This window comes from Paenibacillus tuaregi (genome assembly GCF_900086655.1).
Taxonomy (GTDB): domain Bacteria; phylum Bacillota; class Bacilli; order Paenibacillales; family Paenibacillaceae; genus Fontibacillus; species Fontibacillus tuaregi.
This window is the reverse complement of the sequence record NZ_LT575476.1, coordinates 4,362,605-4,420,275: the sequence shown is the minus strand read 5'-3', so window position 1 is coordinate 4,420,275 and position 57,671 is coordinate 4,362,605. Positions and strand designations below refer to the sequence as shown.

The window sequence follows — 57,671 nt, the reverse complement described above, 5'->3', positions numbered from 1 at the left end:
GAGTGCCCGTTTTTGATGAGAAGAATAACGCACTGATCGCCTATATTGAAGAGAAGCCTGAACAGCCGAAGTCCGAATATTGTGTTACAGGAATCTATATGTATGATGACGAGGTCTTCGACATCATTGGAGGAATAACCCCTTCCAGCCGCGGAGAGCTGGAGATCACGGACGTGAACAATGTATATGCCTCCCAAGGCAGGCTGGAATATAATGTTCTGCAAAAGTGGTGGGGAGATGCCGGGACGTTTGAATCCCTGGAAGAGGCCCATCAGCAGATGAAGGGGGAACTGCCATGATCCGCCTGCTGGTTACGGGAGGGCTCGGGTTTATTGGAAGCCATTTTATTGAGTACATGCTTGAGAGGTACCCCTCTCTTCATATCGTGAATCTCGATGCGGCAACTTATGCCGGTAACCCGGATAACACCCTGTCTTTCCGGGATCACCCTCACTACCGCTGGGTCAGAGGGGACATACGATCGCCCGAAGAAATCCGGAAGGCTTTCGAGGATGAAATTGACGGGGTGGTTCACTTTGCGGCAGAGTCCCATGTGGACCGGAGCATTCAAAGCCCGGGGCTCTTCGCCCAGACCAATGTGCTCGGAACCTTGAACCTGCTGGAGGAATCACGCCGCAGGGGTGTGAAGAAATTCGTGCATGTGTCGACGGACGAGGTATACGGCTCGCTGGGGGAAGAGGGGTATTTCACGGAAGAGACGCCCCTTGCTCCTAACAGCCCCTACGCGGCCAGCAAAGCCGGCTCCGATCTGTTAGTACGTTCCTATTACCATACGTACGGATTCCCGGCTGTGATTACTCGCTGCTCGAACAACTATGGTCCCCGGCAGTTCCCGGAGAAGCTGATTCCCACCATCATCTCGAGGGCGCTTCAGAACCAGCCGATTCCAATATATGGAGATGGAAGCAATGTCCGGGACTGGCTTCATGTGACAGACCACTGCCGGGCGGTGGATTTGGCGCTGCGTCAGGGGCAAGCGGGAGAAGTCTATAATATTGGCGGCCACAATGAGCTGAGCAATCTGAAGCTGGCTGCCCGGATTCTCGACCTGCTTGACAAGCCTCACAGTCTGCTTGAATTCGTCCCGGACCGCCTGGGCCATGACCAGCGGTATGCTATCGATCCGTCCAAGATCGGGGCGGCTCTCGGCTGGAAGCCGGAAATCCATTTAACCGAGGGGCTTGGAAGCACGGTCGCCTGGTATGTTCAGGCGGATGAATGGCTGAGAAGGATTCAGAGCGGAGAGTACAGGAGCTCTTTATAATGTGAAGGAACGTATCCTTCGGGAGCGGAGGTGCTGAATTGAGACGAGGAAGAAGAAGTCTTAAGCGTGCGCGTTCCTTCAAAATTCCGGGAAGGTCCCGTAGGCTGGCTAGGCGTGCATGGGGCCTCCGCAAGGCCCGGAGATGGAGGACACGACTCCGGAAACGGAGGGGCTCCCGTATCCGCAGGGGAGCTTCGCCACCGATGCATAAAGGTCCGGCAGGAACGGGAAGCAGAGGAGGGGCGCCATTGGCCGGTCACACGGCCGAGATGGGAGGCATGCCCCCCATCTCGGCGAGCCCAGGACCCCGGATTCCCTCCTCCGGCAATGCCAATCCGGCTCCTGCCGGAGTATATCCGCTGGCGGGGGAAGCGGAAACGCTAATCCGGCAGGAAGCTTTCACGGAAGGCTATTGGCAGGGGCTGTATGAAGGTGGGGAGGGCCGGGTGAGCAGGCTTATCCCTCCTTATTATGTTCTGCCTGAGCTAACGGCCGACCATTTAATCGAGGCGGGCTTCCGGCAGCATGTCTTGAGCCTGATGCCGCTGCTGTCCCCGTCAGCGGTTAGCGGGCTGCTTATGGATGCCCTAAGCCTGGGGCGTCCATTCTCTCTGGTCCGGCTTGGAGACGGCGAGCTGCTTACACTCGCCCATGATACCGTCCTGACGGTAGAGGAGGCACGGGCCAGAGGCCCATTCCTCACTTATGCGGGCGTTCAGCTGCCTGATCACCCGGTGAGGGATCGTATTGCCGCATCCCTTCTGGCGGCAGACCTGATCGGGATTCCGGAATCCCGTCATCCTAATTACCAGGGCCTGCTGTTTCCAGTGCTGCGCCATTATGGGATTGACTACCGTTCGCTCAGGCTCACCTCCTCAACCATCAACTACGCCCTGAACGAGCAGGGATATCTGATGAGAGTTCTTCAAGGCCGCCGCGTGCTTATTGTCGGAAACAAGGCTGCCGGGCTGGCTCAGGTTCTTGCGATAAACGGGGTTCAGGTGAGCGGCTGTGTGGGCGAGGTGAATGGGGCTGCGGACACCGACAGCGTTATGAACCGAATCCGGGAGCTGCGGGGTTCATTTGATATCGCTCTGGTAGCCGCTGGAATTGCCGCGGTGATCCTCTGCCCGATCATCGCTCAAGAGCTCGGTGTGGCAGCTGTGGACTTCGGGCATTTGGCCAATAAGCTTGAGAACGGGGAGGTCCAGCTGGGCCTGCCGTAAGGAGGTGGCAATCATGCCGGTTGTCAGGAAGAAGGCCCGGTTTAAAACGGGCCGTAGAAGAAGAGCAGACACAAGGCTGCCGGGCCCTGCCTCAGGCCGGCACGGACGCGAAAGGTACAGCCAGGGGTATAAGGCGGGGTATACACAGGGAGTGCAGGCTGGGATTGAGGATTTCGGCAAGGCTTTTGAAGGAACCAGTATCATCATCCCCACATATAACGGCAGGGAACTGCTGATGAAATGTATTGACAGCATCGAGGCTCATACAACACATCCCTTTGAGATCATTGTTGTGGACAATGGCTCAACGGATGGGACGGTGAAGGCGCTGCGCAGCCGCGCGGGGAGCATCCGGATTGGACTTCACGAGTCCAATTTAGGCTTCGCCAGGGCGGTTAATACCGGGCTAATGATGTCCAAGGGCCGGACGATTGTTCTGCTTAACAATGATACCCTGGTAACCGAGCGGTGGCTGAGCAATTTGCTGCTCTGTCTGGAGAGCAGTCCGGAGGTTGGTGCGGTTGGCCCGGTTACGAATTATATCAGCGGAGAGCAGCAGATTGAAGTGCCTTATCGGGAGGTTTCCGAGATGTGGCCGTTCGCTGCGGCGTATAACCAAAGTAATCCCGGCCGCTGGCAGACCACAGAACGGCTTGCGGGCTTTTGCCTGTTAATGAAGAGGGAAGTCTGGGAGAGATCAGGGTATTTTGATGAAGGCTACCGGGTTGGAAACTTTGAAGATGATGACCTTATGGTTAGGCTCAGGTATCTGGGGAGGTCGCTTCTGATTGCCGGAGATACTTTTATCCATCATACAGGAAGTATGACGATGAGAACGCTTGGCGCTGAAGGATACCGGGAAGTGAACGAAGGCAACAGGCAGTTTTTTGCGGAAAAGTGGGGGAATTCGTTCGAACGGCTCCAACTGCTTAAGGCTGAGGGACGGCTTAATTTCACATTAAAAACTGCTGATTATTTCCCGGCCCATATCCGGGTACGCGATTCGGGAGGACGCTGCTGGTGGCTGGAACAAGGCAGGAAGCACTTGATTCTGGACGATGATGCTCAGCTTGGATTGCTGCCGCTCCCGGAGCCGGTTCTCTTGTCCATGGTTGACCTTCGTCTTCTTGGAACGGCAGAGCCGCTTGCCGGAGCGGAGGTCCGCCGTAGAATGGAAGAGATCAGCACACGTTCAAGTTCGGGAGAGGAAGCCGTGGAAGGGGCGGTGTACCGCCTTGCGGACGGGCGGTGGATGCAGGTTCAGCAGGGCAGCCGCAGGGAATTCGTCACTGCGTATGCTGCCCAGAGCTGGGGAGTTGAGGCCAGCACTCCGCACCCTGTACCGGAGCATGTGCTTGCACTGCCGGAAGGGCTTCCTATCCTGCCCCGGGTCAGCCTGATTGCCGGACATTTGTAAATGAACTGGCGGGGGCCGGAGGAACCGTCCTTTTCGCTCCCGCATATGCTGGAATAAGAAAAGGACGCCGGGCGGCTTCGGCTGCAGCCGGACAGGGAGGAAGCAGAGTGGAGCAGAAAATCACGGAACTCATCCTTCATATGTCTCACTCCCATCAACAGATGGCACGGGTTATAGATGCTGAGAGGCAGGTGGCTGTCCGGATGGCTCAAATCATCCATGATCTGCCGGATACCGAGCCGTCTTTTGACGGAATAGATGGACTGATGGAGAATGCGGGGCGGGTAAACAAGAACGTGGTGTCTTATTTAAATGCGATAGCTGATCTTCAGGAGGCTATGGCAGAGAGCCTTGGCATACTGATGAAAGAGATGAATGGCCAGGATGAGGAATAGGATGACTGAAGCGGGGTTGAGAAGATGAGTAGAAATCAGGCCTATTTGAATATGCTTGATGCATCGTCCAAAATACAGTGGAACGTCGCTATGATGCTGGAGGCCAAAGCGGTGGAAGCGGAGAAGATCCGCAATTGGACGCTGAACCACTTGCATGGCCACAGCTTTGACGAGCATGAGAAGCAGGTATCTGATCCGCTTTCGGTACATGAGCAGATCGTTGAGGTGCTTGAGGGGCTGACCAAGCTGCAGACTGGACTCAGCAGCAATCTAAAAGCTGTTCTTACCACAGATGAAGGGGACTCGGGCGGTTCGACTGACATGGGGAGCATGTTCGGGGGTGGAGGTTTTGATCTCGGAGAGATGGGCAAATGATGATTGGTGCCGCATCCGAGCATGAAATCAAGCTCCAGCTTGTTCAATCTCTGGCCAAGAGCCAGGCAGCCATTGCCCGGATTCTGGACAGCATCGCGGATGTCACCGAACAATCCGAGACTGCATCCAAACAGCTGTGTGAGAATATAAGAGTGCTTACGAATTATCAAAGTGCGATGGCCGGGATGCTGACCGGTATCAGGCTGAATCGCCAATATTATGGAACTCCTACAACGCCATGGATTAACCCTAGTTTAGACCTTCCAGCATTTGCAGCCCGGGGAGAACAGGAGGAGAATTAATGGCAATCAAAATTAGACGGCCTGCAGCCCGCCGCAGGAGAAGGCTGCTTGTCTCCAGGAAGATCAGGGTTCGTACACGAAAGCTGGGCAGACGGAGGGCCCTAGCCCGTCCGGCGAGATCTGCCGGGAGGAGAACCGGCCGCGGACCGCTTCGGCGTAAATCCCTTGGACGCCGGCTCTCTTCGCGCAAGAAGCAGCTCGGGCGCAAGCTTGCCGCGCTTCCTCAGGTCGAGCCGGTTCAGGAAGCGGTCCCCGCAAATCCTGCGGCGGAATACCAGCAGGGGTACAGCGAGACTTATCAGGAGGGATTTAATGCGGGCTTTGCCCAAGGATTCGAAGACGGGCATAAGCTGGCCTACAGCGATCCCCGCCGGTAAGGCGTGGTAACAGGCTGGTTGGTTATTAAAGGTGTGAAATAAGGACTGAACTTGAGCCTCGGGCTCTGGTTCGGTCTTTTTTTTATTTCTATATAAAAGGAACTTTAGAATTAACCTCTCTCAGCGGAGAGGCCGAGTGATTCTGAAGAAGCGGAGCGCCCGCCTTTGTCTCCGAAATGCACCACTGGATATAAATTTCAAGGATTTCGGAGACAACAGCGGTCGTAAGAACACTCGGCATCGCAGCACCTCAAAAGGTTAAGCTTCATAAGTTCATTTTATATAGTTTTTTGGTCATTCGCCAAATTTTCGCTTGTACGGATAACCGTCCATGATGCACGTACCCCCGGTGCATATATGTATAGGGATCATTAAACCAAGACAGATAGGATGAATGCCGTGAGTACTCTGTTGCAAGCGGAGCAGCGTGACGGCTATCTCCCGGGTTACTGGGAAGGTTACCGCTTTGGGGGGTGCCAGGCTGTACTTGGACGTATTCCGGTTCAGCCACCAGACCTATTCAACCTTCGGGTACTGTACGTGCCCCAAGGATTCGATGCGATTGATCAGAGCATTATTGCCGCACTCAAAGAGTCCGCAGCGGAGCTTGAGGTGTCCCTTCCCGGCGGGATGCTGGAGAAAGCCGTGTCTATGCAGCCGGACCTGGTATTGGTCATGAACGGGCTGCATGTCTTTCCGCCGGAGCATACGCAGCATGTGGACCAGATCCGGGCCAGGGGCATCAAGGTGGCGGTATGGTTTGTGGATGATCCGTATTTCTCCGATGATACCGCCCTCCTGGCTCCCCATTATGATGAGGTATTTACACATGAGCTGACCGGGGTTCAACTGTACAGGGAGCTTGGATGCACGCGGGTTCACTATCTTCCGCTTGCCGCCGGGCCGGAACTGTACCTTCCTCAACAGGTAGGAGAGCAGTATCAGTATGATATTTGCTTTATCGGCAACGCCTTTTGGAACCGCGCAGCTCTGTTTGATGAGATGGCTTCCTTCTTACAGGGCAAAAAGGTGTTTATTGCGGGTGGCTTCTGGGAGCGGCTTCACGAAGGCCAGAAGCTCTCGTCTTTTATCCGCAGCGGGTGGATAGCTCCTGAGGAGACGGCGCGCTATTACAACGGCGCCAAAATTGTAATCAATCTTCACAGGCCCACCGAGCCGGGACAGGACAACCGCAACAGCAGGGGGCTGGCCGGCAGCTCCATCAACCCCCGAACCTATGAGATCAGTGCCTGCGGCACCTTGCAGATTACGGATGTCCGGGAGGATCTTACAGACTATTACCGGCCTGGCTACGATATTGAAACGTTCTCGAGTACAGCGGAGCTTCAAGAGAAGATTGCCTACTATCTGGGGAATGAACAAGAGCGGGCGGCCGTGGCCTGGCGTTCTCTCTTAACCACCCGCAAATACCACACCTACAGAGACCGGATCAGCAGGCTGCTTGCCGCGGTTTCAAAGGCCTAAAGGCAATGTAACCGAGGCTGACCGCCGTACATTAATAGCTTAGGAGTGAAGACATGTTGAGAAAACGGGTAAAAACCGCAGCTTTCCGTGTGCCGCCCGATCTTGGCGCGGACGCAAGAAACCGTGGAAGAGCGGCCGGACTGCAGGACGGGTACGATGAAGGTTATCTGCGCGGCCGGGCGGATGTCATCGTCAACCGGCACCGTGCCTCTTTTCCTTTAAGAAACATCCGGGTGCTGTATGTGGCCTCTGGCAAGGGGTATCCCTATTCCCCCATTGATGAAGCGGTCATCACAACTCTCCGTACTTTAACCGCCGAGGTGATTCTGACAGATCCGCATCAGCCGGTTGCCACCCTGGCGGACCAGCACCGTCCCGATCTGGTGCTTGCCCTGGACGGAATGGAGCTCAGAGCAGAGGAAGTGGCTGCAGTGCGGGCCATGGGAATCAGAACGGCGGTATGGCTGACGGATGACCCTTATTACACGGATATTACCGTTCATCTGGCACCCCATTATGATTATGTATTCACCTTAGAGCTGAATTGTATCTCGTTCTATCAGCAAATTGGCTGCGCGAACGTACATTATCTTCCTTTCGGCGCATTTACCGAGCATTACAAGCCGGTAAGAACCATGTCTGCGATCCGCCGTGAAATCAGTTTTATCGGGTCGGCATACTGGAACCGGGTCAATTTCTTGAGTCCGATCATCGGAAGTCTGATGGAGCGTGGACTTGGAATTAACGGAATCTGGTGGGACCGTCTTCCTGAATATGCGCAGTATGCGGACCGTATAGAGCTGGGCAAATGGATGGGGCCGCGTGAAACAGCCGAGGTGTACAGCGGTTCTAAGATTGTGATCAACCTTCACCGCTCCCATGAAGACGATACGGTGAATAACAATGCGATCCGTCTTCATGCGGATTCACCGAATCCCCGGACATTCGAAATTGCGGCCAGCGGTACTCTTCAGTTAATTGACCAGCGTGCTGATCTGGCCCGGTTCTATACACCGGGAGTTGAGATTGAGACGTATGAGTCTCCTCAGGAATTGCTTGAGAAGGTGGATTTTTATTTAACTCATGAGAAGGAACGGCGGGACATTGCACTCCGGGCGCTGGAGAGAACTTATTCGGAGCACACGTATGCCCACCGGATTAATGAAATGTTCACCGTAATCTTCGGATAAACAATCCGGACTACGGAGGTGAAATGTTCTCTTCGTTAACTTGGGAGGAGGACCTAGAGATGGGGAGTAAAGCAAAGCTGCTGCTGTTCTCTCATGTCAGCAATACACGGAGTATTACCGGAGCTGAGAAGCTGCTCCTGTTCCTGTGCCGCAAGCTGTCAGTGCACTTCAATTGTACTCTGGTCGCTCCGCAGGAGGGCCAATTGACCAGGCAGGCAAGGAGCCAGGGGCTGGCGGTGATTGTACGGTCATATCCGCTTTTGTATGAAATGTACACGCCAGCAGCCAATCTTCACAAGGAGGCAGACCGGCTGCGCAGCAGTCTGGCCTGCCAGACTCTAGCCGAGATGATCCGGACCGAGTCGCCGGATTACGTTCTTACGAACACCTGCGTCAATATCCTGCCCGCCTTAGCGGCCTCGACGCTGGGAATCCCGGTGATATGGAGCATTACGGAAGCGATGGTGGTTAACGAGTTCACACCGCTGTCGGTCGAATTGATCAGCAGATACAGCCAATGGATTATCGGGATTTCGGAGGCTTCCATCTCTGTATTCCGTGGCACCGGGGCTGAGGAGAGGATCAGCCTGTTGTTCCCCTCCTGGAATCCGGAATCCGTCCATCAAGATAGCTGGCCTCAGATCCGGGAGGAGAAGCGCATGGAATTGGGGCTTCACCCGGATGACCGGCTAGTGGGATACATCTCTTCATTTTTAACTCAAGAAAAAGGGCTTGACCATTTTATTGATATGGCACTCATGATCTGCTCCACTCACCGCAACGCAAGATTTCTGGTGATCGGCAGAATCATCAACAAAGATTACTACGCACTCTGTCTTTCCAAGGTAAATGCTTCCGAGTACCGTACCCGGTTCACCTTTGTCGCATTTGAGGAATCTGTGGAGGCTGCTTATTGTGCCATGGATATTGTGGTAGTACCTAGTCTTGTTCCTGAGGGCTTCGGCCTGACGGCCCTTGAGGCTATGGTGTACGGCAAGCCGGTGGCGGCTTACGCTTCGGGCGGACTCCGCGAAATTCTGGAGATGGCAGGCTCCGGACATTATCTGGCGGAATGTGGGGACTCCGCGGACTTGGCGGCCAAGGTTGGCATGCTCCTGGATGCCCCCGGCGAGCTTGCTCAGACAGCTGCGCTTAATCTTCAGCGGGTCCATGAGGTGTTTGGCTCTGCAGCCTATGAGGAGAGGATTAGACAGTGGCTGATCCGCTGGTCAAATGTGCAGCCGGAGCGGGTCCACCTTCAGGAAGGGGCAGAGGGCTTGATCTGCTTGCCTGTTGCATCACTTTCCCAAGCCCCGCTAGCTCATCCCCAGTCCGCGGATGCCCAGCCCCTAAAGAAAAGTGTGGCTAGGAGCAAAAGACGAAAAGGCCGGCGCCGCAAATTTGGGCGCCACCTTAGACGCGCCAGCAAAGGCGGGGGAGTCGGGGCCGGGCGGAGAAGCGGAAAGCGCCGCCGGACGGCTGGTGTTCGGCGTGCCCGCCGGGCCAATCTGCGTCGGCACCGGGCTAAGGCACGCTAAGGCTCCAGCAGGGAGGCTTAGGAGGGCGGTGTAAATTCGCCCTCAGCCGAGGGAGGATCGGAAGACAATGGGCCTGGCTGAATAAGCCAGGCCCGAAAGAATACACAAAGAAGGAGTTGAGCACATGAGGATCATGACGATTTTGGGAACACGTCCTGAAATCATAAGGCTGAGTCTGATTATTCCGCTGCTCGACCGGTATGCGGATAAGCATGTACTGGTCCATACGGGTCAGAACTTCACTTACGGTCTAAGCGATATCTTCTTCACCCAGCTCGGTCTGCGTCCTCCTGATTATGTGCTGCAGGAACGGCAGGCTTCCCTTGGAGGCCAGCTCTCCGCCATGTTTCTTCAGGCGGAGGCGATCCTGGAGAAGGAGAAGCCCGATAAGGTGCTGCTGCTTGGAGACACCAACAGTGCGCTCTGCGCTATCCTGGCGGAACGCATGGGTATTCCGGTCGTGCATATGGAGGCGGGCAACCGGTGTTTTGATCTGGATGTTCCCGAGGAGAAGAACCGTAAGGTGATTGATGCGATCTCCTCTATCAACATGCCATATACTGAGCAGAGCAAGCGGCACCTTGTTCAGGAGGGTGTACCCAGCAACCGGATTGTGCTGACCGGAAATCCGATTTACGAAGTCATGAAGCATTACGAGGAGCAGATCCTCTCCAGCGATATATTGAAGAAACTGGATCTGGAGCCGGAGAGCTACTTCCTGGTGACGACACACCGGGCTGAAAATGTGGACCGGCCGGAGCATCTGCTGGAAATTATGAAGGGACTTAACCGGGTGGCCGAAGCTTACGGCCGGCGGCTGATCTGCAGCCTGCATCCCCGCACGAAATCCCGTATTGCCCAAGATTTCCCGCTGCAGATGAACCCGCTTGTAGAATTCCATGAGCCGTTCGGCTTCTTCGACTTTGTTCATCTGGAGCGCCATACGCTATGCGCATTGACGGACAGCGGGACCGTACAGGAGGAATGCTGCATCATGCATGTTCCGACGGTCACGCTGCGGAAGACAACTGAACGGCCGGAGACGGTGGACTGCGGAAGCAATATTATCTCGGGATTGGACGCGGAGCGTATTGAGGCATCTGTCCGGCTGATGACCGAGATGGACCGCAGTTGGGAATGCCCGGATGGCTACCTGGCGGATCATGTTTCGGAGAAGGTAGTTAAATTCTTGCTTGGAGGGAAACGCAATGTTCAATAATCAAGTGATATTGGTAACCGGGGGTACCGGATCCTGGGGGTATGAGCTGATCAGACAGCTGCTCCCGCAGCAGCCCAAAGAGATCATCATTTACTCCCGCAGCGAGTCCACCCAGGTTGCTATGAGCCGCGCATTCGAAGACGACCGCCTGACGTTCCGGATCGGAGATATTAGAGACAAGGAAGCGCTGACGGCCGCCTGCAAAAATGTGGATTACGTATTTCATTTGGCTGCGCTGAAGCATGTTCCAGTATGTGAGGATCAGCCTTATGAAGCACTCAAGACAAATGTAATCGGAACACAGAATGTGATTGACGCGGCGATTGATAACGAGGTCAAGAAAGTCATCTATATTTCCACAGATAAGGCGGCGAACCCGTCCAACTTCTACGGGATGACAAAGGCGATCGGGGAGAAGCTCATTGTATATGCGAACCTTCTTCCAACACGCACGAAGTTCGTCTGCGTCCGGGGCGGCAACGTTCTGGGGACGAACGGAAGTGTTGTTCATCTATTCATGAACCAGATTGAACAGAAAGGGCAGGTACGGATTACAGATTTTAACATGACCCGCTTCTTCCTCACTCTGCCGGATGCGATTAAGCTCCTCTTCAAAGCTTCGGTTGAGAGCATTGGCGGGGAGATCTTTGTCATGACGATGCCAACATGCCGGATTGTGGATCTCGCCGAGGTGCTGATTGAGGCTTCAGGCAGGGAGGATGTTGAAATTATAGAGACCGGAACCCGTCCTGGTGAGAAGATTCATGAAATTTTAATGAGTGATTTCGAAAGCAAGACTACGGTTGTCTATGATGAAGAATACCTGGTCATTCTGCCTACGCTGAATATCCCGAATCTCAAGGAATTCTATCAGCACGCCCCGCTTGTCTCCTTCTCCAGCTTCAGCTCCGAGAAGAATCTGATGACCAAAGAGGAGATTAAAGATATCCTCATTCGGGGAGGCTTCCTGTCATGAAACTGCTCATATTTGGCGGAAACGGGATGGCCGGCCACCTGCTGGTCCGCTACTTCAAAGAGCAGGGCGTTCATCAGGTATTCCATACAACCCGGGATCCACGCAACCCGGAGAGTCTGGTTGTTGATGTAAATGACCCTGCCACCCTCGAGAAGGCAGTGGAAATTGTGCATCCCGATGTCATAATTAATGCAGTGGGTGTGCTAAACCAGTCAGCAGAAGAGGATAAAATCGGGGCTTATCATGTTAACGGCTTTCTGCCGCACAGACTTCGCCGCGCTGCGGATGGCATAGGTGCCAGACTGATCCATATCAGCACGGATTGCGTGTTCCTTGGCACCCGGGGAAGATACCGGGAGGAGGATGTGCCCGATGGAACCTCCATGTATGCGATCACCAAGGCGCTCGGCGAGATCCGTGAGGCCGGTCACCTGACGATCCGGACTTCCATTATCGGGCCCGAAATCCGCTCCGGCGGGATTGGCCTTCTGGAGTGGTTTCTCAGCCAGGAAGGAGAGGTATCGGGTTATGAGCGTGTCTTCTGGAATGGGGTCACTACCCTGGAACTGGCCAAGGTGATTGACCAATCCTTAGATTCAGAGCTTTCCGGTCTTATCCATCTCGCCCATCCGGATATCGTCAGCAAATATGAACTGCTTCAGATGTTCAAGATGGCCTGGGGCAAATCGGACGTGACGGTTGTCCCTTATGATGAGCCGGTGCTTGACCGTACACTGGTATCCACACGCCCTGACGTTAAATTTAAGCTGCCCGCTTATCCGGTCATGCTGCGGGAGCTAGCAGAATGGATGAAACATTATGAGTCCAAATAGTGTGTTAATTACGGGCGCGGCCGGGTTCACCGGCCGTCATGCCTGCCGGTATTTTGCAGACCGGGGATACCGGGTCATTGCGGTGTCGCGGGGGCCTCAGACGGGGCAGGAGCCCGGAGTGGAATATGCCACCTGTGATCTGACCGACAAAGGTCAGATTCGCACCCTGATCGAACGGACTGTGCCGAAATATGTGCTTCATCTGGCTGGTAAGAATTCCGTGCCGGAGTCATGGGCCCAGCCGCTGTTGTACATGGAGAGCAACATTATAGGCACCATTTATCTTCTGGAGGCACTCCGCGAATTTGCCCATGGCAGCCGTGTGCTTGTCGCCAGCTCCCGGCTTAAGTTTGAGCTGCACGGTGAATTGATGCCAACACATCCCTATGCCCTGAGCAAGTCTGTGCAGGAGATAGCCTCTTTGGCATGGGGGAAGCTGTTTGGGCAGGACGTGCTTGCTGCTGAGCCGGGCAACTTGATTGGTCCCGGCCCGTCAACAGGTATATGTGCGCTGCTAGCCAGATATATTGCCCGGGGGGAGAGAGGGGAGAGTCAGGAGGTTTTCCGCTTATCCTCAGCCGAAGAGCAGAGAGATTTCCTGGATGTCCGTGACGCGGTTGCCGCATATGAACTGCTGCTTCTGAAAGGCAGGACGGGGAGCGTGACCCCCGTATGTTCCGGAGTGGAACGCAGGTTAGGGGATGTAGCCAAGGGTCTGATGGCTTTGACCCAGGGGGATATTCAGCTTGAGGTTGGAGATGCTCCGGCAAATGGGGGCGGCAGGGTTATTCAGCCTGAACACCTCCGTCAGCTGGGTTGGCAGCCGGCTTATACCTGGGAGCAGTCGCTTGCAGATATACTTGAATATTTTCGGGCAGAGAGGGGCTAAGCCGGTCATGAATCCTAAAGTAACGATTATCATCCCTTTCTATAACTGCCCTTATATTGCACAGGCCATTAAGAGTGCCGTTCAGCAAACCTATGACAACACCGAAATTATCGTAGTGGATGACGGATCGACGAAATATGCCAGTTTGATTAAGCCTTATGAAAAGAAGGTGTATTATCTCGGTAAGGCGAATGGCGGGACAGCGACAGCGCTAAATCACGGCATCCGGCATGCTTCAGGGGAGTATGTGGCCTGGCTCAGCTCTGACGATTTGTTTTACAAGAATAAAGTGAAGCATCAAGTTCAGTTCATGCAGCAGATTGGGGCTCCGATCTCCTATACGAATTTTAACTATATTAACAAAAGCGGCGTGGTGACTAGGCATGCGGCGGGTGGAGACCCTCTGAGCCCGGCTGCCTTGTGCCGCAGCTTTCTGGACAGCAACCCCGTTAACGGATGCACAGTTATGATCCGCCGGGATGTATTCGACCAGCTGGGGCTGTTCGATGAGGGCCTGCCGTATACCCATGATTACGAGTACTGGATGAGGGCGGTATTAAGGGGATACACCCTTTCTTATCTGAATGAGAACCTGACTGCCTACAGATGGCACTCGGCAATGGGTACGGTCCGGCACAGCTCTGTGATCGCAGGTGAGATAGAGGCCGTTCGGTCGCGTTATTCGGAACCGCTCAGAAACCTGGCCGCCCATATGCCTGCTTAGCCTTCAGGGATTCACCATTCCTTAGAGACGAACAAGGCGGGAGGGGAATGATTATGTATGAAGAGACTGAAGAACCGAGTTTTATACCCGCTCTCCGGGAACGGCTGAAGTTTGCCGACAGCGTACTGGATATCGGCTGTGGTATCGGGGTCCTGTGGGAGCAGTACGACAGCAAGATTATTATAGGTATGGATGTGCACCGCCCGTATTTGGAGCACCTCGTGCATCTTCCGAGACGGGCCATCCCCATCCATGCCGATGCCAGACGTGCCAGGGAGCTGTTTATCCCGCGCTCGCTTTCTGCTGTAACGCTGATTGACTCTCTGGAGCATTTCACTAAGGAGGAAGGGCTTCAGCTGCTCAATGACGCGGAGACGATCGCGAGAGATCAGGTTATCGTGTTCACGCCGCGGGGGTTCTTCCCCCAGCAGGGTGTGGATAATTACGGACTTAGCGGGGAGCAATATCAGACCCATTACAGCGGATGGGAGAGCGAGGAATTTCTGGAGCTTGGTTATAACGTTAAGGTGTTCAAAAACTTTCACCATGCAGAGAATCCTTCATTTGTCGAGGCCTTTGGCTCTGATCATCCGCCCGTAGATGCAATCTTCGCCTGGAAGCTTATTCACAGTGCCGGGTGAGCTGCAAATCAATGCCGGAAAGAAGTGGTGCATGACATGACTGATAAGCCTAAAGTGTCGATCGTCATCCCGTTTTACAACTGTGAGTATATAGATCAGGCCATTGCCAGCGCACTAGCCCAAACTTATGACAATATAGAGATTATCGTTGTGGATGATGGATCAACCGAGTACCAGCATCTGCTTGAGCCTTATAAAGATGCCATTCGTTATTACTATAAGCCTAACGGGGGTACGGCCAGCGCTTTAAATTATGGTATTACGAAAGCCACGGGGCAATACTTCGCCTGGTTGAGTGCGGATGACCGCTACGTGCCGGAGAAAATTGAACGGCAGCTGGCTTTCATGAACCGTGCAGGTTCCGTTGCGAGCCATACCGCCTATTATTATATTGATGCGGGAGGCGGACGGACAGGAGAGGTCCATGTCGAATTCGCGGGCAAAAGCCATTTCTATGAGACCCTGCTGAGCGGCTGTCCTATTAATGGCTGCAGTGTCATGGTTCATATGTACGTATTTGAGCGCATCGGCCTGTTTGATGAGAACCGGCGGTATACACATGATTATGATTTATGGCTGAGGCTGCTGCAGTTTTTTGAGTTTCATTATCTGAATGAGTGTCTTCTGGAGTACCGTGTGCATGGAACGATGGGCACGCTCAACCACTGGGATGAAATTCAGCAGGATATGCTGGTGATTCAGGCCAAGTACGGGGATATTCTGCGAACCTTGATTGCAAAGGAGAGGGGAATCTGATGAGATTCACGTTTCCGATTGTAACGCTGTGCCATGGCGGGGCCCAGCGGATGCTGGCTGAGATTACGAACGGATTAGTTGGTAAAGGCCACGAGGTCACCATTCTGATGCCCCGTCAGGGGATTGTGGAATACGAGGTCGACTCACGAATTATACAGACCCCTAATATGGATCTGTATGGGGATGATTTCCCGGATGGCGACGTTATTGTGTCCAATTTCTACACCACAGTAGCCCCTGCTGAAGCCGCCAGCAGACAGGGGAAAGGGGTTCATATGCGCCTGTCTCTTTGTTATGAGCCCGCTTTTCTCTATGATAACCACTTATCGTTTCCAACCTATCATGTGACCGACAAGCTGATGGTGCTCTCGGAATGGCAGCAGGACCTGATCCAGCTTCTGCATGGGATCAAAGGGCATGTTGTTCCGATCGGTGTCAGCCCTTATTTTCAGAACTTGAACATCCGTGAAGAGATTGCCGAGCCGCTGAATATATCGGCTATCCTGAGAAGGATTGAAAGTGAATTCTCTTGGCACCGGGAGCAGGATTATCTGATCTCCCAGCTTAATCTGGTTCAGGAAAGACATCCGGAAGTTATTGTGAATCTGATCTGTCCGCCCAAGGAATTTCACGAATCTCCTAATCTGCAGGGGCTGCGGGATACCGGAAGATACCGGATTCTTACTCCGGCAAATGATGTGGAGCTGCGCTATCATTATAATCACACTGATATTTTTGTCAGCTCGGGCACCTATGATGCCGGTTCACTGCCCGGGCTCGAAGCGATGCGCTGCGGGGCGGCGCTCGTCACTGTTTACTCAGGCGGAAATGTGAAGTATGGAGTTCATGAACGGAACTGCCTGATGTCTTACCGGTATGAGAATCGGCTGGCTTCAGATATAATCCGCTTAATTGAAGATCCGGTTCTCCGTCAGTCTTTGGCCGCAGAAGGAGAACGGGTGTCTTATAAATATACATGGGAACGAAGCGTCTCCGCTTTTGAGAAAGCAGTCTTTGAAATGTTATGGGGCTAAAAGCGGCAGCAGCCCATCGTTGAAGTCAGGAAAAAGGCTACCCGGGATGTCGGATAGCCTTTTCTCTATTGGATTGCCTGATTTAATGTTGCACCTTATAAGGATTACCCCTCGATCCAGCTCATAACTTTCGCATCTGGAATTAAGTAGCCTTCAGGCAGGTTCTCCGCAACTGTATTCAATATAAAATAATCGACCATCGTTCCAGAAGATCCTCCTGGGTATATAAACCAGGCATTGTACAGGTCGCTCGGCACCTTGAGTTCCATTTTCCCATCCCCCTTATATCAACTCTTGATAGACCTTCCATGTTCCTTGATACATCTGATCCAATGTCCGGTGTGCCGCCACCCATCGTTTGGCCTTAAGTCCGAGATGACGGCGTTCATGGCTGCTGTTCAGGAGACGGTTCAAACCGTCTGCCAAGGACTCTGGATTCTCTGGTGCAAAGAGCCGTCCTGTGACTCCTTCCTGAATCATTTCCGGCATTCCAGTCGCGTTTGCAGCAATGCAGGCCACACCGGCAAGCTGGGCCTCCGTAAGGGAGAAGGGCTGCGTATCCTGCAGGCTCGGCTGGACATAGATGTCGGCTTTCTTTAGTGCGGAGGGGATGTTGTCGATTCTCCCCAGGAATTCGACATTCTGGTTCAGACCGAGCTCCATGCTCCGATGCTGAAGCTGGGGCAGCAGGGTTCCGTCACCAATAATCCAGCATATCCAGTCCGAACGCGCCTGACGCAGCTGACCGAGTGCTTCAATTAGAATATGAACCCCTTTGACATATTCGAGCCTTCCGGTATACATGATTAACCGCTTACCCGGCGGCTTCGGCTTCGGGAATTCCACGGCGAATTGCGACAGAAATGCTTGCACATCAACTCCGTAAGGGACCTGGCGGATCTTGTGTTCCGGGATTCCCGATTCCATAATAATCCCCTTGATCCAGCCTGAGCTTACCAGAACAAGATCCGCCGCTTCTGCACCCAGATATTCCAGTGAGCTGTAGTGCTTTCCGTAGGTTCCGGAACGGAACTCAGCCCAAGTGAGATTCGGGTGAACCGAACGCGAATCGTAATAGCCTTCTCTGGCCAATGACCCGTGGAAGCTCACAATAAGCGGGATGTTACGCCGTAGAATTCTCCGGATGCAGAGAGCGGCAATCGGGTCTTGGGCATGGATGAGATCATACTGGTTGACGCCAAGAACAGCGGCCCCCATTTCGAAGGCATACCGGTCGCTTTCGATCGCCATGGCCTGCGGGCATGCTTGAAGCGCAGGGAGTGGAGCCCCTGCCAGGTTGCGCCGGATTAAGGGGAGGACGGTATCCTTGGCGAACCTGCGCTCTTGTCCCGCAACATAGACGGTATTTGTTGCAAGGTCCGTCCCCATCAAATCCACTTCATGCCCGTGTGTCCGAAGGCGCTCTGCGAGTTGATTCATATAGGTGCGGATGCCGCCCACACTTGTCAGCCACCAGTAGGTCACGAGCAGTATTTTCACAGTGAATCCTCCTCTCGCACTTGATGGGTATCATAGTATATGTTATGTACGGACTCTACCGAGGTACGGAAATATGTGTAAAAAGGGCACAATGCCTTTAAGCCCTTAATCCGCTAGGGTACAAACTGAGAGTCGCTCCCCTCATATACTGTCATAAAGGGGGAGGATTTGTGGCTTACTACACGTTAACGATCAACCGGTATTTTCTGCAGGCAGAAATTCACATGATGGATATTGTGATAGCCAACTCGGGAGGCCAGCCATACGAAGTTTATGTGGACGGGAGGGGCACGGACAGTGAACAATTCAAGTTTTTGTACCGCATCGGTCCTGCAAACTTGCCTGACGGAAGCATATGTATTCAGAATATCGGAATTTATCACGATCCTCTAATTCTTAGAATTATTACAAACCGTTTCATACCAGGTCATTGTGTTGTCCGTCTCTATTTGAAGAATGAGCAGGGCTTGGTCATCGGAGTGCTAAGTGAATTTCAACTACAAAAAGTAGCCGATTAAATCAAACAGGATACCTGAGAGGTACCCTGTTTTTCTTTGTTCCAAATTGAACCTTGGCTCTAATTCAAGACTATGTTAACTCACATCCAGGGCGTTCATCATCTGAATGAAGGAGCTAGCATAAGCCGATGGTGAAAAAGCTTCCTGGATCAGACGCACTCCCTGCTCACAGATTTGCTGACGCAGTGGAAAATTAAGCATAATGTCCATACTTTCTTGAACAGCTTGTTCAATATTCCCCTGGCTGTAGAATTTGCCGGTCTGATTATGTTTAATGAACGCTCTGACGCCATCTGAATCTGTGCTTACAACAGGGCAGCCGCAGGCGATGGCTTCCCCTACCGCATAACCAAAACCTTCAACAAGCGAGGTGGAGAGAAGGAAGCCGCCTGAATCGGCAATCATGGAATATTGGTATGGCATTTGAGAATGAGGCACATTGGAGATCGTTTGAAGCCGGCTGACCAGATTCAAGGTATTAACCCGATCTTTGAAATCCTGTCTCTCCTGAGGGGCTGCGAGTGTCTCGTCCGTCAGCATGCGGATTTGCAGACTGGGAATCAGTTGAGTTAGCTTGCTTGCAATATTAAGAAACTCCACCCAATTTTTATTCTTCTCCAGCCTGCCTACCCAACCCAGGATTGGATTCAACGATAGTTCAGCTTCCCGATGCCGGAAAATTTGAGTATCAACCATATTCATAAAGATGAACTGACGGAGCCAGGGGCAAAAGTGGTTGAATAATTCGATCAGGTGGGATGTGGGAGGAAGGAGGACGGCCTGACAGTAAGATCTGAGATAAGTGACGGAATCCTGAACCAAAGTATGCGCTTGTTCCATAGTTCCAAAACCTTGAGCTTCAAAAATGACAGGGCCCTGAAACTGCAGGCGCCGAAGCCTTTCCGTCATTAAGTAATCGGATGTGACAATGGCAGCGTCAAACTGGTTGGCTGCGAGGATTTGGGAAATATCCTCATCATAATTGGTGACGTAAGTCGGGGTATCCGTAATATTTTGCAGCCCCGAGCCCGGGCTTGTATAGAGTATGTGCCCTTCAACACCATGTTTACGCAGGGTCTCGCAGCGCAGCCTATTTAAGGTTTCTACTCCGCCGCTCGGGACATAAAATGTGAACAAAATTTTCAAGGTGGTCTCACCTTCCACGAGAGGTAGTTGGGTTTGGTGTGGCTGACTGAACTTGGCAACGAACTTGCACTAGAACATGCCATTCACCATCTTAGAATATGGTATGAAAGCCTATGATTGATGGTGTGGGTGTACATAACGCTTAAGCGGGCCGTCTGCCTGCTAAATCTTAACTGAATACAGGGAATCAGCAGGGCGCATTCTAATTCGTGTTAGTCATTTATTTATTATTACGATGATGGGGGATGAATTCATGCGTGGAGCAAAGGTCGTCAGCTTAACGTTATCTGCTGCCCTGCTTGCAAGTATGGTTGGAATAACGGGGTGCGGCAAGAATAACACCAACAATTTCCGTACCCAAAATGCCAATAACGGGAACAGATATGATCTAAACGCAAGACAGAACACCCGGGTCATGGGGCTGAAATACAGCCCGCAGCTGAGTAATAAAGTTAGCCATCTCAGCCAGATTAGAACCGCACAGGTTCTAGTGACTGACCGTGATGCCTACGTGGCCGTTACCCTGCATGGACCTCATGGCACTTCAGGTACTGGCTACCGTGCGAAGAGTGTTGCTCCAGGAGCGGCAGGAACCCGTACGGGTGGTGACGGTCTTGGACATGGGATTGGTAGATCCGGTGTGGCCGGAAGCCTAATGGATGCGGCGCGTGGTGGCACTTACGGAACGAATGGAACCGGTGGGACACGCACGTACGGCACCTACGGTGCTGACGGCAGAGGAGCGGGAACTAACCTTGGCACCGGCTACTATGGCGGTATGAACGGCGGGATCTCAGGGAACTCGTATTACTCTTATGGAGGCGGTACGGGAACAAGATCTTCAGCAGGTACTGGCTACGGTCACGGGACAGGTATTGGAAATTACGGTACAGCTGGAACAGGGATGAACGGGAATATTATGAGCAGCACTGGAACAGGCGCTGCAAACGGCACAGGCAACGGAACGGGAATGAGCACAACCCATCCAGGATATACCGGTGCTCATAACTACAGCACCAACAGCCTGCGGGGCACAGATGGAAGCTTTGGATTGTCCGGCGGATATGGAAGCTACGGTACTTATGGTCCCTATACTCCATATGGAACAGGCATGAATGGTTACGGGACGTATGGAACTAACAGCACAAATGCCACAAATGGCTACGGAACTTATGGAACTGCCGGGAGCTATGGAACGAATGGTACCGGAGCCTTGGACAATATCCCTCAATCTCTGAAGGATCAGATTACCGCTAAGGTGAAGGCTTCCGCTCCGCACATCCAAAATGTGCACATTTCCGGTCATCCGGAATTCGTGTCCCGTGTAAGCAGTTATGCCACTCAATCCAAGGGAGGAAAGCTTCTTACCGGAGTGGAGAGTGAGTTCAGCTCGCTGATTCAGCGTATCTTCCCGGCACGTACCGGAACCATGACCGGGCCGAGCGGATATACTCCAACACCGCGAAATACCAACGGAACTGGAACCGGAACGATGAACCGGACTAACACAAGTAATGGTTATTCCGGTGGGGTTACCCGCTAGGCTCATAGCATTTCTCAAAACTCCCATAAATATTACAAAAGGGACTGAAGCACCGGGATCAAATGATCCTTCTGGCTTCAGTCCCTCTATATTAATAAGCTTAGATGTTTAGACGGCCTTTAATCCAAACCTTCTGCAGCTCCAGGTTATCCTGCTCAACGAGCAGCAGATCCGCTTGCTTGCCGGTCTCAATTGTACCTGTGCGGTGCTCAATCCGAAGCAGCTTGGCAGGATTGCCGCTGGCCATTGCCGAAACATACTCGATGCTTAGCCCGACCTGCTGTACCAGATAGCGGAAGCCGCGAATCATGGTAAGTGTACTGCCCGCCAGGGTTCCTTCACTTTCCTTAAGTGTACATACATTATCTTTAACCACCACAGGAAGATCTCCCAGCATATACTCCCCATTACCGAGACCGGCTGCCGACATGGCGTCGGTAATAAGGATGAAATTCTCATCCTGCTTGAGCTGGGCAATAATTGAGATTGCCGCAGGGTGCACGTGAATGCCGTCGGCAATAATTTCTGCGCTCATTTTTGGCGAGCTAAGAATTGCTCCGGCTGTCCCCGGTTTACGATGATGAAGCGGAGTCATGGCATTGAACATATGCACAGAGTGGTGCAGGCCCACTTCTACGGCTGACATGATCTCGTCATAGGTCGCATCCGTATGGCCTGCCGCCGCTACAATGCCTTTGCTGCGCAGGTAGCGGATCAGATCATGGGAGCCCTCGCGCTCCGGTGCGAAGGTAACCTGCTTGATCAGTCCTGGATACTGATTCTCCCAAGCTTCGATCCAGTCCTTGTTCGGAGGCACAATATGCTCGGGATTCTGCGCGCCAGGCCATTTTGGACTGATGAACGGTCCTTCCAGATGAACACCTTCAAGCTGAGCGTAAGGCATGTCCTTGGAGATGTAAGTGTTCACCTCTGCGAGGACTCGGTCAAGAACAGCCTTTGGTGTGGTCATGGTTGTAGCCAGCATCGCGGTGGTTCCCTGGGTGGAGTGGAACTTCGTGATGGTATCCAATGACTCCTGGGTCGCATCGGTGAAGTCTTCTTTCATCCCGCCATGCACATGGACGTCAATAAAGCCAGGGAGAACGTAAGCGCCTTTGGCGTCGATCATTTCACCAGCAGCAGATGTCCCTGAGGGCATCCCCGTGGTTGAACCGACATAGGTAATAACTCCGTCAATAACGGTTACCGCACCGTCTTGGATGATTCCTCTTGGCGTTACGACTTGACCATGAATAAGTTGAAAGGTTCTGCTCATTTCAGCATGCCTCCCGCTGCTTGGTCAACAACAATAACAACATTCGGATGGGTCTGCAGCAGAGAAGCAGGACACTGGGTTGTCAGCGGGCCAGTTAGTGCCCGGGCAAGAATCTCGGCTTTGCTCTCTCCCTTGGCCATGAGAAGGATTTGTTTGGATTTCAAAATGGAGGCAATCCCCATAGTCATCGCATGGGTAGGGACTTCGTCAATAGAGTTGAAGAAGCGGGCATTAGCCTGGCGTGTATCTTCTTTCAGTGCAACCACATGTGTGGTGGCGTGCAGCTCGTCAGCCGGTTCGTTGAAACCGATATGACCGTTATGGCCGATCCCAAGAATTTGCAGATCAATGCGCCCGGCTGCGTCCAGCATACGGGTGTATTCCTGTGCAGCCTGTTCCGGATTGGAGGCAGTACCGTCTGGAACATAAGTATTGCGAAGATCAATATCCACATGGTTAAACAGCTTCTCATTCATAAAGCGGCGATAGCTCTCCGGATGGTCTGAAGCCAGGCCGATGTACTCGTCCAGGTTATAGCTTGTCGCCTGAGCGAAGCTGACCAAGCCTTTTTTGTAGAGTTCAATCAGGTGGGCATATACGCCTACTGGTGTGCTCCCGGTTGCTAGGCCAAGGATTGCGCGCGGATTGGTTTGAAGGAGTCCGGCGATAATACCTGCTCCAACCTCATTGAATTGTTCCTCATTGGATACTTTGATAATGTTCAGCATAGACATAAATCCCCCTTAAATTAATTGGTGCGGTATTTCCGTACATTCTGATAGGAGCTTTCCAGCCTCGGAATGTAATCCTCGAATTCTCTGCTCACCATACCCATGAAGAGAATATCGACAATATGAAGCTGGGCAATCCGTGAAGCCATGTCGCCCCGCCGCATCCCTTTCTCAAGTGAGGATGAGAACAGCGATATATCTGCCAGGGAAGCCAGCGTGCTGCTGCCATACTGGGTGAGCGATATGGTAAATGCCCCGCTGTCTTTGGCGCAGCGCAGCGCGCTGATGGTCTCGGAGGTTTCTCCCGAGTAGGACAGGGCCAGAGCCACATCCCCGGGGCCTAAGCTTGAAGCGGATGTGATCTGCATATGAGAATCTGCAAATGCTGTGCTGTTCTTTCCGATACGGACCAGCTTCTGATAGAAGTCTTGGGCCACAATAGATGAAGTAGCCGCCCCGTACAGATCGATTCGGCCCGCGCTGCAGAGGGCTGCGACCGCACGTTCGATCAGCTCCATATCGAGCAGCCGGGTTGTGTCTGTAATGGAAGCAATATGATTAGCCTCAATTGCCTGGACCACTTTGTGAAGCGCATTGCCTGCAATGACATCCTGATAGGCGTTATCGGCATGCTTTAGTGCCAGCTCACCCGCCAGCTTCATTTTAAAATCAGGGAAACCCTTGAAATGAAACGATTTACAGAATCGTGTGATGGTTGAAGGGCTGATGCTGCACATCCGGGCCAGCTCCGTGATACCCAGGTGAATTACAGAAGAGGGAGATTCCAGAATCTTCTCACCAAGACGTCTTTCCTGAGGGGGCAGTGTATTTAAATTCTGTTTCAAAGCATGAAGGATGGGAGATTGGATAAGCCTCACCTACCGAAAATTATTTTGATTATTACAAAGAAAATGATGAAAATTATTTCGATATGATGATATACCATTTTCACCTTAAATTCAAGGAAATCCAGCATAAGTATTGACATAATCCAGGGATGGTAGTATATTTTCATGAGTTAAATAATAAACTGTTTAAATACTTAGCGAGAATCTGATTAAGTGAGGTGAAATCCCCTGGATTACGATCGGTATATCGATAGAATTGAGGCGGCCTGGAAGAACACCATTCGTAAAATGGAGTCTGAGATTATGGTGCACCGGGAGCTAGGATTGACAGGGCCCCAGTTTCATATGCTCGGCTTGATTTCCAAGGAGAAATCCTGCAATATCTCTTACCTGGCTGAGAAGCTGGAGGTGAAACCTAGTGCCATTACGGTCATGATCGACCGCCTGGTGCAGAGCGGATATGTAGAGCGCCGGCATGACGAGCATGACCGGAGAGCGGTGCTTGTCTCGGTGACACCGGAGGGCGGAGAGGTGCTTAAGGAAGCGAAGAAGAAGTCGCGTGAAATTATCAAATATTATTTCTCGCATTTGGACGCTCATGAACTCGATACCCTTGCCGGAATCTTTGAGAAATTTGCGGTTATCGAAAAGCCGGCCAAGCCGGAAACAACAACTTAGGGAAGTCTGATTTATTGAGGAGGAAACTACTGTGAGTGAACATTTAGCTCATGCACCGGATCAAGATGCGGGAAAGAGAAAGCTTCTGATTACCGGGTTAATTATTGCCATGCTGTTCGCAGCATTGGATGGAACTATAGTGGGAACGGCGATGCCGACCATTGTGAAGGATCTGGGCGGCTTGTCCCTGATTACCTGGTTAACCACCGCATATCTGCTTACCTCGACCACGGTCGTTCCGCTGGCAGGTAAGCTTGCGGATTTGTTTGGCCGTCGTGTGGTATACATGACCGGACTTATTATCTTCATGGCTGGGTCCGCGCTTTGCGGAATGTCTGGGAATATGACACAATTGATTATTTTCCGTGCGATACAGGGTCTTGGCGGCGGTATTATGATGCCGATGGCCATGATCATTATCGGGGATTTATTTACAGGTAAAGAGCGTGCCAAGTGGCAGGGGATCTTCGGAGCCTTGTATGGTCTGTCATCTGTGCTGGGGCCGCAGATTGGCGGTTGGATTGTCGATGCCTGGAACTGGACTTGGGTGTTCTATATCAATCTGCCCGTCGGCATACTGGCAGTCATCTTTATCGCCAAGGGTCTGCCGAAGCATATCAATAAAGGACCTGTCAAAATCGATATCCCGGGTACACTTACCATGGTCATCGGTGTGGTTGCCCTTCTGCTTGCATTAAGTTTCGGTGGAGAGAAGTATGAATGGGGCTCCTGGCAGATTATTACGATGTTTGTGGTGGCCTTGGTCTCACTTACCGCTTTTGTTATCATCGAATCCAGAACAGAGGACCCGATTCTGCCGGTGTCCCTCTTCAAGAATGGCACCTTTACCATGCTGAATGGAATCGGCTTCTTCATGTCCATCGGGATGTTCGGTGCGATTATGTTCGTACCACTCTTCATGCAGTGGGTGGTAGGGGTCAGTGCAACCCAGTCAGGAACGATTATGACTCCGATGATGATCGCCATGATTCTGACCAGTGTATTTGGCGGCCGGCTTGTATACACGCTTGGCGTGAAGCTGCAGATTATCCTGGGCATGCTGATCATGTCCGCCGGCTTCTATCTGCTGACCACGCTGTCCATCGATACCAGCCAGCTGTTAGCGACCTCCTATATGGTGGTCATTGGTCTTGGCATGGGGCTTGTGATGCCGATCCTGACTTTGGCGCTTCAGGAGAGCTTCCCGAAATCCCAGCTCGGCGTTGTAACGTCCTCGTCCCAGTTCTTCCGTTCCATCGGGGGGACGTTCGGTATGACGCTGCTTGGAGCCATTATGAATAACAGATCAGGCAGCATTCTGTCCAAGGATTTGACGCCGCTGCTCAATCAGCTGCCGGAACAGGCGAAGCCGCTGGCGGATAAATTCAATGAGATGATCCAGCACAATCCGCAACAGATCTATTCCGCGGTGCAGTCGCCGGAAATGCAGAAGGCCATCCCTGCCCAGCTGATGGAAACGGTAAACCCTATATTGAAGAATGCGCTCGTTGAATCGCTGCACAGCGTATTCCTTTATGGTTTGTTCTTCGTACTGGCGGGCGTAGTTGTTGCTGTGTTTATGAAAAAGATCAAATTGACGGATGCAGGCAAAAAGAAACCCGGCGGCGAGGCCGGTGCCGAAGCCGCTTTAGAGCAATAGGATCTGTCCTGGACGGTCCGTTTCCCCCTGTGGAAATGGGCCGTTTGCTGTATCTGAATAGAGAATGCCCATTTTTCCTTATGTATCGCACCTTTGCCCTATCCCGTTCATAAGATGTGTTGACTGTATCCCTTACTTGTTAAACCATCAAACCCGAGCAAGGAGGGGTGACACATTTTGAAGGGCAGCGATCGCAACAGCAAATTTTTACTAACTCATCGTGAGCGGGAGGTTTTTGAACTGCTCGTGCAGGATAAAACGACGCGTGATATTGCCGGACAGCTGTTTATCAGTGAGAAAACGGTTCGAAACCATATCTCTAATGTCATGCAGAAACTCAACGTCAAAGGTCGTGCACAGGCAGTTGTCGAGCTAATTAAGCTTGGGGAATTAAAAATTTGAGGGCACTTACCCGGGCCCGAGCATGAACCTTCCCGATTCAGCCGCAAGGCTCGGGAAGGTTTTTTGTTGTGAAGTGCGTGGAGGTTGGCTGCACTTCCGAGAGGGAATATCCGGGAAAGCATGAATTCTTGAAGAAAAAGAGGTATGATACATAAGAGGCCTTAAAAGAGATTAGGTTCTTCCAACAGATGCACACTTGCCTTTTCTACTGCGACCATAAGTTCATCAGGCTCGGGCTAGTACCAGAATGGTTTGAAAGAAAAGGGGGAAGCACAGATGAAAGTGAATTTGAACTTTACCAATAAAGGTAAAGCTGCAATTGAGAATTTCAACAACGAGGAGCTGCTTGAGATATTTGCGAGGTATTCCCGCACCTTGATGAAGAAATACGACATCCAGGTTACGGTTCCGGCAGAGGCGAACAGCGATATTGCCGCGAATGGGTATATCACGCTGATTGCGGATCAGGTGAAATGTGAAATACCCGCATTTTTTAATGAATTGGGAAGAGACATCAAGGTTCCTTTGAAGAAAAGACTTGGTACGAAAGTGGATAACGTGTTCAAGACCGAAGTGATTGAATGACCGAATTCCATGTTGTTAAAAAAAAAGCCTTACCCGGCATGCTCCTATGAGCGCTTCGGGTAAGGCTTTTTTGTGTGCCATGGCTGAATATCCGTAAGTATCCGGTTAAATCAGCTTCAAGTATTCCACAATGGTAAGGAGTCCTTTATCAAAGTTCTCCAGATTGAAGTGTTCATTCGGCGCATGCAGATTCTCATCTGGCAGGCCGAATCCCATCATGACGGCCGGGGCGGACAGGACGCGGGACAGGGTGGCAACGATCGGAATGGAGCCGCCGTCCTTGGTGAACAGGGCGCGAGTGCCATAGACCCGCTCGTAGGCATCGGCCGCTTTTTGCAGCATGGGGTGGGAAGGATCGATGTTGAACGCGAAGGCCTTCTCCATCTGCTTCACCGTGAGCTTGGCGCCCGGCTGAGTATGGGCCTTGAGGTGGCGCTCGATCTTATCCAGAATATCCTGCGGGTCCTGATCGCCAACCAGCCGGCAGGTGATTTTCGCATGAGCTTCCTTAGGAATAACAGTCTTGGAGCCTTCGCCCTGGAAGCCACCGTACACTCCGTTAAGCTCCAGAGTAGGACGGGCGCCGGTTCTTTCGACGAAGGAGAAGCCTTCCTCTCCGTACAGAGTGTCCAGACCCAGGTCTTGCCGTAGGCCTTCTTCATTGAAGTTCATCTTTTTGAATTCGGTTTTCATCTCCTCGGATAGAACCGGAACGCCTTGGTAGAAGCCTTCTACAGCCACCCTGCCCTGATCATCGTGCAGGGAGGCCAGCAGGGAGACGATAGCATGCAGGGCGTTAGGTACGCCGCCTCCGAATGAGCCTGAATGCAGATCGGTATTCGCGGTATGTACGGATACTTCAAGCGAGCATAACCCGCGGAGCCCTGTGCTGATGGCAGGTTTGCCCTTCTCGATCAGCGAGGTATCGGAGATCAGCACCACATCGGCGGCAAGCTTGTCCTTGTTCTCTTCCAGGAACAAAGGAAGATTCGGACTGGATACTTCCTCTTCGCCTTCAATACAGAATTTCACATTGACCGGAAGAGCGGATTCCTGACTGAGCAGGGCTTCCACCGCTTTAATATGAAGGAAGAGCTGGCCTTTGTCATCGGTAGCGCCTCTGGCGTACAGCTTGCCGTCCCGGATGGAAGGCTCGAATGGAGGTGTCTCCCACAGGTGGAGCGGATCAACCGGCTGAACGTCATAGTGGCCGTAAATCAGAACGGTAGGTTTACCGGGAGCATGCAGATGATCGGCATAAATAATGGGATGGCCCTGGGTTTCATGAACCTCAACATGTTCAAGCCCCGCGCGGGTCAAGGCGTCCGCAATCCAATTGGCGGCTCTGGCCACATCAGGCTTATGTTCGGATAGAGCGGAGATACTGGGAATAGTGAGCAGGTCCTTCAATTCAGTGAGGTGCTGCTCCCTTAAATTCTCGAAGTAGGCTTTGTAATCGATTGTCATGCGTATCCTCCTAAAACATGGTATAGCCCTATTTTACTCTTTTTGGGCCAAAACAAAAATGCTTTAGGTTAAAGCAGTTGTGGCTAGATAAAATGAACTTTAAAAATTAACCAATCTCAGCGGAGAGGGCGAGTGATCCTGAAGAAGCGGAGCGTCCGCCTTTGTCTCCGAAATGCCCCTACTTGGATATTTAGTTCAAGCATTTCGGGGACAACAGTGGTCGTAAGAACACTCGGCATCGCGGCGCCCCTAAAGGTTACCTTCATAAGTTCATTTTATATAGATTAGCGCTTCCTTAAAAATATCCGGCATTTTTTTATGAAATGTTAAGGTTAAGTGGAGACGTTTCTGGTAAAGTGAAATTAAACAAGCATTAGAGGGGAGTCAAACAATAGAATGGATGGTAAAGATCAGAAAGATTTGGAGCAAGAAATGAATCAAGAACCGAAAGAGGGACAGGCAGGTGAGCAGACAGAAACCTCCGCGGTCAAGCCAACGTCTGAAGGACCAGCTGTATATTCTTCTCCGGAGACAAAATCACTCTTGTCCGAGCAGACTGCGGGAGGCAACCCAGCTGTAACCGCAGCCAAACGCCAAAGTATGATATGGATGATCGTATCACTGATTCTGGCCGTGGTGCTTGTCATCGTACTGGTGAAGCCGCTGACAGGAAAAGGCGCTTTGGACAATGGGCCGGTCGCTTCGGTTAATGGTGTGGAGATCAGCAAGGAGAAGCTGTATAACGAGCTGGTTAAAGCAGGCGGTGAGCAGACTCTTGACAGCATGATCAACGATGAGCTGATGAAGCAGGAAGTCGACAAGGCCAAGATCAAGATTACAGACGCTGATATTAATAAGGAAATCGGATATCTGGAAGAGCAGTATGGATCTAAGGAAGCGCTGGATCAAGCTCTTCAGCAGAACGGGATGGCCCGTAATGATCTGAATAAAATGGTGGTTAAGCAGCTTGAGCTTAAGAAGCTGCTCGGTTCCAAAATTAAAGTAACCGATGAACAAGTGAAGCAGTACTTCGATCAGAATAAAGAGTCCTTCAATACGCCGGAGCAGGTTCGCGTATCAGCCATTACTGTTGCGTCGCAGGCTGATGCGGATCAGGTGCTTAAAGAGCTTAAGGAAGGTGGGGATTTCGCAGCATTGGCCAAAGCGAAATCCACAGATGCCGCAACGAAAGCAAGCGGTGGGGATCTTGGATTCATCAGCAAGGGACAGCAGGAAGCCGCAGTGGAAGAGGCTGCGTTCAAGCTGAAGAAGGACGAGCTCAGCGGAGTGATCAAGACCCAGGAAGGCTTTAAAATTCTGAAGGTGACGGACCGTAAAGAAGCGCATACTGCAACGTTCGAGGAGCGCAAGGACCAAATTCGCGACGGTCTGGAGTCCCAGCAGGTTGCCCAGCTGCAGCAGAGCTGGCTTGATGAGACTAAAGCAAAAGCCAAGATTGTCAACAACCTGAACACAAAGACAGGTACAGACACATCGGCGGCAGCTAAATAATAAGGTTGGATGATGAAAGGCCGGGTTCTTGTAACCCGGCCTTTTTTCCATTTTGATATGCGGGGGGCGAGATTTCAGCTTGGTTATTCATAAAAGTTGAACAAATGATTGTAGGATGAGGGCAATTTCTATAGACTTTGAGTTTGTTCGGGAAAGAAGGTACAATAGGGGGCGGAAAAGCAAGACGAATCTATAAGAAACCGGGTCGGTACGAGACGAATGAGATGCCTCGTATGATTATATGCAGGAAGCTGAGGTTGAAGAGGCATGTCTGAAGTGAAATTGTGGGAAGACGGTATGATCCAGGTGAAGATATCCATGTCTCCCCCACTTAGGTGGGTGAACAGCTATATTCTCCGTGGCAGCCGGGGAGTCACTATTATTGATCCCGGTCCGAAATCAGAGACCAGTATTGCGGAGTGGACGAAGGTATGGGGAGAACTCGGGCTTAACAAAGACGAGATTACTTCTGTCGTGCTGACTCACCACCACCCGGACCATTATGGATTGGCTGGTCATATCCAAGCTTACACGGGGGCAAGTGTATGGATGTCCCGCCGGGCCCATGCGGAGACTAAATTCATGTGGGGGCCGGGCAGTCATATCAATGAAGAGCTGCCGGCTCTGTACCGCCGTCATGGAATGCCGCCGGAGTGGACCAGCCAGCTGGCCGCCCATTTGGAGGGCTTCCTGCCGCAGGTACTGCCCGAGCCGATTGTCTCCTATCTGGATGAAGGAGTCATGCTGGAGATGGGGGACCGGCTCTGGCTGCCAATTGAGACAGGGGGCCACGCCCCCGGTCATATGTCTTTCTATCACCGGGAGAGCCGGACGATGCTGTGCGGGGATGCTGTTCTACCCCAGATATCGCCCAACATCAGCTTCCTGCCAGGAAGTGATCCGCAGCCGCTGCAGTCGTATACCGATGCCATGCTGAAGCTGGCCGCGTATGAAGTGGACCTGGCATATCCGGGACACAGGCATCCCTTCGATTATTTCAGGAAGCGGCTGGAGGATCTGCTGATTCACCATGAACAGCGTCTGAACCAGATTGAGGAGTTCCTTAGGGAAAACCCAAGATCAGCGTTCGAGGTCTGCGCTTATCTGTTCGGAGATCAGCTGGGTATTCACCAGATGCGGTTTGCCATGTCGGAGACGCTGGCTCACTTGATTGAGCTGATCCGGCAGGGCCGGGCATTTGAGGAGGCTTCATTGGAGCGGGTTATTTATTATCCTGTGCTAGGCAGAAATGAATAAAACGCACATTCCTTAAGCGTGGGTAAACCGAAACCTTACCTTCTTAAAGGTTGGCAGTGAGGGTATGGTCTGGGTATATTCAGAAGAACTGCTGCTTCAGGGCCCCTGGCGGGACTTGATTCTTGCCGTGTAGCTGTTGACAGTGTTGACAGCCTGAGGTTTGGTTGACAGCCGTCATGCAATGCGCACCGAGCGCTGGGAGCTTTGCGTGGTGCGGGGGTTCTGAGCCCGGACGGAACGAGTGTGTGGAATCAATAGAAATTATAAATAGCGCCCCTGTTGTTCAGGCCTTGTGTGGCCGGATAACAGGGGCGCTACTTGTTAAATATAGGACGGCTTTAAATCTCGCATTTCACTTGTCCAGTCAAGGAGAGATCATAACCTTGGATAGAGCCAAGCTCTATCTTGAGCGCGTCTGAATTCATCACTTCCAGAAGACGTGGAATCCAGGGCTCGGTGTGGGAATTCTTCAGGACAACCAGATCGTAGTGTTCCTTAATCATCGGCACAAAGTCAATGCTGCCCATCATTTGAGCGGTCTTCTCGGTGCCCACGCCCACATCGGCCTCGCCTGCAGATACCTTGCCAGCCACACCCATATGGCTGGTCTCTTCATGGTCGTAGCCCTGAATCGATTTCCGGTCCAGTCCGTGAATCCGCAGCTGCTCGTCCAGAAGCACCCGGGCTCCGGCACCTTTCTCCCGGTTAATCAGCCGGACTCCAGGCTTCTGAAGATCTTTCCACCGGGTAAGCTTCTTCGGGTTCCCCTTGGCTACATACAGCCCTGCGGTCCGCTGAAGCAGATGGATGACCATATAAGAATGACCGGTTAGAATCCGGTTGATATACGGAAGGTTATACTGTCCGCTGTCGGCATCAAGCAGATGGGTGCTGACAATGTCGCTTTTCCCTTGATACATGGAAATCAGGCTGTCCAGACTTCCGGCGTGGGAACGAAGAGGACGGTAGGAGGGGGCGGATCTCTCCAGATGCTTGGCGAGCAGGTCCAGACTGATGTCTTGGCCGGTGATGACCAGGGAACGGGCATCGCCGGACTCCTGTTGGTTCCCGGCCCGCGCTTCGGGAGCATCACCAGAGGCATCTTGTGGGGCGGACGGACTGCGCAAGGCCGGTCCACTTCTGGCGGACCGCTTATATGCTTCCAGATCGCCCGCATCCACACGCATTTGCTTGCCGACTCTGTAAGCCGGAAGTTCCCCTTTTTTAATCAGGTCGTATACAGTCAGCTTGGATACTTTCAGAAGCTTCGCTATTTCTTCGGTTGTGTAAGAAATGTCACTCATGAAATCCTCCAGTTCAGTCAGGTTTAATTATAACTAGATATATATAGGCATAACTAGTAATATTATAATTAACTTGTTGTTTTTATTTTAATGGTATGTGATAAGTAGGAGGAAGTAAAGGGATGAGAGAAGCGAAAGTGAATAGAAAGCTGTCTGTGAAAAGATGGCTTGCGGCTGGCTTAATTCTCCTGCTGGTGATGCTGGCGGGCTGCGGCAGCCCTGGTGCATCAGGAACGAATGAGCAGGTTGGCAGCAGTGGTTCTAAGGAGAAGCAGGCTCAGATTGAATTGGTAATTTCCGCTGCGGCAAGTCTGAAGGACAGCCTGAATGAGCTGAAGCCAGTCTTCGAAAAGGAGCATCCGAATGTTAGGCTGTTGTTTAACTTCGGGGCTTCGGGCGCGCTGCAGAAGCAGATTGAGCAGGGAGTGCCAGCCGATGTGTTCTTGTCCGCAGGCCAGAAACAAATGGACGCTCTGATTGACAAGAAGCTGGTCGATCCGGGGGAGAGCACGCCGATGCTGAAGAATGATCTGGTCTTGATTGCGGCTGCCGGCGCGAAGTCGCCCGCTACGCTGGAGAGTCTGGGTGACGATGGTGTATCCCGCATAGCAGTGGGAGAGCCGGAATCGGTTCCCGCAGGGCAATATACAAAGGAAGCTCTTGAGCATTACAAGCTATGGGACAAGCTGAAGCCGAAGCTGGTCTTCGCCAAGGATGTCAGACAGGTTCTGACTTATGTGGAGACCGGTAATGTGGAGGCGGGGTTTGTGTACCGGAGTGATGCCCAGACATCCACGAAAGCGGGCGTCATGTTCACAATTGATCCGCTCAGCCACAGGGCAATTGTGTACCCGGAGGGTATAGTAAAAGCGACACAGCACCCTCAGGAAGCCAAGGCGTTCTATAATTTCATGACCAGCAAGACGGCTCAGCATGTATTTACCAAGTATGGTTTTAGCCTTCCGGACGCTTAATATGGATACTGCAGGCTTCCAGTCTTCCGGTGTCTTTATCTGAAAACTGTCCGGCTAGATGGGGATAACATGGACCACCTCAAGCAAAGAGACTGCCCCTTCTGTCATTAGAAATGACGGAGGGGCAGTCTCTTTTTTAAGCTGTTAATCCGTGAAATGCGGCTCACCAAGCACTTGATACAGGAAGCCGCGAAGCTCTTCGCCTTCTTCCTCGTCCAGGCTGTACACGCGCTCCAGATATCCTTCCTCATCCAGGTCATCCGAGCCGAGAATAGCGGTACGGCCAGCCTGAAGATCGGTCACCAGCTTCTTCCCGTAGAACCGGTTCGTTGTGGTAATGGCCAGATCGAATCTCTTCATGGAATGGCCGATAAACGTAATGAAGCGGGTTGAGGTCTGCTCCGTGGAATCGGACAGAAAATCCAGGTCTTTTTCAGAAAACGTCATATCGGTAATGCCTCCTAGAATGGTGTGTCTGTTCCCCATTATAACAGGAAAAAAGATCGCAAGCGCGCCAACGCTTTCATTTGACTTTTTCCCAGAATAAGGTATAGTAAGGATTAACAGTATACGAAATGAGGAAGCACCTCTTTGGCCGATGGCCGAAGGGGTGCTTTTTTTGTGTGCTGATTTAAGGGAGGTGCAGGAACGGATGCAAATCGTATTTCTGAACAGTATGGAGAAACGAGAGGGCGGGGAACTGATCCAGGGCGCTCAGGTGTGGATCGGAGAAGAGCAGGGGGTATGGAGGATGGGCTGGAATGAGCTGTCTTCCGATGAGGCTGGAGAGATACTCTGGTATGAAGGAGAATCCTGGTCGGAGATGCTGCATGTCTACCGTCACCGTCTGTCCGTGAAGCTTGGAGAAGGCTTCAGGCCGGTGATTGACGGGATTTTTCATGAGAAAGAGGACGGCAAAGGCAAGTCGGCACTCGCCCAGAAGCTCGTCTTCTACAGCGAGCTTCATCCGAACGAGGCCTTGTTCCTGGAGCTCAGCGCATGGCGGCGCAGACGGGCTGCGGCCGAGCGCAAAGCACCGTATTTGATCGCCAGCAATCGGCTGCTCCGATTGATCAGTGTATTCCAGCCAAGAACGCGTGAGGAGCTGATGCAGCTGCCTGGAATGGGCGAAGCCAAATCCGCGGAATATGGCCCGGAATTGCTGGAGCTGACCCAGCAGGGAGAGCGGCCCTATAGCTTCCCGCTTGGCTGGGTCGAAGGAACTTTGGATGAAGAAGAGTTCCGTTCCTGGTTGTACAAGCAGAAGGAAGTGAAGTACCGGGTGGAGATGGAAAGGTACGGTCTGCGCCGGGTGCTGCTGGAGTCGATGGCGGAAGGTCACGGCATTGAGGAGATGAGCCGCAGAAGCGGGCTTGACCGGAGGGAGACGGTGGAGCTGCTGGAGGAGCTGGAGAAGGATGGCTATGATCTCGATGCTCTCCTGATGAATGAGCTTCATGAGCTGCCGGAGATGGAGCAAGCCGCGATCTGGCAGGCGTATGAGGAGCTTGGCGACACTTTCCTGAAGCCGGTGCTGCAGCGGGTATACGGAACGGATCTGCCGCCGGAGAGCAATGTGGAGAAGAAGTATGAGCAGCTCCGGCTGATCCGGATCCGGTTCAGAAGGCACTGCTCAAGCGTTCAGAGCGCTGGATAGACTGTTAGTGCCGGATAGCCGGATAGTGATCAAAAAAGGACGAAGCTTTCCGCCGGCCTGTTGGCAGCGGGTGCTTCGTCCTGCATTAGGTTTGTTAGTGGGATGGAGCGGTCAGCTCAAATCCAGTCTTTTTTGCGGAAAATATAGAACATGCCCAGGCCCAGCGCGGCCATAATGCCGAGCACAATGAAATAACCATAACGGCTGTGCAGCTCCGGCATATTAGTAAAGTTCATTCCGTAAATTCCGGTAATTAGGGTTAGCGGGATGAAGATCGTGGTGATCGCGGTGAACACCCGCATGATCTCATTCGCGCGGTTGGCGATACTGGACTGATAGGCTTCTCGTAAGTTGCCCATCAGTTCCCGGAAGGTATCAAAGTTCTCGGAAATCTTCACGGCATTTTCATAAATGTCGCTGAAGTATTTCTGCAGCTGGTCATCGATTAGGCGAAGGTCCTTCTTGTTCAGGATATTAATAACTTCCTTCTGCGGACCGAGCATCTTCTTCAGCCACAGGATCTCACTTCTCAGACCGATAATCTCACTTAAGTGCGACCGCTTGGTATGAACCAGGATGTCCTCCTCAAGCCTCTCAATCTTGTCTTCGATCCGGTCACCGACCAGGAAATAATTATCAACAACAAGGTCAATGAGCAGGTACAGGAAACGGTCAGGTTCGTTAACCTCCTGTTCCCACAGAATGGGCTTGATGGCCCGGAGCTCGTTGATCTTCTGCTTTGTTACTGTAATAATATAATGCCGTCCCAGGAACATGCTCAGCGCACGCAGGAAAATTTCCTCGTCATCAAAACGGATGCTGTTCACAACAATAAAATAATGGTTGTCATAAATTTCAATCTTCGGACGCTGCTCTTCTTCGGTCAGGGAGTCCTCCACGGCCAGATCATGCAGCCCAAAAGCCGGCTGCAGCAGCGCCAGATCCTCGGCGTCCGCATCGATCCAGTAAAATCCTTCCGCCGGCGGCGTCAGGGTTGTTTCCAGGTCCTCCACCACAGTAAAGATACCCGCGTTAACATGGCGAATTTTCATCTGATTTCTCACTCCTTCACCCCATGGTTCACAAGGGGTATGCTCTTATTAAAGAGCATAGAAAAAAATCAGCAGCCGGCTAATTACCGCATGAGGCAGTAACGGCACCGGGAAACGAAAGAGCCCCTTCCTCCCGCAGTTGTCCTGCTGATCTGTTTTCTATGCAGTTGTATTGCAGGGGCATAGGTCTGCGGACTACTCGGGTCGCCTTCCATTTCTGAATTTCACCTCTTTGCATTTCAGCTTGTAACACTCGTCTAGTATAACGCCGGGGCATGAAAATTTTCAAGAAAAATGTCTTATAGGGGACGCAGATTAACATATGACTAAACCAGGTTAAAGGTGCCGTTCCAAAGAATGTTAAATAGGGGCGTTATTAGCATCCTCTATGCTGAAACATTTCATGCAGCAGTTAGCAAAACAAGGGAAATAAACCTGAATATAAAGTAAATATAATTATATAATTCATTTGAATTATGATATTATAGTATAAGGTTCATTATTATATTTTCTTTATATATTTATGGGGGGATTATTATTAATTTGGAAAAACAAATCATGATGTATTCGCTGGATACCTCGTGCTTCTACACAGATGAAGAGGTGCAAATTCAAACGAAGCTTAGAGGGCTGAAGCTTGAAATATCCGCTTTGAAACAGAAACAGAACAAGATGGAGCAGGAGGCTGCTGAGCAGATGACCTCCGGGAAGTTGAAGCTTTTGACCCAGCAATATGACACACTCAAGGAAGAGTTCAAAATACTTCTGCAGTCCAATACGTCAACCCGGGAGCTCAGGAAGGAATCCGTTAAAGATTCCAATCTGATCGCGGTGTTTGACTCTTTTTTGACCCGAACGCTGAATATTAATCAGGATGAAATTACAAAGGATCTTTTTATTGTAGAAACGTATTACTTTAAGGTGCTTGAGGATTTAATCAAGTATGGTTTCATTTATGAGAAGCATAAATATGTTTGTTTTACTGCGAGCGCCGGGCAGATTAGAACTAAAAAGACGATGTTCATTAAGGAAAGTGTATGGGAAAGGCATCACTCTACGCTGATGTGTGGTCTTGATCCAGAGCAAATTAACCAGCGGGGTGGGGTGAATATTAATAAGTATCTGGCTTATCTGGCTTTGTGTAATACAGCGACAGAACCATGGCCTGAGTTTGATATTCAGAAGTCTATTGTAGTGGATGATTTCGTATCCCCGGTCCAAACCACCGTGGATTTTATCGATGATAGAACCTATGAAATTACCAGACAAGATATGGAGTTTCCTATTGTCCATACAGATGGTTGTGGCATGATCCTGCCCAGAAAAAGCGTTAAATCCATGATGGTCCGGCTGCCGTGGGTTAAGGGGCTGCTGGTTCCTTTTCCATTCGATAAGTTCATTCGGGAACATAACCGGGAAGCGAAGCATGCGAAGTACGGAAGGGTCACAGATATTTATGGGGTGGAGCATGATATTCTCAAGGAGAAAATCGAAGTGATTTTCACAAAAAGCCAGTTTAAGATGTGGGCGTATTACAACAGCTGGGAGGATTATAAGGAGAAATTTACGCGCTACGGCTGTGAAGCTGCTAAGTGTAATGAAGAAGAGGACAAGATTAAGAATGCCAAGCTGAATTACCAGATGCTGCAGACGCTTACGGATATCACCGACGATGAACTTAAGGATCTGGCTGCCAAAACGATAGATACGATCCAAAATATAGGGTCCCGGAAAGAAACGATGTTGGGCGTGCTCGGCGTAGGTGAGTGGAACTCTAACAAAAACTATTATCAGCAGGCATTGGAGCATTATCCCGAGCTCTTGAGGGATACATACAGCAAGGAGATTTTAAAGCAGGTCAAGAAGAAGATAACGAATAATGCGAAGGGCGGCAAAATCTATATTGACGGGAAATATACCTTCATCGTTCCAGATCTGTATGCATTCTGTGAGCAGCTGGTTCTAGGGGAAGGTGAACCTCGGGGCTTGCTTGCTGATCAGGAGGTCAGTTGTTCCTTATATCCGGACGGGGAGCCGTTGGATTGCTTAAGAAGCCCGCATCTGTACAGAGAACACGCCGTGAGGGCAAATAAAGTGAATAAGGACATCGGCCGGTGGTTCGTGAGCAAAGGAATCTATACCAGCTGTCACGATCCAATCAGTAAAATCCTGCAGTTCGATAACGATGGGGATAAGGCGCTGGTCTGCCGGGAGAAGAAGCTGGTTGAGGTGGCAAAACGCAATATGGAGGGTATTTATCCGCTGTATTATGAGATGAGAAAGGCGGAGCCTGAGCTGATTAGCAGCGAATCGATTTATAAAGGCTTGGAGGCCGCGTATAGCGGCGGGAATATAGGAACGATCAGCAACAATATCTCAAAGATTTGGAATAGTGGGCAGGCTGACTTGGAAATTGTTAAGATCCTGTGTATGGAAAATAATTTTACGATAGATTATGCCAAAACATTGTACAAGCCTGAACGCCCCAAGCAGGTGGCGAAGCAGATTCAATCCTATACCAAGAATAAGGTTCCGTATTTCTTCACTTATGTTAAAGACAAGACAGACGGTCACGTTGAGGAAAGGAACGAAAGTGTGGTGAACCGCCTTGGGCAGCTCATTCCTAAAGTGAGGCTTAACTTTAATGCGGCTAATCTCGGATATTTTGACTACAGAATACTGATGAGCGGCGGCAGCATGGATAATGAAGACCTGAAGACGATTGTTATAAATGAATATACGAATCAAGATCAGAAAAAGAGGTTCATGGAAGTCGTTCAGATGAATGGGGATTGGACCGGAGATAATCAATACATGTACCGGCTTATCCGGGAGAAATTGATCCAACATGGAGGAGACCCGCGCCACGTGGTGGATATCCTGGTTGAATATTTGTATGTACACAAACAAAGCAGCTACAAAACGACGTTATGGTCATGCTTCGGGGATATTATTGTAGATAATATCAAAAGAAACCTTCGTACGGATGCACAGTGTCAGAGATGTGGGGCAAGGATTGAGGAGAGCGGACAGCGATTGAAATATTGTGATTCCTGCCGGGTAGAGGTGCAAAGAGAGAAAACAAGAGAACGAGTTCAGAAGTACAGGAAGAAAACCGTGTAACGATTGGCCGAATTGCTGTATCCCTTGTGGCACAAGGGTTCTCAGGCAGAGTAGAGAGGACAAAAATTTTATAAAGTAAATATATGTATTGATAATAGAGGGTTTGTTGGAAAAGGGATAAAGTTGTTTAAGGGAGGAGAACATGCACGCTATCCGAGATCAGAGAAGGAAATACAGTTGGTTGAAGCGTTGGAAAATACCGATCCATTTCACACAGAGGGGTAAGGTGATTAGCATGAAATGAAACTAGAAATTAGAAATGATTTTAAATGTTACAGATCGGAGTTCACTAATGAGGCAGAGAAGAAACGATGAATATTGAAGACGTTAAATTAAAGCTGTTAGCCAATCTTCCTATTCCACTTAGCGGTAATCTAGCAGTACATATGCCTTCTTTTAAGAAAATTGCGGAGATCGGGATGTCGGTCTACTATCATGGGTTATCTCTTCTGCTGATTGATAAATCTTTATTAGGAAAAGAGATCGATGAACGGGTGACCAACTTCGATATTTTCTATGCCAACTGTTATCATGACGAATCCTTCAGAACGGATGCCTTCTCGGCGCTGCGCCTCTTGTTTAGGGAGGAACCCTCTCTATCCGGGGATGAACACAAGGTTCATCTACAGTTCCCGTCTGGGGAACTTGATCATTCAAATTTTGATGATTTTCAGAAGATGCTGAAGATCGCCAACCATTTGAAATTAGAGTCCGAGCCTGAATTCAAGCCAGGCAATTCGAAAGCCCAGGAGCTCATAGACAAAATTCTCAGGAACCGGACCAAGGAGCCCAAGCGAAAGGAAAAGATGGACCTGGCCAGTATGGTGAACGGGCTGGCTTGGAAGCCGAATGGTCTGAGCCTGATCGAAATCTTTGAGCTGAATATCTATCAAATCTATGCGGGCTTTCATACCACGAATAATATCGACAACTACCATTATACTTTGTCCGGCCTTTACGCTGGAGTGATTGATAGCAAGAACATAAACATGTCCGATATCCATTGGGCCAACAAAATTAACTAATTTATAGGAGTGGTTTTATTATGACAACACCAAACATTTGGGCAGTACGTGAAGTAGCACTAGCAACATTCTATGATCTGGCAACTGGAAAGGCCAAGGTTCAACTCACAAACCTGAAGACCTCGGGTCTTGAGAATACAGCGGAAACGGTATATGTCAAAGGCGGACGCGGGAACGCAAATATCGTTGGCTTCTCCGGCAACCGCGGCGGTAAAGTGACCTTGCAGGATGCGGTATTCACCAACGAGGTTATCGCGATGATGACCGGAAACGAGATCAAGAAGGGCGCGGCAAACGTGTATCAAAGAGAAGTTCTAACCGTGGTTGGAAATAAGGCTTCTGTGGCCTTTACTCCACTGAATGCTGCAAACGGTCTTATCAGTGTGTACAAGCTGAATGAGGATGGCACACATGGGGAAGAAATCACTTTCCTCGCAACAGGACCTGCAACTGCGGGCAAATACACGCTTACCGCTAAACAGCTCGCCTTCAACGCAGGCGATCTTGCCGACGGTGCTAAAGTGGTTGCGTACTATCAAGCGAAATCTGGTGCGGATGCCAAGACGATTACGGTCTCCTCGGACAAGTTCGCTGGAACCTTCAAAGTGGTCCTAGACTGCCTGGTCCGCAATACGCTTGATGAGAAGGACTACGCTGCCCAAATCGTCATCAACAAAGCGAAGATGGAAGACGGCTGGAAGCTGCAAATGGCGGCAACGGGTGATCCTTCGGCGTTTGATATTCCGATGGATATCCTCAAACCAGCCGATGGTACCGAGTTGTACACCATGACGGTATATGACAAGGATAGCATTGCCTAAATAGCTGCTTAAGAGACAGGTGAGAGCCTGTCTCTTCTTCATTCGGACATTTCTTAGAGTTTTCTTAAGCAAGAGCACTGTAACAAGTGTCTTAAGGACACCAACTTTTAGAGAAAAGGGAGAAATAAACATGAGTACACCAACTGCCAAAAAATTAACAGCAGCAGGCCTAAATAAGCTAAGCAGTAAATTGAATTCACGAACAAAGATTTCTGTTCTTAATGATAAGTATGAGGTTGAGGTGCATACCCATTTTAGAGAATCGTTAATTGATAATGTGGTTATTGACTATATTCAACTGCTTCAAGATTTAAAGGCAACCGTAGAGCCTGAGACTGAACTGGTTAAGGACACGGTTGTTTTGTTAAATGTGCTAATCCTCAGGGAGTTCACCAATCTCCCAATTCCAAGAAAAGCACGTCCAACAGATTTAATTAAACTGGCCAACAATCTTCTTGATCTGGGTATTATGGGCGAGGTGTTCCCCTATTTCCAACCAGAGCAAATGCGTAAGATCGAAGAGAAAATGAAACTAACCTCTAAAAACATCAGTTCTGTGATGGGTGAGCTCGCATTGGCCCAATCCGTCAGCAATACGTCTGAAGATCATGTAGGAGGGGAAAACGATGCTCAGTAATTCTATGATCAAAAATATTTTGATTTTTCTTAACCGGGTCCCAACGACGGGGTTCCAGGAATGTGAGGCTATGGTTGGCATTAAAAATGAGCTGGCCAAGATGCTGGAATTGAATGACGATAAAGAAGCAAATAACCAGAGGTTAACAGAATAAAAACGATAGGGGCGGTCATCGGATCGCTTCTTTTGTGATCATGGAAAGGGAGTGATCCAAATGGCGGATGATTTGAAAGTGTTAGTGTCACTTGGCCTTAATGGCTCGGCTCTGCAGGATATCAACAAGGAACTTAAAAAGCTGTCTTCCCATCCATCTCTTCAGAAGCTTGAGTTAAAAATTAATATGGATGACAGCATCGCACGGGTGGTGGATAAGTTTAATCAGATCAGCAGAGCTGGAGATGGGTTTAAAAACCAGTCCAGACTGGTTCAAGAGCTTGTGGCTGAAACGGTTAAACTTGATGGTTCCTTGGGAAGAGCCGCTAAACAAGTTTATAACCACGCACAAGAGGTTATGAAATTTATCAAAAGTCAGGACCAAGCCAAAAGATCGGTTCTGGACCAGACTCAGGCTTATCATGCCCAGATTAACACGTTAAAGCAGCTTGAAAAGGAACTTGAGGGATATAACCTGGCCTATCAGAAGGCTAACAGAGATAAGTCCGGACAAATCATCGGATATACAAATATATATACCAATGACAACAATCAGAAGGTTACGGTCAAAACCGACCAGGTTGGCAGAGTTCAAAATTCGGGCAGGTTAAGAGGCTACCTCCAACAGCAGTCGGAGGAAAGTACACAGCCTAATTCTTTGGAAAAGGCTAAATCGGGATTGGCCGGGCTGCGTGAGAGTTATGAGAATATTAAAGGTAGCGCATTCTTTAATATGGGTTATGAAGCCATTAAAAACGGAGTTGCCTATATTAAAGAATTAGACCAGGCGATGACCGAGCTTAGGAAAGTCACCGATTTAACAGGTTCGAGTTATGAGCAGTTCATAAAATCCTCTTCCCGCACTGCTAGTGAGGTTGGCGCGTTAACCGTGGATGTAATTAAATCAACTACAGAATGGGCCAAACTTGGGTATACTCTTCGTCAGTCCCAGCAGCTGTCAAAGCAAGCACATATCTTTCAAAATGTAGGGGGAGCGAAAGACGCGGAAAGCGCAATGCAGTCCCTTCAAGCAACCATTCGAGGCTTTGGGATTACCGTAGATGATCAGGGGAAGAATGTTTCCCACATCGTCGATGTTTATAATGCAGTTGGCGGAAAATTCGCGATTACTTCCGAAGGGATTAGTGAAGCTGTTACACGCTCCGCTTCGACCATGTCAGAGTCAGGCAATACGCTGGAGCAGACGGTTGCAATGGTTGCGGCAGCTAATAAAGGTGTAAAAGACCCGGGACAAGTCGGAGATTCCCTCATGACGATTGCTATGCGAATTCGCGGAATCTCCAAAGAGGGTGAGGATCTAACCGGATTGATTCCTAAAATGGAGAGTCAGTTTAAATCCATAGGTCTGACCCTGAAAAAGGATGATAACACCTTTAAAAGTACATATGAGATTTTTAATGATTTATCATCTGTATGGGGAAAGCTTGGGGATGCCCAGCAGAAAGATATTCTGGGCTTGGTGGCCGGCAAAGGTCAGGAAGATGCTGCAAAGAGTCTGATTACCAACTGGAAGGATGCGCAAGGAGCCCTTCAGGTTGGAGTGAATTCGTTCGGATCGGCTGCCAGAGAGAATGAGCAGTATCTGGATTCGATTCAAGGGCGTATCACCCTCTTTAAAGATGCTGTGGGGGAGATGTGGCAAAACGTTAGTGATTCAGCTGCCGTAAAAGGTGTAATTGATCTAGGTACGGGCCTAATTAAAGTTCTAGCTAAATTAACGGATACCTTTGGAGGGTTTGGAACGATCATTGGGATCACCTCATTGGCCATGCTCACCTTCAATAACAAGTTAAGGGATCCGGTGCTTTCTATATTTAACGGTATTATTAGGACCGTATCGCTCAGTACTCAAATTTTCACGGGTTCAACCTTGGCAGCAAGAGCAGCCGTAGTTGGTCTGCAGGCTGCGATGACGTTTGGGCTTTCCTTAGGTATTACCCTTTTAGTCGGGGGCCTGACAACTCTATATGAAAAGCATCAAGAAAATGTGAAGGCCATGGAAGAGGCTAGGAAGCAAAACGAACTGGTAGCGAACTCCTGGATCAATCACAAGGATAAAGTCCTTGAATTAGTCAGCCAGTATGAGAATTTAAACTCCGTAACGAAGAACGGGACTGTCTTCGCTGATGCGGAACAGGAGAGCCTATATCGCGACACCATTGAGCAACTTTCTGGATTAATGCCTAATCTGGTAGCTTCTATTGATGATAAGGGAAATAAACACCTTAAAAATAGCGAAGCCATCCAGCGTGAGCTTGAATACACTAAGCAGCTGGCTAAGCTGCAGCAGGAAGATAAGATCAACAGAGCGAAGGAAACTTTTGAAGAAAAGTTAGATGGGATTAATGAGGCTAAGGAAGATTTAAAGAATAAAACAAACACATTAAATAATGAGTTTTCACGAGCAGCTTTCTTTTCTGATAGAACGGATGAAAGCGTAATTGCTGACTACAAAACGGACGTAACAGCCGCACAAATGGCGGTACTTCAAGCAGAAAATGAAATCGCGAATAAAACCGGAGAGGTTAGGGGCGATCTACAGTCTTTAGTTGAAGCCTTCTTGAATCTAAACAATGTCAAAGTAGACTCAAAAATGACAAACGCGCTTTCGAATATGGTTAAAAGCCTTGATATGTCCAAGATTGACAGTGGTGAAAAGTTCTTTAACACGTATAAGAACATATCAGCCGCGATTCAATTAATTGCCAAGGAAAGCATAACTAAAGAAGAAAAAGAAAATCTGGAGCAATACATTAAAGTTTTGGGTATGACTCCTGCCCAGTTAGAAACGGTTAGAGACTCGTTCAAGGAAACCTTTGATTTTACAAAATCCCAGGAGCGGTTGCAGGAAAGCTTCAAGAATACCTCAGCTGAAATTAAAGATATCAACTCTGCATTGAATGACATGAACCAAGGACACGCTCTGAATGAAGAGACCGTCAACCACTTGGTTGCTAAGTATCCGCATCTATCCAATAGTATCACTCAAGTCAAAGATGGCTGGATTATTTCGAAGAAAGCGCTTGTTGATCTTAGGAAAGAGAAACAGGATTTCTTTGAGCAGGATATGGCTAAAGAGCAGGAGAACGCATTCATTGTACTTAATTCATCCCTGAAACGGCTGTCTGCTTATGGTCTGGAATTTGGAGTCGTTACTAATTTAGCTGGGGCCAAGGAAGCACTTCGTAGAGTTGAGGAAGAAGCCGCGAAGGGGACTCCAAGCAAGTGGAAAAATAAACTGCTGAGCGATGAAGATGATACTACTAAGCAGAAAGTACTTAATGAGCTCCAAGTTGATCTAGGCGGTCAAATAGTCAATATCGAGGAAATTGAAAACTATTTTAAATTTCTTAGACAGACCGTAAATAATATCAGTCAAGGAATTCCTAAAGCAAATGCTACTGCAAAATCATCGCAAAAAGCGGCAAATGATACTTATAAAGAAACTGTAAAAATTCTGACAGCCACATTAGAGCGTTTAAAACAAATAGATTCCGAGCAAGAGAAACTGCTGAACAAAAGAACCAAAATGAAAAAAGGCTCAGTGGAGTATCAGCAATCATTAGCAGACGAATTAAAGCTATTGAAAGAGCAAAAGAGCTTGTATGAAGCAGGGGCCAAGAATCCTTCTGAACTGATAGAAAAAGAAGTGGATGCAAAAACAAAAAAAGCGGTATCTACTGGTGATAAGACAAAAGAATTAGCCGATGCCAAGGAAAATGCGGAACACAAAGCGGTTCAGCTTGATACGGATATTTACAAGAAGAGTCTTGAAATTATTGATGACGTGATTCTCATGTCCCAGAATAAGATAGACAGTTACAACCCTCTTATTCAAAAATCCCAAGGCAGGCAATCCCGGATGTCCGGGTCAAGTGCGGAATGGCGCAAAGAGGAGATGCTTCAATCCTCCTATCTTCAGGCTCAGCAAAAAGAGGTTGAGAATCAAAACAAAAGAATCGACCAATTACTCAAAGAAAACAAGATCACTTCAGGCGAGTATGATAAGCAAAAGTCCGAAAACAGTGCGAAATGGTGGGAACTGGAGCAGCAAGTTCAAGAGAAGAGATTCAACGTCGTTAAGAGTAATCTTGCCGAGTATGACCAAAAAATTGAAAAGGTTAAGAACCAATTCGATAATACGAATGCAAAGCTTGGTTTGCTTAAAGAAGGCTCTAAAGAGTATATGGAAGTTCTTCAATCTCAAACTCCGATTCTTAGGGAAGAACAGCAGCTGCATAAAGACAAGATTGCGGTGCTCAATGAACTTCTGGCCAGTGATAAGCTTACCGCTGAACAAAAAGAGGAGTTAGCCAAGCAGCTCCAGGCAGAAACCAGAGCCTATTACGATAACGAAGCTGCGATCAAGTCCAACTTGGAACAGCAGCAAAAGCTTCGCGAGGACGCAGCGGACAAAATCATTGAAGCCTACAAGAACATGTACCAGAAGCAGCAGGAACTAGAGAATAAGGCTCTGGATGAGAGGAAAGAGAAAGAAGATAAGCGGCACGAGGAATTCAAGAAAAATCTAGAAGATGAAAATAGAGCGTTTGAGGATTCCATCAATAAACAGATGAAGGTGATGGACCGGAATAATGCCTCTGCTGATTATGAGACCGAGCTCAACAAGAAGCTTAAAGAACGGCAGACGATTATTGATAAGCTCAATGTGCTGGCTTTGGATAATTCCATGGAGGCGAAGGCCAAGCGGAAAGATCTTGGGGATCAATTAAATGCCAAGAACGAGGAAATCGATAAATATAAGCTGGACCGCGAAAGAGAAATGCGTAAGCAAGGGCTGCAGGATCAGCTGGATGACCGGAAGAAGTATACTGACAAAATTAGCAGGGACGAGGACAAACGCAACAAGGATGAAATGGATGCGATCGATCTCAAGAGAAGGGAGGTTGAACAGTACTACAAGGATATACTCGAGAATGAACAAAATTTCTATCGTTTGAAACAGGGGCTCCTTAGTCAGGATAGCAAAGTGGTCCAGGATACTTTAGCTGAACTGAAAGTAGGGTTTGATACTTACCATGCTTGGCTTAATCAAAATGTTATCGAATCAGAAAAAGGATTAAATAATTTGAACAATGCCCTAGAGAAAAGTCTGAACATGTTAAAAAAGTTTGCGAGTGGTGACTTCTCGCAAGAAGACGCTTTTCCGTCCGGGTACACACCACCTTCTACAGGTACTCCAACTTCTCCATCTTCACCGTCTTCGCCAACGAAAAACGATGATGTTAAGTCGGCTTGGGAGCAGTATTTAAAGAATAAAAAAGAAGCTGAAGATCTAACACAAGAAGCTGTCAAAAGAGGGCGTAAAAATCCTAAGGATCCTGAGATAGCAAATATAAAAGCGGAAATCGAGCGATTGCGGAAAGCAAATAACAAGATTAGGGAGGCTCATCCATCCTTTCCTAACGGCAGTTTCGCGGAACTGAACGGTAAAGATGTCTTCTCCGCCGAGACGGGCGGTTATACAGGGGATAAGGCTGGCAAGGGAGGTAAATTCCTTCTTGCTCACGATAAGGAGTTAGTCCTGAATCAGACAGATACCTCTAGAATGCTGGAGATCGTTAGTATTGCCAGAAGCTTGTTTATGGGCAACATGAATTGGGGCCAGCTGCTGGAGATGAAGCCGAGCAGTTATTCTACGGATAACAGCGTAACGATTGAACAGGTCATCATCCAGGCCAATGATATGGACTCGGGTAAGACTATTTTGAACAAGATTGGCGAAGCTTTTACTAGCAAAATTAAATTAGGAACCATTTAGAGTGAGGTCAGAATACGGCCTCTCTCTTTTTGTATTGGAGGTGTGACCTATTCTAGGTGAACTTGATTATAATCGCAGGCCAATAAAACCTCAATATTTCTTGGCAAGGCCCAACCGGGAGATTATCGCCAAGCTGAACGAAGCTTATAATGACAGCTTGTCTGTGAAACTGAATGGTGTGAATGAGCTTACTTTTTCTGTACCGTACGATTTGGATGAGCACCACCGGTTAGTACGCAATAAGAATATTGACTTGATTAAAGAGCGGTACCTGATTAAGGAAGTAAAGGGCGGCAAAATCAACTGGTATGTGATTAATTCCATTACTGATGATGTTAAGGATTCCGGAAAAACGAGAATGGTAACCTGCAATGCAGCCTATCACCTGCTCTCAGATAAAGCCGTCCGCAGCTACAGCGTAGAGTCCAAATTTTGCAGACAAGTGCTGAACGATCTGCTTGCGAACACAGTATGGGAGATCGATTACATTGACGCTGACTTTGATCTTACTTACAGGGCTTTTGACTTTCCATCTTCTAATGTGCTGGAAGCTATCTATTCGGTTGCAGAGACCTATAACGCGATCGTAATTTTTGATACGGACAAGCAAACCGTAAGTTTTCAGAAGCCAGAGCTAACTGGCGTGAATCGAGGTCTTACTTTTTCACATAAAAAGTATATGAAGAGCATGAACCAGGCCTATCAGACGGATCAGATGGTTACACGGCTGTCCCCGTCCGGGAAGGATGGGCTGGGGATTCAGCGGGTAAATCCTACTGGCCAGAATTACATTGAGAATTTTGGTTATTTCATGTACCCGTTTCAGCGGGACTCGAACAGGCAGGTTCTCACTTCGAGCTACCATATGAGTGACTCGCTTTGCCATGCCCTTCTGGACTATGAGGAACTTGTTGAGTCCAAGTCAGGGGTGTTCCAAGCTGCCCTTGCCCAGCTTGAGAAGCTTGAGGCCAAGCTAAATGCTCTGGAAGTGGACATGAACAAGCTGAAGAACAACGAAGCGGTGGTCACGGACACGATGATTACGCAGCAATTTGACAGGAAGATGTTCTTTGAGAAATATCCGCACAGCGGTTCAAGCTCAAGGGAATTTACGTTACACCCGACGTATGCCTACGCTGTAATGATCAAGGTAGACCAGAATTTGGGTGTCCATGTCAGCTTGAATGGTGAGGATAAACCTACGGTATCCGGGCAATGGGTTCTGCTTGGCAAGGTGAAAAACTTGGACTCGATTCAGGTTTCCATCAACGGCGGCAGCACGGGCGTATTTATTCAGGTAGCTAATCTTAGCCTGGAAGAGCTGGAGAATGACCGTAATGACGCGGAGATTATTGAGCGGTACAGCTTGGACAATAAGCAGAATCAGATCAGGCTTAAGCAAATTGAGATCGATAATATGAACCTGTCTATTAAACAGGTTAAGGAGCAGATTACAACCCTTCAGACCCTTCTGCTTGCAGGGAATAACTTTACAAAGGAGCAGCTGCAGGAACTGAATTATTTTGTCATTGAACGGGAGTTTAATGATGATAAGTATATAGATGATCACGATCTTTATAAAGCGGCCTTGGAGAAGTTCAAGGAATTGCAGCAGCCGCAGTTGTCCATTGATATGGACATTGTAAATTTTCTGGAGATCGTAGAGGAGCAGCTGAATTGGAACAAACTTGTTCTTGGTGATTACATCAACATCAAGTACGAGCCGACCAAGACCAACGTTACCGCGCGCATTACCGAAATTAACTTCAATTATGCGAATTCTAGTGTCAAGCTGACCTTATCCAATGCCAAAAGTGTAAATGATGAGACGAAGCGGATCGAGAAGTTCTTAAATGATGCCAAGAACACTTCCGTAACCGTAGACACCAGCAAGACTAAATGGGGAAAAGCCGTCGTGGACTCGTCTGAAATGAGCAGACTGTTCGAGAACTTCTGGAATAAAGTGACCAATGACATCAATATGGCCTCGAATGAATATGTAACCCTGGACAGAAAAGGGCTGACGATCATTGATCCGAATGATCCGCTCAGGTTTCTGAGGGCTACTCATGGGGCGTTGGGTGTCACTCGCTCAGGAGGGCTAAATTATGAATCCCTTATGACTCCCGACGGGACGATTGCGGAGATGGTGCTAGGTAAAATTATCCTTGGGCAGCGTGTCGTTATCGGGGATACGACCGGTGTCTTCACCATTGAAGGGTCCAGGCTGATGATCGACGACAGATGCGGCCGGGAAGTAGTTAAGCTTGGTTTGCTGTCTGAGCGGCCGGATACGTTCGGTATGTTTCTGAACCGGTATGCTTCAGGGGATTGTGCAGACAAGACCGTTGTGAATAAGGTGAAAATGACAGCGGATGAGGGGTTCATTATTGAACGTATCCGAAATGGTATTGCAGAGAAAACCTTCGGTACCTCACTGGATGGCGATCTGTTTGTTAAGGCCGGAGTGGACGACCAGGTCTTCACCATCGATAAACATGGTCTGGCCTTGGGATCGTCAGTCTGGTCGGCGGCCCCGTTCCATGCCGATTATCTCGGAAACGTATGGATGAGCAAATTATTTGCTGACACGGCTGAGATTAAGAATTCCATGTTCCAAGACGGTCATATTACGGGTTCAGATATCACCTTAGGAAAGCACCCAAATGTAATTAAGCTGTTCCCCAACCAGGGGTTCTGGGCAGGGCATGAGGACTTTTCGAAAGCGCCCGCTTCGATATCCATGGATGGAACCGCCAAATTCAAGAAGCTTATGGTCACGGATGGGAACAGTACGTTGTTAATGGACTCTGAGAAGAAGAAGCTGTATATGAACCGCTGGGATCTGGTTGGGGCGGGAGCTGTTGATGCGGAACTGATCACGGCGAACATGCTCACCAGCGCAGACGGGTTCATCTCAAATCTGACTTCTGGCAGGTTGACCACATTAACCAATACGGCACTTACGGACTGGTCGAATTACATACGTATTGACAAGAACAGCATTAAGTTCATTACCGGAAAAGTGAAAGGCTCAGGCACCCAGAAGAAATTGGCTGACGGCAGGCCTCTATACTGGATGTCCGCGGAGCAAATGGGCCAGATGACCACCGATGTAACCGCATGGCCTGTTCTTGTGTATGAGATGGATGAGAAAGTGAAACAAGAAATTACCTTCTCCGGCAGTGGGGATGCGGCCAACCCGGTCAGAACGATTGGACTTGGAGACGGCTCACCGAACGGTGGGGGCAGGGCCCAGGAGCGGAAGTATGACGGCGGGTTCAAAACCTCGTATGCAACGAATAACAGCGGAAAAGAACGCAGTGTTGATCTTGCAGATACAGGGATTACTCTGAAATCGGAGGCGGGTAAAATAATGCTAACTGGAAAAGACATTAGTGCTCTCGCTGAAGGCGGACCCGCTAAATTCGGCAATGACAGAGCCTATATTGAGATGACTGCCGATGGGAAAATGATCTTCCATGCCGTACAATTCGATTTTGTAAACAGTTAGTATGAAGCAGAAACAAAGGAAGGATCGAAATGGCAAAAATCGCGCTAAATGGTGCCAAGACTGTTGACTCTATCAAAAGTGGATATGTGACTTATGAAAGATGGAGATATTTTGGAGGAGACACTGATTCAGAGGGCAACCCGATACCACCAGCTTGGGTTTGGGATGGTACGGAAAGAACCAACGCCTTGATTAAAGGCCAGGGAGTCCAGGCAAGTTCAAAACTATATGTTAACGGGGTATCTGCTGCTGTGGTTGGGGACCTCATACCAGAGCAGTGGGTCGCTTCACCACCAGTACCCTCGAACAGCTATGATGTACAGTATCGCGATATATCCCCCGGTACTTCAGGAAGTGGGAATGGCGAGATAACAACGGGAAACAGCAGCAAGGTGTACTTAAATGGAAAATTGATTGCTGTCCAAGGCTCATCGGTGAAAACGTGCTTGGGTAATATGACCACACTTGCTGATGGTCAAGCTTTAGTGAATATGTAGAACCCCGAATATGGGGTTCTTTTGTATTTTCCAGCAGCTAACACAGCTATAAAGGAGGTGAAACTAACCATGACCATTCGTGAATCGCTTTTTTTCTCCTATGCGGGAAGAAGCTCTATCGACTATGGCATTCTCAACGTGAATATGAGCTCGGGCATGCTGGAGGAGCCGCTTGCAGCGTCCAGAGAGATTCTGGAGGAGTCCGTACGGGGCAGGGACCGGCCTTATTTCCAGGGAATCCGGAAATCACCGTTAAAGTTCAATGTGTCCTTTGCCTTTGAGGATTCATGGAATACGGCCAAGATGAACGAGGTTGCCCGTTGGTTAACCGAGCACACTTATTATCAGCCCTTGTTCTTCTCGAACGAAATTGGACGTGATCCCGAGCGCATTTATTATGCGTTGGTTGTAGATGAGCCCAATCTGGTTCATAACGGGCTTAGGCAGGGATACATTACCTTAACTTTCCGCTGTGATTCTCCCTATACGTATTCCCCGCAGCTTACATCGCGGGAATATAAGTGGGATCAGAAGCCTCTAGATGTACCTATTAGTGACTTTACAACGGGTAATTCGGCGGCTATGACTACAGATGGCAACGGATACTTGATTCTAAATCCTGTCCGTCCCAAACTTGCAGATATTCCGCCGAATACCAAATTAGCTGAACTCTAAAGAAAGGAGTGATTGGATGTCTAACGAAACCAAGCGGTTGCAGTTAAAAATACCTGATTTATATCATGATGAATTTTATCAATTCGTCATGGATCTGGCATCAAATTTTCAGACCATAGATGACCATGCTGAAGAGTATGCGGATTCGGTCCCTGTAACAGGGCAGTGGCCGTTGAAACAGCGCCTTTGGAACACTAATCCGTCGATAGGAGGATATATCGGCTGGGTCAACACACGAGCAGGCACCGCCGCTAACAAGTGGGAGAGCCTGAAACCTTACAAGAATGGGGACCTTGTGGTTCCTCATGAGGATAATGGACATGTCTATCAATGTATTCAGACCGGGTATTCGGGTTTGAAACAACCTGTATTTCCGGTAGCGATTGATGCTGAGGTACAGGATACGAATCAGGCAGGAGTATGGCAGGCTTCCAAGTATTATGAGAAGGATGAGCTGGTATTTCCGACCCTGGATAACGGGAGGTTCTACGTATGTATCCAAGCCGGGGAATCGGGGGATACCGAACCAAGCTGGTTGACCAATGAAGGAGCAACCACCTATGACAAGAATGCGGTATGGGCCAGTTACCGGATTGCCAAATGGAAAGAAGCGGGGGTCTCATGCTTATTCAGACCTTTCGGGATGATTGAGTAATGGCCAGACTGCTATCTTACTGCCATCTTAATGATGTGTATACATCCTTGCCCATACCGATCCCTTTACAAGCAGATGGGGTCATCACTAGTGTTCGATGGAAGAGTCAAGCTCCCGAACAATCACAGGTTATTGTACAGACCCGGTACTCCACCGATGGCCTCAATTGGTCTGAATGGAGGAACTGCATTAATGGCGGACAGATTCCAGAGCTGAATGAAGAGACTCCAACTTACGGTTTGTCGATCATGTACAGAGTTCTTATGAGTGCCAGACAGTATGATATCCATCCAACCTTTGAGCAGATTACTTTTAGCTTTGAGCCCGTAATTGTGTTTGATAACCAAGGCATGACAGCCTGCGAACCCGAGATTTGGATCACCAAAGTTGGCAGTGGGGACTTCTCAATGGTCTCTAATTCCAAACCGGGGGAAGAGTTTAAATTCAAGAATCTGGTAGATGGAGAAACTCTATATGTACATAATGAACATCAAAATATAGAGACAAGCCTTCCGGCTACATACCGGTATAAGGATTTCAATGATAACTATCTTTGCTTTCCTCCTGGCAAAAGCATTCTACATGTCACCGGTCAAGCTAACTTGAGGTTCAGATACCAATTCAAATACATATAAAGGGGGTGAGATATTGCCTGAATTAAAAACTTATCTGGAACTGAATGATCCTGTAAGTATCATTGCCCGTACCGGATCGCCTGAGGACCCGTTCAAAGACCGATCGGACTCGCTTCCTGTCATCAATGGAATGGTCACCTTGTTAGAGATTCCATCCTATACGGACAAGGTGCATATTGCCGGGTTAACTGAAATCGATCAGGAGGTCTTTGAAGCCAAGCGTGTATTAGGACCAAATGAATTTTTGGTCCACTATGGAAATGGGGCCGTACAGGTTCATCCTAGTCTGGAAGGCCGGACATTGCTCTGCCGGTATAAGGGCAGGGGGCTGATTATGTATCCGGCATCTCGGATTTATGCGCTGATTACCCGGCACCCGGACACGGTAACCACTCTTCAGGATTACATTGATGAGATTCAAAGGAAGCTGGATGAGACTTACCTGGCCATGGAGCGCATTGAGCAGATCATTAAAGAATCCAGGGAAGCGACCGGGCTTGCCAAATTGGCGGCGGACAACGCGAACCGGGCTGCCAGTGAGGCGGATCAGGCCAGAGATTTAGCCAATGATGCTTATAAAACAACCCGATTGGTCTATAAGGAAGCTGTGGCTGACCAGAAGGAACTGCACGATAAATACCCATATCCTAAAGTGGGCTGGACCGTGCAGACCTATAAAGACGGGAAAAGGTACAGATATGACGGAAGCAGCTGGGTCCTCATCGATATCTTTGGTTCGAACCTTCAGCCTGCCAATGAATACCGGGATGGACTCATGTCTTCAGGTGATTTTTCCAAGTTAAAATCATTTCCTGTAAGCATTAAAAACCGAGTTGTAGGTATCCCCCTATCCTCTTACTTGTTCCAAGGTGTGCAGGAATTACTTATCCCGTTCCCCTTTGACGGGGAGGTCATCGCTGTCAGAGCCATCTGCGGGGAAGGCGGAGAGACAGACACGGAGATTGCTATTGAGAAAACAGATAACCTGGCAACATGGACAAATATTTTAAGCAAAAATATCAGATTTAAGGCACTCAGCCATTATGACGATCAATCCGCAGCTGTAGGGATTACCAAGGTAAATGCCAATGAAATTTTCAGACTAAATGTCATTAAGCAAGGCATTAACATTCAGAATGTTACTGTAGAAATACTGATACACACATAAAATTTAAGGAGATGTTGTAAATGAAAGCACCGGGAGTATCATGGTATAATGCCACTCACACTCAAGAAATTAAGGAACCTTTCGATTTCAAAGTTATTGATGCTGGAGATAAGAGTTCTATATATACTTTCAATATTTGGAATAACAAGGGTGGTAGCGAGGAATGCGCGAAGATGGAGGACTGCTCAATTACTACCACAGATATGAAGTCTGGTACTGGGGAGGATGCAGGAAATATTGTTGAGGTTGTAAAAAACATGTGGTTCCATGCCCAAGTCGACTCTCTAGGAGAAACGGATATAGAAGCCGATACCTCAAAGATTGGCAAAGACCGCTCCAAACCGATCGGGACGAAGGGAAAGACGACGAAGGATAATACGGGAGCTGCATATCCAACCCCTTTCGTCCCAGCAGCCAAAGAAATTTTAGGGGTTAAGAACAACGGTACACCTGCAGATGCGGCAGGTAATTACGCCACAGTTAGCTTGCAGGCTCAAGTTCCCTTGGATGCAAGCAGCGGCCAGCAGAAATTTAAACTTAGAGTTTCCTATCGTTATGTATAAAAACTAAATAGGTATGTAGAAGAACCGGTTGATTAAGTCAGCCGGTTTCTTTTTAATTTCTCGCAATACAATGGGAGGCATTTTATGATCTTTGGAAATCGTTCTTATACCCGGTCACCTGTAGGGCAGTCTTTTGTCTGGGTGGCGGAGTACTATGACAATACAGCGTTATCCGAATTTGATTGGAAAACAAAAAAAACAAACAGTTTTTATGACATAGATCGCACCAAGCTTTATAAATTTGGACTTGTTGGAGAAGGATCACAGGTTTATTTTGATGTAGCTAATGGGGTTTTTAATCTCAATAATCACCGTCTTATGCTCTCATACATTGCAGGTGGTGTTGAATATGGCCTTACAGGGCGCACTCTGTTATACAACGACATTATTACATACAAGGATGCAGTGTCAGATGCCAAACTAACGGGCTTTGATCCGGGCGGGCAATTTGGCAATCAGATCGTTCAGTATAACTTTGGATATAAAAAGCAGATGGAGCTTGAGAATGTAAACATCAATTATCAAGCGGTTTTCTCCCTTCCATATTCGGAAAGCACCTTCTTGCAGGTCAAGATCACATCAGATCAAGATTTGGATGGCAAGCTGGTTATCCGCAGAAATGGGCTTATTGTTGATGAAATCAATGCCCCGTTGGTTGGTGGGAAAGTCGGTATTATCAATTGGGTTATCAAATAAGGAGGAAGTATGGAAAATTTGTATACAGATGTGTATCAGAGAATCTGGGGAAATTATAACATTCGTGGACGGATTACCGTCTCTTCGGCCAATAATTCACTTACGGTTAAGTCTTCTGATGGCGGTATTTATACTATTTCGGTCCCAGGCGGGGAATATCAGACGGATTACGTGCTTCAGCAATCGGATCTGGTTGACGTGATCAACCTAAAGCTTCAAGAAATATCGGCCCCGCTAACGGCCTATCTGGGTTCGATCTCCGCAGAAGAGAAACGAAATGATGTCGTGTTTCAAATGACAAATGCAAGCGAGATCACAGAGATGACAGGCTCTTTTTATGATGCTTTTTTCAAATGAAATGAGGTGAGAAAATGGCGGCTACTATACAAGAAATAGGAGTGCCTATTGATCTATCCAAGGGATACTTCAAGAACATGGTCTATGTTAATGGAGCTCTGCAGCTTCAGGAGATTAGAAAAGACGATAACGGCGTGTCTCTGTATCCGTCCAGTGGATTTTGGGAATCTGAGCCGGTATATATCAAAGACAAGATCACCACTTTTAAAAACGTTGCTAAGAACATTACGGTTAAAGGCTCAGGTACATATAAGATCTATACTTCATCTTCTCCCGATGGGGAAGCGTGGGTAGACTACCAACCCATTAATACGGATGGCAGCGTGAATAGTCCGAAAGACAGTTATGTGAAGTTGAAAGTCGAAGTGTTCGCGGGGGAAACCAACGCTACAATTACCGTAGATGAGTTTACAGAGCAAGGGAAGTATACTAATCCGTATGTTAATTCGGATACGGGAGCATTGGAAATAAAGAAGATTTACTCAAGCAGCTCCGAGAAAGATAATTCATGGACAGATAGCGGAGTTCTTTTTGTGAACAAAGTTCAGAAATCGAACTTCAAAAAGTTGGACATGGT

General features: G+C 49.3%; 55 protein-coding genes (2 of these 55 running past the window's edge). 45 read left to right on the top strand and 10 right to left on the bottom strand.

Features of this window, described 5'->3' with window-relative positions; translation table 11 throughout:
- The 19 genes from BN6628_RS19755 to BN6628_RS19665 form a co-directional block, all read left to right on the top strand.
- A protein-coding gene (locus BN6628_RS19755; RefSeq protein ID WP_068620047.1) for a sugar phosphate nucleotidyltransferase crosses the window boundary here: on the top strand, nt 1-299 show its 3' end. The gene continues 433 nt to the left of window position 1, outside the view; 299 of the gene's 732 nt are visible here — the last part of the coding sequence; its start codon lies off the left edge, out of view; its stop codon occupies nt 297-299.
- Complete coding sequence (gene rfbB / locus BN6628_RS19750; RefSeq protein WP_068620046.1) at nt 296-1,285, top strand: dTDP-glucose 4,6-dehydratase; 990 nt, start codon at nt 296-298, stop codon at nt 1,283-1,285. The genes BN6628_RS19755 and rfbB overlap by 4 nt, the downstream gene beginning before the upstream one ends.
- 248 nt (nt 1,286-1,533) lie before the next feature.
- Entirely contained in the window at nt 1,534-2,511 is a 978-nt protein-coding gene (locus BN6628_RS19745; protein WP_235847674.1) for a GT-D fold domain-containing protein, read from the top strand.
- Nucleotides 2,512-2,524: 13 nt separating this feature from the next.
- Nucleotides 2,525-3,928, top strand: a complete 1,404-nt coding sequence (locus BN6628_RS19740; RefSeq protein ID WP_068620045.1) for a glycosyltransferase family 2 protein — start codon at nt 2,525-2,527, stop codon at nt 3,926-3,928.
- A gap of 107 nt (nt 3,929-4,035) precedes the next feature.
- Complete coding sequence (locus BN6628_RS19735) at nt 4,036-4,323, top strand: nucleoside-diphosphate sugar epimerase (protein WP_089153569.1); 288 nt, start codon at nt 4,036-4,038, stop codon at nt 4,321-4,323.
- A 24-nt stretch (nt 4,324-4,347) separates the two neighbouring features.
- Entirely contained in the window at nt 4,348-4,698 is a 351-nt protein-coding gene (locus tag BN6628_RS19730) for an alpha-helical endospore appendage domain-containing protein (protein ID WP_068620044.1), read from the top strand.
- A complete protein-coding gene (locus BN6628_RS19725; RefSeq protein ID WP_068620043.1) occupies nt 4,695-5,000 on the top strand; it encodes a hypothetical protein in 306 nt (101 codons plus the stop codon). The genes BN6628_RS19730 and BN6628_RS19725 overlap by 4 nt, the downstream gene beginning before the upstream one ends.
- On the top strand, nt 5,000-5,377 hold the full coding sequence (locus tag BN6628_RS19720; RefSeq protein WP_082926989.1) for a FliH/SctL family protein: 378 nt from the start codon (nt 5,000-5,002) through the stop codon (nt 5,375-5,377). Before BN6628_RS19725 ends, BN6628_RS19720 begins: the two co-directional genes overlap by 1 nt.
- Before the next feature lie 390 nt (nt 5,378-5,767).
- A complete protein-coding gene (locus tag BN6628_RS19715; RefSeq protein ID WP_068620042.1) occupies nt 5,768-6,862 on the top strand; it encodes a CgeB family protein in 1,095 nt (364 codons plus the stop codon).
- Nucleotides 6,863-6,915: 53 nt separating this feature from the next.
- Nucleotides 6,916-8,052: a CgeB family protein gene (locus BN6628_RS19710; RefSeq protein WP_068620041.1), complete on the top strand. Its 1,137-nt coding sequence runs from the start codon at nt 6,916-6,918 to the stop codon at nt 8,050-8,052.
- 59 nt (nt 8,053-8,111) lie between these two features.
- Nucleotides 8,112-9,590 carry a glycosyltransferase family 4 protein gene (locus BN6628_RS19705; RefSeq protein ID WP_157692490.1) on the top strand — a complete coding sequence of 493 codons (1,479 nt, stop codon included), beginning with the start codon at nt 8,112-8,114 and terminating at the stop codon, nt 9,588-9,590.
- A 124-nt stretch (nt 9,591-9,714) separates the two neighbouring features.
- Nucleotides 9,715-10,809, top strand: a complete 1,095-nt coding sequence (wecB, locus tag BN6628_RS19700; protein WP_068620039.1) for a non-hydrolyzing UDP-N-acetylglucosamine 2-epimerase — start codon at nt 9,715-9,717, stop codon at nt 10,807-10,809.
- Nucleotides 10,799-11,785, top strand: coding sequence for a polysaccharide biosynthesis protein (locus BN6628_RS19695; RefSeq protein WP_068620038.1), 987 nt, complete (start codon nt 10,799-10,801; stop codon nt 11,783-11,785). The genes wecB and BN6628_RS19695 overlap by 11 nt, the downstream gene beginning before the upstream one ends.
- Nucleotides 11,782-12,618, top strand: coding sequence for a dTDP-4-dehydrorhamnose reductase family protein (locus tag BN6628_RS19690; RefSeq protein WP_068620037.1), 837 nt, complete (start codon nt 11,782-11,784; stop codon nt 12,616-12,618). Before BN6628_RS19695 ends, BN6628_RS19690 begins: the two co-directional genes overlap by 4 nt.
- The gene (locus BN6628_RS19685; protein ID WP_068620036.1) at nt 12,605-13,507 is read left to right on the top strand and encodes an NAD-dependent epimerase/dehydratase family protein; all 903 of its coding nucleotides are present in this window, start codon (nt 12,605-12,607) and stop codon (nt 13,505-13,507) included. The genes BN6628_RS19690 and BN6628_RS19685 overlap by 14 nt, the downstream gene beginning before the upstream one ends.
- Before the next feature lie 7 nt (nt 13,508-13,514).
- Entirely contained in the window at nt 13,515-14,231 is a 717-nt protein-coding gene (locus tag BN6628_RS19680; protein WP_068620035.1) for a glycosyltransferase, read from the top strand.
- Nucleotides 14,232-14,284: 53 nt separating this feature from the next.
- The gene (locus tag BN6628_RS19675; protein WP_068620034.1) at nt 14,285-14,872 is read left to right on the top strand and encodes a class I SAM-dependent methyltransferase; all 588 of its coding nucleotides are present in this window, start codon (nt 14,285-14,287) and stop codon (nt 14,870-14,872) included.
- A gap of 36 nt (nt 14,873-14,908) precedes the next feature.
- Entirely contained in the window at nt 14,909-15,628 is a 720-nt protein-coding gene (locus tag BN6628_RS19670; protein WP_068620033.1) for a glycosyltransferase, read from the top strand.
- A complete protein-coding gene (locus BN6628_RS19665; protein ID WP_068620032.1) occupies nt 15,628-16,662 on the top strand; it encodes a glycosyltransferase family 4 protein in 1,035 nt (344 codons plus the stop codon). The genes BN6628_RS19670 and BN6628_RS19665 overlap by 1 nt, the downstream gene beginning before the upstream one ends.
- A 104-nt stretch (nt 16,663-16,766) precedes the next feature.
- On the opposite strand, the gene BN6628_RS26190 is transcribed toward BN6628_RS19665, so the two are convergent.
- Entirely contained in the window at nt 16,767-16,931 is a 165-nt protein-coding gene (locus tag BN6628_RS26190) for a hypothetical protein (protein WP_157692489.1), read from the bottom strand.
- A gap of 13 nt (nt 16,932-16,944) precedes the next feature.
- The gene (locus BN6628_RS19660; RefSeq protein WP_068620031.1) at nt 16,945-18,162 is read right to left on the bottom strand and encodes a glycosyltransferase family 4 protein; all 1,218 of its coding nucleotides are present in this window, start codon (nt 18,160-18,162) and stop codon (nt 16,945-16,947) included.
- 170 nt (nt 18,163-18,332) lie between these two features.
- On the opposite strand from BN6628_RS19660, the gene BN6628_RS19655 reads away from it, so the two are divergent.
- Nucleotides 18,333-18,680, top strand: coding sequence for a hypothetical protein (locus BN6628_RS19655; protein WP_068620030.1), 348 nt, complete (start codon nt 18,333-18,335; stop codon nt 18,678-18,680).
- Between the two features lie 75 nt (nt 18,681-18,755).
- Here BN6628_RS19655 and BN6628_RS19650 read toward each other — a convergent pair whose 3' ends face one another.
- A complete protein-coding gene (locus BN6628_RS19650) occupies nt 18,756-19,826 on the bottom strand; it encodes a glycosyltransferase family 4 protein (protein WP_068620029.1) in 1,071 nt (356 codons plus the stop codon).
- Nucleotides 19,827-20,079: 253 nt separating this feature from the next.
- Between BN6628_RS19650 and BN6628_RS19645 the strand changes: the two genes are divergently transcribed.
- Complete coding sequence (locus BN6628_RS19645; RefSeq protein ID WP_068620028.1) at nt 20,080-21,369, top strand: YhcN/YlaJ family sporulation lipoprotein; 1,290 nt, start codon at nt 20,080-20,082, stop codon at nt 21,367-21,369.
- Nucleotides 21,370-21,469: 100 nt separating this feature from the next.
- Here the strand turns inward: BN6628_RS19645 and nagA are convergent, their stop codons facing one another.
- From nagA to BN6628_RS19630, 3 genes are read right to left on the bottom strand one after another with little or no spacing between them, the layout of a single operon-like run.
- Entirely contained in the window at nt 21,470-22,645 is a 1,176-nt protein-coding gene (gene nagA, locus BN6628_RS19640; protein WP_068620027.1) for an N-acetylglucosamine-6-phosphate deacetylase, read from the bottom strand.
- Nucleotides 22,642-23,373 (bottom strand): glucosamine-6-phosphate deaminase, encoded by a 732-nt coding sequence (gene nagB, locus BN6628_RS19635; RefSeq protein WP_089153568.1) that lies wholly within the window; start codon nt 23,371-23,373, stop codon nt 22,642-22,644. Before nagB ends, nagA begins: the two co-directional genes overlap by 4 nt.
- Before the next feature lie 20 nt (nt 23,374-23,393).
- Nucleotides 23,394-24,245: a MurR/RpiR family transcriptional regulator gene (locus BN6628_RS19630; protein ID WP_068622475.1), complete on the bottom strand. Its 852-nt coding sequence runs from the start codon at nt 24,243-24,245 to the stop codon at nt 23,394-23,396.
- Between the two features lie 282 nt (nt 24,246-24,527).
- Between BN6628_RS19630 and BN6628_RS19625 the strand changes: the two genes are divergently transcribed.
- The 4 genes from BN6628_RS19625 to BN6628_RS19610 all read left to right on the top strand — a co-directional run bounded on the left by BN6628_RS19625 (nt 24,528) and on the right by BN6628_RS19610 (nt 27,549).
- Nucleotides 24,528-24,902: a MarR family winged helix-turn-helix transcriptional regulator gene (locus tag BN6628_RS19625; protein WP_235847672.1), complete on the top strand. Its 375-nt coding sequence runs from the start codon at nt 24,528-24,530 to the stop codon at nt 24,900-24,902.
- 31 nt (nt 24,903-24,933) lie between these two features.
- The gene (locus BN6628_RS19620; RefSeq protein WP_262363159.1) at nt 24,934-26,562 is read left to right on the top strand and encodes an MDR family MFS transporter; all 1,629 of its coding nucleotides are present in this window, start codon (nt 24,934-24,936) and stop codon (nt 26,560-26,562) included.
- A 177-nt stretch (nt 26,563-26,739) separates the two neighbouring features.
- On the top strand, nt 26,740-26,964 hold the full coding sequence (locus BN6628_RS19615) for a helix-turn-helix domain-containing protein (protein ID WP_068620025.1): 225 nt from the start codon (nt 26,740-26,742) through the stop codon (nt 26,962-26,964).
- 276 nt (nt 26,965-27,240) lie between these two features.
- Nucleotides 27,241-27,549, top strand: coding sequence for a hypothetical protein (locus BN6628_RS19610; RefSeq protein WP_068620024.1), 309 nt, complete (start codon nt 27,241-27,243; stop codon nt 27,547-27,549).
- 105 nt (nt 27,550-27,654) lie between these two features.
- On the opposite strand, the gene BN6628_RS19605 is transcribed toward BN6628_RS19610, so the two are convergent.
- A complete protein-coding gene (locus BN6628_RS19605) occupies nt 27,655-29,010 on the bottom strand; it encodes a dipeptidase (protein WP_187386180.1) in 1,356 nt (451 codons plus the stop codon).
- A 402-nt stretch (nt 29,011-29,412) separates the two neighbouring features.
- On the opposite strand from BN6628_RS19605, the gene BN6628_RS19600 reads away from it, so the two are divergent.
- Entirely contained in the window at nt 29,413-30,528 is a 1,116-nt protein-coding gene (locus tag BN6628_RS19600) for a foldase protein PrsA (protein WP_068620022.1), read from the top strand.
- Nucleotides 30,529-30,795: 267 nt separating this feature from the next.
- Nucleotides 30,796-31,785, top strand: coding sequence for an MBL fold metallo-hydrolase (locus tag BN6628_RS19595; protein WP_068620021.1), 990 nt, complete (start codon nt 30,796-30,798; stop codon nt 31,783-31,785).
- A gap of 338 nt (nt 31,786-32,123) precedes the next feature.
- Here the strand turns inward: BN6628_RS19595 and BN6628_RS19590 are convergent, their stop codons facing one another.
- Nucleotides 32,124-33,089: a substrate-binding domain-containing protein gene (locus BN6628_RS19590; RefSeq protein WP_068620020.1), complete on the bottom strand. Its 966-nt coding sequence runs from the start codon at nt 33,087-33,089 to the stop codon at nt 32,124-32,126.
- A gap of 122 nt (nt 33,090-33,211) precedes the next feature.
- Between BN6628_RS19590 and modA the strand changes: the two genes are divergently transcribed.
- Nucleotides 33,212-34,063 (top strand): molybdate ABC transporter substrate-binding protein, encoded by an 852-nt coding sequence (modA, locus tag BN6628_RS19585; protein ID WP_082926986.1) that lies wholly within the window; start codon nt 33,212-33,214, stop codon nt 34,061-34,063.
- Between the two features lie 144 nt (nt 34,064-34,207).
- Here the strand turns inward: modA and BN6628_RS19580 are convergent, their stop codons facing one another.
- Nucleotides 34,208-34,510: a DUF3055 domain-containing protein gene (locus BN6628_RS19580; protein WP_068620019.1), complete on the bottom strand. Its 303-nt coding sequence runs from the start codon at nt 34,508-34,510 to the stop codon at nt 34,208-34,210.
- A 205-nt stretch (nt 34,511-34,715) separates the two neighbouring features.
- On the opposite strand from BN6628_RS19580, the gene BN6628_RS19575 reads away from it, so the two are divergent.
- Nucleotides 34,716-35,720 carry an HRDC domain-containing protein gene (locus BN6628_RS19575; RefSeq protein ID WP_068622469.1) on the top strand — a complete coding sequence of 335 codons (1,005 nt, stop codon included), beginning with the start codon at nt 34,716-34,718 and terminating at the stop codon, nt 35,718-35,720.
- Nucleotides 35,721-35,836: 116 nt separating this feature from the next.
- On the opposite strand, the gene corA is transcribed toward BN6628_RS19575, so the two are convergent.
- Nucleotides 35,837-36,772, bottom strand: a complete 936-nt coding sequence (gene corA, locus BN6628_RS19570; protein ID WP_068620018.1) for a magnesium/cobalt transporter CorA — start codon at nt 36,770-36,772, stop codon at nt 35,837-35,839.
- Between the two features lie 543 nt (nt 36,773-37,315).
- Between corA and BN6628_RS19565 the strand changes: the two genes are divergently transcribed.
- From BN6628_RS19565 to BN6628_RS19495, 16 genes are all read left to right on the top strand, one after another.
- Nucleotides 37,316-39,895, top strand: coding sequence for an RNA dependent RNA polymerase (locus tag BN6628_RS19565; protein WP_082926985.1), 2,580 nt, complete (start codon nt 37,316-37,318; stop codon nt 39,893-39,895).
- Between the two features lie 311 nt (nt 39,896-40,206).
- Entirely contained in the window at nt 40,207-40,920 is a 714-nt protein-coding gene (locus BN6628_RS19560) for a hypothetical protein (protein WP_068620017.1), read from the top strand.
- A gap of 20 nt (nt 40,921-40,940) precedes the next feature.
- Nucleotides 40,941-41,741: a hypothetical protein gene (locus BN6628_RS19555; RefSeq protein ID WP_068620016.1), complete on the top strand. Its 801-nt coding sequence runs from the start codon at nt 40,941-40,943 to the stop codon at nt 41,739-41,741.
- Nucleotides 41,742-41,871: 130 nt separating this feature from the next.
- Nucleotides 41,872-42,378, top strand: a complete 507-nt coding sequence (locus BN6628_RS19550) for a hypothetical protein (RefSeq protein ID WP_068620015.1) — start codon at nt 41,872-41,874, stop codon at nt 42,376-42,378.
- Nucleotides 42,368-42,532 carry a hypothetical protein gene (locus tag BN6628_RS26185; protein ID WP_157692488.1) on the top strand — a complete coding sequence of 55 codons (165 nt, stop codon included), beginning with the start codon at nt 42,368-42,370 and terminating at the stop codon, nt 42,530-42,532. The genes BN6628_RS19550 and BN6628_RS26185 overlap by 11 nt, the downstream gene beginning before the upstream one ends.
- 60 nt (nt 42,533-42,592) lie before the next feature.
- Nucleotides 42,593-48,334: a phage tail tape measure protein gene (locus BN6628_RS19545; RefSeq protein WP_068620014.1), complete on the top strand. Its 5,742-nt coding sequence runs from the start codon at nt 42,593-42,595 to the stop codon at nt 48,332-48,334.
- Nucleotides 48,335-48,434: 100 nt separating this feature from the next.
- On the top strand, nt 48,435-51,848 hold the full coding sequence (locus BN6628_RS19540; RefSeq protein WP_235847671.1) for a phage tail protein: 3,414 nt from the start codon (nt 48,435-48,437) through the stop codon (nt 51,846-51,848).
- A gap of 29 nt (nt 51,849-51,877) precedes the next feature.
- Nucleotides 51,878-52,345 (top strand): PAAR domain-containing protein, encoded by a 468-nt coding sequence (locus BN6628_RS19535; RefSeq protein ID WP_068620012.1) that lies wholly within the window; start codon nt 51,878-51,880, stop codon nt 52,343-52,345.
- 69 nt (nt 52,346-52,414) lie between these two features.
- Nucleotides 52,415-53,020: a phage tail domain-containing protein gene (locus BN6628_RS19530; protein ID WP_068620011.1), complete on the top strand. Its 606-nt coding sequence runs from the start codon at nt 52,415-52,417 to the stop codon at nt 53,018-53,020.
- Nucleotides 53,021-53,036: 16 nt separating this feature from the next.
- A complete protein-coding gene (locus BN6628_RS19525; RefSeq protein ID WP_068620010.1) occupies nt 53,037-53,675 on the top strand; it encodes a hypothetical protein in 639 nt (212 codons plus the stop codon).
- Nucleotides 53,675-54,310 carry a phage tail domain-containing protein gene (locus BN6628_RS19520; protein ID WP_068620009.1) on the top strand — a complete coding sequence of 212 codons (636 nt, stop codon included), beginning with the start codon at nt 53,675-53,677 and terminating at the stop codon, nt 54,308-54,310. The genes BN6628_RS19525 and BN6628_RS19520 overlap by 1 nt, the downstream gene beginning before the upstream one ends.
- Before the next feature lie 13 nt (nt 54,311-54,323).
- Entirely contained in the window at nt 54,324-55,478 is a 1,155-nt protein-coding gene (locus tag BN6628_RS19515) for a hypothetical protein (protein WP_068620008.1), read from the top strand.
- Nucleotides 55,479-55,498: 20 nt separating this feature from the next.
- Nucleotides 55,499-56,041: a hypothetical protein gene (locus BN6628_RS19510; RefSeq protein ID WP_068620007.1), complete on the top strand. Its 543-nt coding sequence runs from the start codon at nt 55,499-55,501 to the stop codon at nt 56,039-56,041.
- Between the two features lie 84 nt (nt 56,042-56,125).
- On the top strand, nt 56,126-56,737 hold the full coding sequence (locus BN6628_RS19505) for a hypothetical protein (RefSeq protein ID WP_068620006.1): 612 nt from the start codon (nt 56,126-56,128) through the stop codon (nt 56,735-56,737).
- Between the two features lie 9 nt (nt 56,738-56,746).
- Complete coding sequence (locus BN6628_RS19500) at nt 56,747-57,094, top strand: hypothetical protein (RefSeq protein WP_068620005.1); 348 nt, start codon at nt 56,747-56,749, stop codon at nt 57,092-57,094.
- Between the two features lie 14 nt (nt 57,095-57,108).
- Nucleotides 57,109-57,671, top strand: the 5' portion of a protein-coding gene (locus BN6628_RS19495; protein WP_068620004.1) for a hypothetical protein. 19 nt of this gene lie beyond the right edge of the window; only the first 563 of its 582 coding nucleotides appear in the window; the start codon lies at nt 57,109-57,111; the stop codon falls past the right edge of the window.

Excerpts from the sequence above, each read along its gene's own strand:
- rfbB (WP_068620046.1), top strand. The coding sequence starts at position 296 with ATGATCCGCCTGCTGGTTACGGGAGGGCTCGGGTTTATTGGAAGCCAT.
- BN6628_RS19740 (WP_068620045.1), top strand. The coding sequence starts at position 2,525 with ATGCCGGTTGTCAGGAAGAAGGCCCGGTTTAAAACGGGCCGTAGAAGA.
- BN6628_RS19730 (WP_068620044.1), top strand. The coding sequence starts at position 4,348 with ATGAGTAGAAATCAGGCCTATTTGAATATGCTTGATGCATCGTCCAAA.
- BN6628_RS19725 (WP_068620043.1), top strand. The coding sequence starts at position 4,695 with ATGATGATTGGTGCCGCATCCGAGCATGAAATCAAGCTCCAGCTTGTT.
- BN6628_RS19720 (WP_082926989.1), top strand. The coding sequence starts at position 5,000 with ATGGCAATCAAAATTAGACGGCCTGCAGCCCGCCGCAGGAGAAGGCTG.
- BN6628_RS19715 (WP_068620042.1), top strand. The coding sequence starts at position 5,768 with ATGAATGCCGTGAGTACTCTGTTGCAAGCGGAGCAGCGTGACGGCTAT.
- BN6628_RS19710 (WP_068620041.1), top strand. The coding sequence starts at position 6,916 with ATGTTGAGAAAACGGGTAAAAACCGCAGCTTTCCGTGTGCCGCCCGAT.
- BN6628_RS19705 (WP_157692490.1), top strand. The coding sequence starts at position 8,112 with ATGGGGAGTAAAGCAAAGCTGCTGCTGTTCTCTCATGTCAGCAATACA.
- wecB (WP_068620039.1), top strand. The coding sequence starts at position 9,715 with ATGAGGATCATGACGATTTTGGGAACACGTCCTGAAATCATAAGGCTG.
- BN6628_RS19695 (WP_068620038.1), top strand. The coding sequence starts at position 10,799 with ATGTTCAATAATCAAGTGATATTGGTAACCGGGGGTACCGGATCCTGG.
- BN6628_RS19690 (WP_068620037.1), top strand. The coding sequence starts at position 11,782 with ATGAAACTGCTCATATTTGGCGGAAACGGGATGGCCGGCCACCTGCTG.
- BN6628_RS19685 (WP_068620036.1), top strand. The coding sequence starts at position 12,605 with ATGAGTCCAAATAGTGTGTTAATTACGGGCGCGGCCGGGTTCACCGGC.
- BN6628_RS19680 (WP_068620035.1), top strand. The coding sequence starts at position 13,515 with ATGAATCCTAAAGTAACGATTATCATCCCTTTCTATAACTGCCCTTAT.
- BN6628_RS19675 (WP_068620034.1), top strand. The coding sequence starts at position 14,285 with ATGTATGAAGAGACTGAAGAACCGAGTTTTATACCCGCTCTCCGGGAA.
- BN6628_RS19670 (WP_068620033.1), top strand. The coding sequence starts at position 14,909 with ATGACTGATAAGCCTAAAGTGTCGATCGTCATCCCGTTTTACAACTGT.
- BN6628_RS19665 (WP_068620032.1), top strand. The coding sequence starts at position 15,628 with ATGAGATTCACGTTTCCGATTGTAACGCTGTGCCATGGCGGGGCCCAG.
- BN6628_RS26190 (WP_157692489.1), bottom strand. The coding sequence starts at position 16,931 with ATGGAACTCAAGGTGCCGAGCGACCTGTACAATGCCTGGTTTATATAC.
- BN6628_RS19645 (WP_068620028.1), top strand. The coding sequence starts at position 20,080 with ATGCGTGGAGCAAAGGTCGTCAGCTTAACGTTATCTGCTGCCCTGCTT.
- nagA (WP_068620027.1), bottom strand. The coding sequence starts at position 22,645 with ATGAGCAGAACCTTTCAACTTATTCATGGTCAAGTCGTAACGCCAAGA.
- nagB (WP_089153568.1), bottom strand. The coding sequence starts at position 23,373 with ATGCTGAACATTATCAAAGTATCCAATGAGGAACAATTCAATGAGGTT.
- BN6628_RS19625 (WP_235847672.1), top strand. The coding sequence starts at position 24,528 with ATGGTGCACCGGGAGCTAGGATTGACAGGGCCCCAGTTTCATATGCTC.
- BN6628_RS19610 (WP_068620024.1), top strand. The coding sequence starts at position 27,241 with ATGAAAGTGAATTTGAACTTTACCAATAAAGGTAAAGCTGCAATTGAG.
- BN6628_RS19600 (WP_068620022.1), top strand. The coding sequence starts at position 29,413 with ATGGATGGTAAAGATCAGAAAGATTTGGAGCAAGAAATGAATCAAGAA.
- BN6628_RS19595 (WP_068620021.1), top strand. The coding sequence starts at position 30,796 with ATGTCTGAAGTGAAATTGTGGGAAGACGGTATGATCCAGGTGAAGATA.
- BN6628_RS19590 (WP_068620020.1), bottom strand. The coding sequence starts at position 33,089 with ATGAGTGACATTTCTTACACAACCGAAGAAATAGCGAAGCTTCTGAAA.
- modA (WP_082926986.1), top strand. The coding sequence starts at position 33,212 with ATGAGAGAAGCGAAAGTGAATAGAAAGCTGTCTGTGAAAAGATGGCTT.
- BN6628_RS19580 (WP_068620019.1), bottom strand. The coding sequence starts at position 34,510 with ATGACGTTTTCTGAAAAAGACCTGGATTTTCTGTCCGATTCCACGGAG.
- BN6628_RS19575 (WP_068622469.1), top strand. The coding sequence starts at position 34,716 with ATGCAAATCGTATTTCTGAACAGTATGGAGAAACGAGAGGGCGGGGAA.
- corA (WP_068620018.1), bottom strand. The coding sequence starts at position 36,772 with ATGAAAATTCGCCATGTTAACGCGGGTATCTTTACTGTGGTGGAGGAC.
- BN6628_RS19560 (WP_068620017.1), top strand. The coding sequence starts at position 40,207 with ATGAATATTGAAGACGTTAAATTAAAGCTGTTAGCCAATCTTCCTATT.
- BN6628_RS19555 (WP_068620016.1), top strand. The coding sequence starts at position 40,941 with ATGACAACACCAAACATTTGGGCAGTACGTGAAGTAGCACTAGCAACA.
- BN6628_RS19550 (WP_068620015.1), top strand. The coding sequence starts at position 41,872 with ATGAGTACACCAACTGCCAAAAAATTAACAGCAGCAGGCCTAAATAAG.
- BN6628_RS26185 (WP_157692488.1), top strand. The coding sequence starts at position 42,368 with ATGCTCAGTAATTCTATGATCAAAAATATTTTGATTTTTCTTAACCGG.
- BN6628_RS19545 (WP_068620014.1), top strand. The coding sequence starts at position 42,593 with ATGGCGGATGATTTGAAAGTGTTAGTGTCACTTGGCCTTAATGGCTCG.
- BN6628_RS19535 (WP_068620012.1), top strand. The coding sequence starts at position 51,878 with ATGGCAAAAATCGCGCTAAATGGTGCCAAGACTGTTGACTCTATCAAA.
- BN6628_RS19530 (WP_068620011.1), top strand. The coding sequence starts at position 52,415 with ATGACCATTCGTGAATCGCTTTTTTTCTCCTATGCGGGAAGAAGCTCT.
- BN6628_RS19525 (WP_068620010.1), top strand. The coding sequence starts at position 53,037 with ATGTCTAACGAAACCAAGCGGTTGCAGTTAAAAATACCTGATTTATAT.
- BN6628_RS19520 (WP_068620009.1), top strand. The coding sequence starts at position 53,675 with ATGGCCAGACTGCTATCTTACTGCCATCTTAATGATGTGTATACATCC.
- BN6628_RS19510 (WP_068620007.1), top strand. The coding sequence starts at position 55,499 with ATGAAAGCACCGGGAGTATCATGGTATAATGCCACTCACACTCAAGAA.
- BN6628_RS19505 (WP_068620006.1), top strand. The coding sequence starts at position 56,126 with ATGATCTTTGGAAATCGTTCTTATACCCGGTCACCTGTAGGGCAGTCT.
- BN6628_RS19500 (WP_068620005.1), top strand. The coding sequence starts at position 56,747 with ATGGAAAATTTGTATACAGATGTGTATCAGAGAATCTGGGGAAATTAT.